The organism is Erwinia sp. 009765445, from assembly GCF_058137865.1.
The window spans coordinates 172,155-229,677 of the sequence record NZ_JBYUWC010000002.1; the positions used below are offsets into that span (position 1 = coordinate 172,155).

General features: G+C 53.1%; 50 protein-coding genes and 5 pseudogenes (2 of these 55 only partly in view). 25 read left to right on the forward strand and 30 right to left on the reverse strand.

The annotated features are described in order from the left end of the window. Together AC3Y5R_RS02825 and sitC are read right to left on the reverse strand one after the other, a co-directional pair. Positions 1–358, reverse strand: the beginning of a protein-coding gene (locus tag AC3Y5R_RS02825) for a metal ABC transporter permease (RefSeq protein ID WP_489920049.1). 485 nt of this gene lie to the left of the window's left edge; only the first 358 of its 843 coding nucleotides appear in the window; its start codon is at positions 356–358; its stop codon lies beyond the left edge, outside the window. Then, positions 352–978 (reverse strand): annotated as a pseudogene (gene sitC / locus AC3Y5R_RS02830) (iron/manganese ABC transporter permease subunit SitC); the annotation flags it as partial. The pseudogene sitC and the gene AC3Y5R_RS02825, both read right to left, overlap by 7 nt. 81 nt (positions 979–1,059) lie before the next feature. On the opposite strand from sitC, the gene AC3Y5R_RS02835 reads away from it, so the two are divergent. From AC3Y5R_RS02835 to AC3Y5R_RS02855, 5 genes are all read left to right on the forward strand, one after another. Next, positions 1,060–1,641 (forward strand): TetR/AcrR family transcriptional regulator, encoded by a 582-nt coding sequence (locus AC3Y5R_RS02835; RefSeq protein ID WP_489920164.1) that lies wholly within the window; start codon positions 1,060–1,062, stop codon positions 1,639–1,641. Positions 1,642–1,689: 48 nt separating this feature from the next. Continuing rightward, positions 1,690–2,169 carry a nuclear transport factor 2 family protein gene (locus AC3Y5R_RS02840; RefSeq protein ID WP_489920050.1) on the forward strand — a complete coding sequence of 160 codons (480 nt, stop codon included), beginning with the start codon at positions 1,690–1,692 and terminating at the stop codon, positions 2,167–2,169. A 77-nt stretch (positions 2,170–2,246) separates the two neighbouring features. Then, complete coding sequence (locus AC3Y5R_RS02845; RefSeq protein WP_489920051.1) at positions 2,247–3,596, forward strand: glycoside hydrolase family 10-like protein; 1,350 nt, start codon at positions 2,247–2,249, stop codon at positions 3,594–3,596. 565 nt (positions 3,597–4,161) lie between these two features. Then, the gene (locus AC3Y5R_RS02850) at positions 4,162–5,544 is read left to right on the forward strand and encodes a diaminobutyrate--2-oxoglutarate transaminase (RefSeq protein WP_489920165.1); all 1,383 of its coding nucleotides are present in this window, start codon (positions 4,162–4,164) and stop codon (positions 5,542–5,544) included. Between the two features lie 13 nt (positions 5,545–5,557). Then, positions 5,558–7,027, forward strand: coding sequence for a pyridoxal phosphate-dependent decarboxylase family protein (locus AC3Y5R_RS02855; RefSeq protein WP_489920052.1), 1,470 nt, complete (start codon positions 5,558–5,560; stop codon positions 7,025–7,027). A gap of 205 nt (positions 7,028–7,232) precedes the next feature. Here AC3Y5R_RS02855 and AC3Y5R_RS02860 read toward each other — a convergent pair. From AC3Y5R_RS02860 to AC3Y5R_RS02890, 7 genes and pseudogenes are all read right to left on the reverse strand, one after another. Next, a pseudogene (locus AC3Y5R_RS02860) lies at positions 7,233–7,733 on the reverse strand (MFS transporter); the annotation flags it as partial. 212 nt (positions 7,734–7,945) lie between these two features. Further along, on the reverse strand, positions 7,946–8,293 hold the full coding sequence (locus AC3Y5R_RS02865; RefSeq protein WP_489920053.1) for a contact-dependent growth inhibition system immunity protein: 348 nt from the start codon (positions 8,291–8,293) through the stop codon (positions 7,946–7,948). Between the two features lie 105 nt (positions 8,294–8,398). Next, a complete protein-coding gene (locus AC3Y5R_RS02870) occupies positions 8,399–9,406 on the reverse strand; it encodes a substrate-binding domain-containing protein (RefSeq protein ID WP_158781432.1) in 1,008 nt (335 codons plus the stop codon). A 36-nt stretch (positions 9,407–9,442) separates the two neighbouring features. Beyond that, positions 9,443–10,420: an ABC transporter permease gene (locus AC3Y5R_RS02875; protein ID WP_370521032.1), complete on the reverse strand. Its 978-nt coding sequence runs from the start codon at positions 10,418–10,420 to the stop codon at positions 9,443–9,445. A 75-nt stretch (positions 10,421–10,495) separates the two neighbouring features. Next, complete coding sequence (locus AC3Y5R_RS02880; RefSeq protein WP_489920054.1) at positions 10,496–11,998, reverse strand: sugar ABC transporter ATP-binding protein; 1,503 nt, start codon at positions 11,996–11,998, stop codon at positions 10,496–10,498. Then, the gene (xylB, locus tag AC3Y5R_RS02885; RefSeq protein ID WP_489920055.1) at positions 11,998–13,515 is read right to left on the reverse strand and encodes a xylulokinase; all 1,518 of its coding nucleotides are present in this window, start codon (positions 13,513–13,515) and stop codon (positions 11,998–12,000) included. Before xylB ends, AC3Y5R_RS02880 begins: the two co-directional genes overlap by 1 nt. Positions 13,516–13,518: 3 nt before the next feature. Next, positions 13,519–14,553 carry an NAD(P)-dependent alcohol dehydrogenase gene (locus AC3Y5R_RS02890; protein ID WP_489920056.1) on the reverse strand — a complete coding sequence of 345 codons (1,035 nt, stop codon included), beginning with the start codon at positions 14,551–14,553 and terminating at the stop codon, positions 13,519–13,521. A 220-nt stretch (positions 14,554–14,773) separates the two neighbouring features. On the opposite strand from AC3Y5R_RS02890, the gene AC3Y5R_RS02895 reads away from it, so the two are divergent. Next, a complete protein-coding gene (locus AC3Y5R_RS02895) occupies positions 14,774–15,316 on the forward strand; it encodes a D-lyxose/D-mannose family sugar isomerase (RefSeq protein ID WP_489920057.1) in 543 nt (180 codons plus the stop codon). An 83-nt stretch (positions 15,317–15,399) separates the two neighbouring features. Continuing rightward, a complete protein-coding gene (locus AC3Y5R_RS02900) occupies positions 15,400–16,401 on the forward strand; it encodes a LacI family DNA-binding transcriptional regulator (protein ID WP_158781426.1) in 1,002 nt (333 codons plus the stop codon). 160 nt (positions 16,402–16,561) lie between these two features. On the opposite strand, the gene AC3Y5R_RS02905 is transcribed toward AC3Y5R_RS02900, so the two are convergent. Together AC3Y5R_RS02905 and AC3Y5R_RS02910 are read right to left on the reverse strand one after the other, a co-directional pair. After that, complete coding sequence (locus AC3Y5R_RS02905) at positions 16,562–17,446, reverse strand: SDR family oxidoreductase (protein ID WP_489920058.1); 885 nt, start codon at positions 17,444–17,446, stop codon at positions 16,562–16,564. Between the two features lie 379 nt (positions 17,447–17,825). Next, complete coding sequence (locus tag AC3Y5R_RS02910; protein ID WP_489920166.1) at positions 17,826–18,197, reverse strand: VOC family protein; 372 nt, start codon at positions 18,195–18,197, stop codon at positions 17,826–17,828. 309 nt (positions 18,198–18,506) lie between these two features. Here AC3Y5R_RS02910 and AC3Y5R_RS02915 point away from each other — a divergent pair, with 309 nt between their 5' ends. Both AC3Y5R_RS02915 and AC3Y5R_RS02920 read left to right on the forward strand, forming a co-directional pair. Continuing rightward, on the forward strand, positions 18,507–19,415 hold the full coding sequence (locus tag AC3Y5R_RS02915) for an AraC family transcriptional regulator (RefSeq protein ID WP_489920059.1): 909 nt from the start codon (positions 18,507–18,509) through the stop codon (positions 19,413–19,415). A 249-nt stretch (positions 19,416–19,664) separates the two neighbouring features. Next, complete coding sequence (locus tag AC3Y5R_RS02920) at positions 19,665–20,720, forward strand: acyltransferase family protein (RefSeq protein WP_489920060.1); 1,056 nt, start codon at positions 19,665–19,667, stop codon at positions 20,718–20,720. Positions 20,721–20,765: 45 nt separating this feature from the next. Here the strand turns inward: AC3Y5R_RS02920 and AC3Y5R_RS02925 are convergent. The 3 genes and pseudogenes from AC3Y5R_RS02925 to AC3Y5R_RS02935 all read right to left on the reverse strand — a co-directional run. Beyond that, positions 20,766–21,098, reverse strand: a pseudogene (locus AC3Y5R_RS02925) (Exc2 family lipoprotein); the annotation flags it as partial. Positions 21,099–21,281: 183 nt separating this feature from the next. Further along, a complete protein-coding gene (locus AC3Y5R_RS02930; RefSeq protein ID WP_489920061.1) occupies positions 21,282–21,467 on the reverse strand; it encodes a hypothetical protein in 186 nt (61 codons plus the stop codon). Beyond that, on the reverse strand, positions 21,464–22,084 hold the full coding sequence (locus AC3Y5R_RS02935) for a TetR/AcrR family transcriptional regulator (protein WP_489920062.1): 621 nt from the start codon (positions 22,082–22,084) through the stop codon (positions 21,464–21,466). The genes AC3Y5R_RS02930 and AC3Y5R_RS02935 overlap by 4 nt, the downstream gene beginning before the upstream one ends. Positions 22,085–22,246: 162 nt before the next feature. Between AC3Y5R_RS02935 and AC3Y5R_RS02940 the strand changes: the two genes are divergently transcribed. After that, entirely contained in the window at positions 22,247–22,603 is a 357-nt protein-coding gene (locus AC3Y5R_RS02940) for an SDR family NAD(P)-dependent oxidoreductase (protein WP_489920063.1), read from the forward strand. 19 nt (positions 22,604–22,622) lie between these two features. Then, positions 22,623–22,913: an SDR family NAD(P)-dependent oxidoreductase gene (locus AC3Y5R_RS02945; RefSeq protein ID WP_489920064.1), complete on the forward strand. Its 291-nt coding sequence runs from the start codon at positions 22,623–22,625 to the stop codon at positions 22,911–22,913. 57 nt (positions 22,914–22,970) lie between these two features. On the opposite strand, the gene AC3Y5R_RS02950 is transcribed toward AC3Y5R_RS02945, so the two are convergent. Both AC3Y5R_RS02950 and AC3Y5R_RS02955 read right to left on the reverse strand, forming a co-directional pair. Further along, complete coding sequence (locus AC3Y5R_RS02950) at positions 22,971–24,224, reverse strand: enolase C-terminal domain-like protein (protein WP_489920065.1); 1,254 nt, start codon at positions 24,222–24,224, stop codon at positions 22,971–22,973. 171 nt (positions 24,225–24,395) lie between these two features. Next, positions 24,396–25,100 (reverse strand): FadR/GntR family transcriptional regulator, encoded by a 705-nt coding sequence (locus AC3Y5R_RS02955; RefSeq protein WP_489920066.1) that lies wholly within the window; start codon positions 25,098–25,100, stop codon positions 24,396–24,398. Between the two features lie 284 nt (positions 25,101–25,384). Here AC3Y5R_RS02955 and AC3Y5R_RS02960 point away from each other — a divergent pair, with 284 nt between their 5' ends. From AC3Y5R_RS02960 to idnD, 4 genes and pseudogenes are all read left to right on the forward strand, one after another. Continuing rightward, positions 25,385–26,152 carry an SDR family oxidoreductase gene (locus AC3Y5R_RS02960; RefSeq protein WP_489920067.1) on the forward strand — a complete coding sequence of 256 codons (768 nt, stop codon included), beginning with the start codon at positions 25,385–25,387 and terminating at the stop codon, positions 26,150–26,152. Positions 26,153–26,242: 90 nt separating this feature from the next. Further along, positions 26,243–27,531: pseudogene (locus tag AC3Y5R_RS02965) on the forward strand (MFS transporter). A gap of 15 nt (positions 27,532–27,546) precedes the next feature. Then, positions 27,547–28,912 (forward strand): annotated as a pseudogene (locus AC3Y5R_RS02970) (MFS transporter). Next, a complete protein-coding gene (gene idnD, locus AC3Y5R_RS02975; RefSeq protein WP_489920068.1) occupies positions 28,912–29,955 on the forward strand; it encodes an L-idonate 5-dehydrogenase in 1,044 nt (347 codons plus the stop codon). The pseudogene AC3Y5R_RS02970 and the gene idnD overlap by 1 nt, the downstream one beginning before the upstream one ends. Before the next feature lie 68 nt (positions 29,956–30,023). Here the strand turns inward: idnD and AC3Y5R_RS02980 are convergent, their stop codons facing one another. Beyond that, complete coding sequence (locus tag AC3Y5R_RS02980) at positions 30,024–30,260, reverse strand: hypothetical protein (RefSeq protein WP_489920069.1); 237 nt, start codon at positions 30,258–30,260, stop codon at positions 30,024–30,026. Here AC3Y5R_RS02980 and AC3Y5R_RS02985 point away from each other — a divergent pair. Further along, entirely contained in the window at positions 30,260–30,634 is a 375-nt protein-coding gene (locus AC3Y5R_RS02985; RefSeq protein WP_489920070.1) for a MarR family winged helix-turn-helix transcriptional regulator, read from the forward strand. The two genes, AC3Y5R_RS02980 and AC3Y5R_RS02985, sit on opposite strands and share 1 nt — an antisense overlap. A 37-nt stretch (positions 30,635–30,671) precedes the next feature. On the opposite strand, the gene AC3Y5R_RS02990 is transcribed toward AC3Y5R_RS02985, so the two are convergent. Together AC3Y5R_RS02990 and AC3Y5R_RS02995 are read right to left on the reverse strand one after the other, a co-directional pair. Further along, positions 30,672–31,478 carry a hydroxypyruvate isomerase family protein gene (locus tag AC3Y5R_RS02990; RefSeq protein ID WP_489920071.1) on the reverse strand — a complete coding sequence of 269 codons (807 nt, stop codon included), beginning with the start codon at positions 31,476–31,478 and terminating at the stop codon, positions 30,672–30,674. Between the two features lie 5 nt (positions 31,479–31,483). Next, the gene (locus tag AC3Y5R_RS02995) at positions 31,484–32,152 is read right to left on the reverse strand and encodes an aspartate/glutamate racemase family protein (RefSeq protein ID WP_489920072.1); all 669 of its coding nucleotides are present in this window, start codon (positions 32,150–32,152) and stop codon (positions 31,484–31,486) included. 281 nt (positions 32,153–32,433) lie between these two features. Between AC3Y5R_RS02995 and AC3Y5R_RS03000 the strand changes: the two genes are divergently transcribed. Both AC3Y5R_RS03000 and AC3Y5R_RS03005 read left to right on the forward strand, forming a co-directional pair. Continuing rightward, complete coding sequence (locus AC3Y5R_RS03000) at positions 32,434–33,678, forward strand: alpha-hydroxy acid oxidase (RefSeq protein WP_489920073.1); 1,245 nt, start codon at positions 32,434–32,436, stop codon at positions 33,676–33,678. 9 nt (positions 33,679–33,687) lie between these two features. Then, positions 33,688–34,389: a molybdate ABC transporter substrate-binding protein gene (locus tag AC3Y5R_RS03005; protein WP_489920074.1), complete on the forward strand. Its 702-nt coding sequence runs from the start codon at positions 33,688–33,690 to the stop codon at positions 34,387–34,389. 95 nt (positions 34,390–34,484) lie between these two features. Here the strand turns inward: AC3Y5R_RS03005 and AC3Y5R_RS03010 are convergent, their stop codons facing one another. The 3 genes from AC3Y5R_RS03010 to AC3Y5R_RS03020 form a co-directional block, all read right to left on the reverse strand. Beyond that, positions 34,485–37,775 carry an autotransporter outer membrane beta-barrel domain-containing protein gene (locus AC3Y5R_RS03010; protein ID WP_489920075.1) on the reverse strand — a complete coding sequence of 1,097 codons (3,291 nt, stop codon included), beginning with the start codon at positions 37,773–37,775 and terminating at the stop codon, positions 34,485–34,487. Between the two features lie 113 nt (positions 37,776–37,888). Next, entirely contained in the window at positions 37,889–38,686 is a 798-nt protein-coding gene (locus AC3Y5R_RS03015; RefSeq protein ID WP_489920076.1) for a DUF1460 domain-containing protein, read from the reverse strand. Between the two features lie 154 nt (positions 38,687–38,840). After that, positions 38,841–39,872, reverse strand: a complete 1,032-nt coding sequence (locus AC3Y5R_RS03020) for a LacI family DNA-binding transcriptional regulator (RefSeq protein WP_489920167.1) — start codon at positions 39,870–39,872, stop codon at positions 38,841–38,843. Positions 39,873–40,095: 223 nt separating this feature from the next. Here AC3Y5R_RS03020 and AC3Y5R_RS03025 point away from each other — a divergent pair, with 223 nt between their 5' ends. Genes AC3Y5R_RS03025 through AC3Y5R_RS03050 form a run of 6 tightly spaced genes read left to right on the forward strand, consistent with a single transcriptional unit; the run spans position 40,096 to position 46,918 of the window. After that, positions 40,096–41,409, forward strand: a complete 1,314-nt coding sequence (locus AC3Y5R_RS03025) for an MFS transporter (RefSeq protein ID WP_489920077.1) — start codon at positions 40,096–40,098, stop codon at positions 41,407–41,409. A 29-nt stretch (positions 41,410–41,438) separates the two neighbouring features. Continuing rightward, positions 41,439–42,584, forward strand: coding sequence for a beta-propeller fold lactonase family protein (locus AC3Y5R_RS03030; protein WP_489920078.1), 1,146 nt, complete (start codon positions 41,439–41,441; stop codon positions 42,582–42,584). Between the two features lie 59 nt (positions 42,585–42,643). Continuing rightward, positions 42,644–43,357 carry a hypothetical protein gene (locus AC3Y5R_RS03035; protein ID WP_489920079.1) on the forward strand — a complete coding sequence of 238 codons (714 nt, stop codon included), beginning with the start codon at positions 42,644–42,646 and terminating at the stop codon, positions 43,355–43,357. A gap of 57 nt (positions 43,358–43,414) precedes the next feature. Continuing rightward, positions 43,415–44,776: a c-type cytochrome gene (locus AC3Y5R_RS03040; RefSeq protein ID WP_489920168.1), complete on the forward strand. Its 1,362-nt coding sequence runs from the start codon at positions 43,415–43,417 to the stop codon at positions 44,774–44,776. After that, the gene (locus AC3Y5R_RS03045) at positions 44,760–45,287 is read left to right on the forward strand and encodes a sugar dehydrogenase complex small subunit (RefSeq protein WP_489920080.1); all 528 of its coding nucleotides are present in this window, start codon (positions 44,760–44,762) and stop codon (positions 45,285–45,287) included. The genes AC3Y5R_RS03040 and AC3Y5R_RS03045 overlap by 17 nt, the downstream gene beginning before the upstream one ends. Then, the gene (locus AC3Y5R_RS03050) at positions 45,284–46,918 is read left to right on the forward strand and encodes a GMC family oxidoreductase (RefSeq protein WP_489920081.1); all 1,635 of its coding nucleotides are present in this window, start codon (positions 45,284–45,286) and stop codon (positions 46,916–46,918) included. Before AC3Y5R_RS03045 ends, AC3Y5R_RS03050 begins: the two co-directional genes overlap by 4 nt. Before the next feature lie 80 nt (positions 46,919–46,998). Here AC3Y5R_RS03050 and AC3Y5R_RS03055 read toward each other — a convergent pair whose 3' ends face one another. From AC3Y5R_RS03055 to AC3Y5R_RS03090, 8 genes are all read right to left on the reverse strand, one after another. Next, positions 46,999–49,389 carry a membrane-bound PQQ-dependent dehydrogenase, glucose/quinate/shikimate family gene (locus AC3Y5R_RS03055; RefSeq protein WP_489920082.1) on the reverse strand — a complete coding sequence of 797 codons (2,391 nt, stop codon included), beginning with the start codon at positions 49,387–49,389 and terminating at the stop codon, positions 46,999–47,001. 277 nt (positions 49,390–49,666) lie between these two features. Then, positions 49,667–50,818, reverse strand: coding sequence for a glycosyltransferase family 4 protein (locus tag AC3Y5R_RS03060; RefSeq protein ID WP_489920083.1), 1,152 nt, complete (start codon positions 50,816–50,818; stop codon positions 49,667–49,669). A gap of 776 nt (positions 50,819–51,594) precedes the next feature. Then, positions 51,595–52,077, reverse strand: coding sequence for a PadR family transcriptional regulator (locus tag AC3Y5R_RS03065; RefSeq protein WP_489920084.1), 483 nt, complete (start codon positions 52,075–52,077; stop codon positions 51,595–51,597). Beyond that, positions 52,077–52,853, reverse strand: coding sequence for a siderophore-interacting protein (locus AC3Y5R_RS03070; RefSeq protein ID WP_489920085.1), 777 nt, complete (start codon positions 52,851–52,853; stop codon positions 52,077–52,079). The genes AC3Y5R_RS03065 and AC3Y5R_RS03070 overlap by 1 nt, the downstream gene beginning before the upstream one ends. A 99-nt stretch (positions 52,854–52,952) precedes the next feature. Then, a complete protein-coding gene (locus AC3Y5R_RS03075; RefSeq protein WP_489920086.1) occupies positions 52,953–54,266 on the reverse strand; it encodes a PQQ-dependent sugar dehydrogenase in 1,314 nt (437 codons plus the stop codon). Positions 54,267–54,278: 12 nt separating this feature from the next. Then, positions 54,279–54,704: a DUF2231 domain-containing protein gene (locus AC3Y5R_RS03080; protein ID WP_489920087.1), complete on the reverse strand. Its 426-nt coding sequence runs from the start codon at positions 54,702–54,704 to the stop codon at positions 54,279–54,281. Positions 54,705–54,857: 153 nt separating this feature from the next. After that, positions 54,858–55,565: a GNAT family N-acetyltransferase gene (locus AC3Y5R_RS03085; RefSeq protein WP_489920088.1), complete on the reverse strand. Its 708-nt coding sequence runs from the start codon at positions 55,563–55,565 to the stop codon at positions 54,858–54,860. A gap of 176 nt (positions 55,566–55,741) precedes the next feature. Next, a complete protein-coding gene (locus AC3Y5R_RS03090; RefSeq protein WP_489920089.1) occupies positions 55,742–57,118 on the reverse strand; it encodes an NAD-dependent succinate-semialdehyde dehydrogenase in 1,377 nt (458 codons plus the stop codon). Positions 57,119–57,251: 133 nt separating this feature from the next. Here AC3Y5R_RS03090 and ptrR point away from each other — a divergent pair, with 133 nt between their 5' ends. After that, positions 57,252–57,523, forward strand: the 5' end (the start) of a protein-coding gene (ptrR, locus tag AC3Y5R_RS03095; protein ID WP_489920090.1) for a putrescine utilization regulator PtrR. Its footprint extends 631 nt past the window's final position; 272 of the gene's 903 nt are visible here — the first part of the coding sequence; the start codon lies at positions 57,252–57,254; its stop codon lies off the right edge, out of view.

Genomic DNA, 57,523 nt, shown 5'->3' on the forward strand with positions numbered 1-57,523 from the left:
CGAGATGGACTTCAGGTTTCACCGCGATATACAAAATCAGCCCTGCAGCGAACATGCCGGAAAAAACAATGCCCATCACGGTATCCTGCTTGATACGGCTGTTATCTTTCAGGAAACCGGTCGCCAGCGCGCAGAATAATCGGGCGACAAAAGCGCCGATCGCCAGCGGGACCCCTATCATCCAGGCCAACACCACGCCGGGAAATACAGCATGGCTCATTGCATCCCCCATCAATGCCCAGCCCTTCAGGACCAGAAATACCGACAGCAGCGCACAGGGAATAGCGACAACCAATGCAATCAACAACGCATTATTCATAAATCCGAACTGAAAAGGCTCGGCTAATAACGTCAGCATTCTTTCCTCCCGGCGATTAACCGCGCGCGCCGCCGGTTAGCCAGCAAACCATGAGTCGGTGCAAAAATAAAGGCCAACAGGAACAGCATCGTTTGTGCCACGACAATCACGCCTCCCGTTGCGCCGTCCAGATAATAACTCGCCCATGCGCCCAGAAAACTGGTAATACTGCCTATCGCCACCGCAATACACAGCAGCCGTGGGAATCGATCTGTCAGCATCCATGCTGTGGCACCGGGCGTCACCACCAGACAAATAACCAGAAAAGCCCCCACCGTTTGCAATGCGGCAACGGTCGACACTGATAACAGAATAAAGAACAAAACCTTCAGGCGCGCCGGGTGCAAACCGACCGCTCGTGCATGGTTTTCATCAAAAAAAGTCACCATCAAATATTTCCATTTGAAAAACAGCACGACCACAGAGACTGCGCCAATAATTGAAAGCTGTACGATATCCTCTGTGGTAATCGCAAGAATATTGCCCAGAACAATGGTCTGAATATTGACTGAGGCAGGACTCAGCGACACCATAAAAAGGCCAAGACCAAAAAAGGAAGAGAAGATCAGCCCGATAATCGCGTCCTCCTTCAGACGGGTTCTCTGATTAAGAAACAGCATGCAAGCCAGGCTTTAGGCAAAAAAATGCGGTGGCGCATACTCCGCTTGACATGGTGGAACGATCATTCTACTTTTGTAAGTATGAAAACGAAAAGCACCGTTACCCGGAATAAAATTCTTACCACCGCTGAAAAGTTGATTTATGAAGAAGGATTACAGGCAACGAGCATGGAGCTGCTGGTAAGAACATCTGGCGTAGCCAGAAAAAGTATTTATCTGCATTTTGCCAACAAAGACGACATTGCCGTCGCTGCGTTAACCGCACGTGACTTGCGATGGATGGAGTGGTTCAGTCGTGAGACAGAGAAAACCCGTGGTGCCCGAGAGCGCATCACCGGGATGTTCACTGTGCTCACTGGTTGGTTTACCTCGCCAGGGTTTCACGGCTGTGCGTTTATTAATACTGCAGGGGAAATCGGCAATCCTGCGGATCCGGTTCGCCAAATAAGTAAGTTACATAAACAAAAACTGCTGGAGTATGTCCTCTTGTTATGCGAACAGGCTCAGTGCGCGCAACCCCTGGTGCTGGCCAGACAACTGCTTATTCTGATTGATGGATCAATAACCGTGGCGAGAGTCACGGGAGATATTGAGGCAGCGGAGAATGCCAAAGCCATTGCAAATTCGTTGCTGGATCGGGCCTGTCCGCTGACAGTGCAATAAATCTGTCTCAGGTAAACGGTTAAACAGCTAATCAACTAAGGAACGATTATGTACGAACTTTCACCCACACGCCCACCGCTTCCCCCCTTCACTCTTGAGTCAGCAACCGAGAAAGTTCGTCTGGCAGAAGATGGCTGGAACAGCCGTGATCCAGAAAAAGTCTCACTGGCTTATTCTGTTGACACCCGGTGGCGGAATCGCGCCGATTTTGTGACTAACCGCGAGGAGTGCAAAGCCTTCCTCACCCGCAAATGGCATAAAGAGCTGGAGTATCGTCTTATTAAAGAACTGTGGGCCTTCACCGGTAACAGGATCGCCGTTCGCTACGCTTATGAATGGCATGACGATTCAGGAAACTGGCTCCGGTCCTATGGCAATGAAAATTGGGAATTTGGCGAAGACGGCCTGATGACCCGGCGATTCGCTTGCATCAATGATCTGCCAATCCAGCAGTCTGAGCGCAAATATCACTGGCCGCTGGGACGTCGCCCGGATGATCATCCCGGGTTGTCAGAGCTGGGATTGTGATCCAGGCCGCTGGGGATGGTTGACTTTGATCGGGATAAGAAGAAAATGCTTGTTCAGGAACAATTGCCAGTAAAAAAATGGAGTTTATCATCGCTCTCTTTCCCGAATATTTACGCATATCGCCAGTAAAAAAAGCAGTTGCTCTTATTGTCGCGGCTCTTTTACTGGCCAATTGTTCCTCCACACCTCCGGTATCGCTGGTTACTCCATTACCGCCTGACACCAGACCGACACTTCCGCCCAAACCTGCACAGAGTCATGAGCCAGTGCGGGGCGTCTGGCTGGCAACCGTTTCACGTCTTGACTGGCCACCTGTTGCCTCGGTGACTGCCGGGAGTCCGACACAGCGTATCAGCCAGCAAAAAGAGGCGTTGCTCGCGAAACTCAATAAACTGCAAAATATTGGCATCAATACGGTCTTCTTCCAGGTTAAACCTGACGGCACCGCTTTGTGGCCATCTAAAATTTTGCCCTGGTCAGATATGCTGACTGGCGAAATTGGCGACGATCCTGGCTATGATCCGCTGCAATTTATTCTCGATGAAGCGCACAAACGCGGCATGAAAGTTCACGCCTGGTTTAATCCCTATCGCGTCTCTGTTAATACCAAACCGTCCACCGTCACGCAACTGAACCGTACGATATCTTTGCATCCGGCCAGCGTGTTTGTCCTGCACCGTGACTGGGTACGTACCGCTGGCGATCGTTTTGTTCTCGATCCCGGTATCCCGGAAGTTCGGGACTGGATCACCAGCATCGTGGCCGAAGTTGTTGCCCGCTATCCGATTGATGGCGTGCAGTTTGATGACTATTTTTATGCCGAAACGGCGGCTTCACAGCTCAATGACGGCCAGACCCTCCGGCAATACGGTCAGGAGTTTGCCTCGAAAGCTGACTGGCGGCGGCACAATACTCAGTTGCTGATTGAACAGGTTTCCCGCACTATCAAGCAACTGAAACCCGGTGTTGAATTCGGCGTAAGCCCTGCTGGAGTCTGGCGTAATTTGTCACACGATCCCGCCGGTTCTGATACCCGGGGAGCAGCGGCCTATGATGAATCTTATGCTGATACCCGCCGCTGGGTGCAACACGGCCTGCTGGATTACATTGCCCCGCAGCTCTACTGGCCCTTCTCACGTAGCGCAGCCCGCTATGACGTGCTGGCAAAATGGTGGGCCGATGTGGTGAAGCCAACGAAGACGCAGCTTTATATCGGCATTGCGTTGTACAAAGTGGGTGAACCCTCAAAAATTGAACCAGACTGGACGATAAATAACGGCGTGCCGGAGCTGAAAAAGCAGATTGATATGAACGAATCCACGCCAGGGATAGCTGGCACTATTCTGTTCCGGGAAAACTACCTCAATCAGCCACAGACTCAGCAAGCCGTCGATTATCTCAGAAGCCACTGGGGTAAGCAGCCTTAACCCCAAGCGCTCCCTGATCGACCAGTCTGAGGAAAGCCGTTGTCGCAGCCTTTGAATCCTGAGTGCTCCCTTGTGGTGATCTTGACTGCCATTTGCCTGGACGCAGTTGGGATTGGGCTGATCTTCCCTATCTTGCCACGACTGCTGGAAGAAGTTACCGAGCATCTGACGCTCCGAATGTTAATAGGCTGTAAATAAACTCTATTTTTAGCACAATAAAGCCTACCAGGATATTTCGCGCTTCGTTTACGTGTAATATTTGTTAACTTTTTTTTGGTTTATTCCAGCCCCGCGCCAACCCGCCCCCGGTGCCGTTTTGGCACTTAAGCCATTCTTTTCGTGCCTTATTAATGACCACCTATCTTACTGAGGACAGCATCTTCGGTCACTTCCTTACCAACATACTGATTCATATAGTAAAACATTAAGCTAAACTGAACGAAATTAATGATTGAGATGCAGAGTGAAAAGCCATATATTGGGCGCGTTTTTCACCTGCAGTTTTTTTTAATTCATTTATTCAACTACGGCGTTACAGATAACCCGGAGTTGTAGGAGAGATATGATGACGGATAAAGTCCGTATTGATACTTTAGTTGCGAACACCTCAAATGGTAACAACGAAACCTATTTGGCGCGACAGGCTGAATTTGAATCGAATGTCAGAAGTTATCCGCGCAAATTACCGTTAGCGATTGCGAAAGCTCAGGGCGTCTGGATCACCGACGTTGAGAACAATCAGTACCTTGATTGCCTGGCCGGTGCGGGAACGCTGGCGCTTGGACATAACCATCCTGATGTACTGCAGAGCATCCAGAGTGTCATTACCAGCGGCTTGCCGTTACATACTTTAGATCTGACCACGCCTTTAAAGGATCAGTTCTCCGAATATCTGCTCTCCCTGTTACCGGGTCAGGGCAAAGAGTACTGCCTGCAGTTCACTGGCCCATCCGGTGCTGATGCGGTTGAAGCTGCGCTGAAACTGGCCAAGAAGTACACCGGCCGTTCAGGCGTGATCAGCTTCTCCGGCGGCTACCACGGCATGACCCACGGCGCGCTGGCAGTCACCGGCAACCTGGGCCCGAAAGAAGCAGTAAACGGCATGATGCCGGAAGTGCAGTTTATGCCATACCCTCACGAATACCGTTGCCCGCTGGGCATTGGTGGCGAAGCGGGCGTCAAGGCACTGACCTGGTACTTCGAAAACCTGATCAACGACGTTGAAAGCGGCGTGCGCAAACCGGCAGCGGTAATCCTGGAAGCACTCCAGGGTGAAGGCGGAGCCAACCCGGCACCGGCTGAATGGCTACAGCGTATCCGTAAAGTCACTAAAGAACACGGCATCGTGCTGATCCTTGATGAAGTTCAGGCTGGCTTCTGCCGTACCGGCAAACAGTTCGCCTTCGAACACGCTGGCATTGAGCCAGATATCATCGTGATGTCCAAAGCCGTAGGTGGCAGTCTGCCGCTGGCCGTACTGGGTATTAAGAAGGAAATGGATGTCTGGTCTCCGGGCCACCATACCGGCACCTTCCGTGGTAACCAGCTGGCGATGGCTACCGGCCTCACCACCATCAAGTACCTGAAAGACAATAAAATCGCGGACAAAGTTGCCGCTCAGGGCGAATGGCTGAAAGGCAAACTGGCTGAGATGCAGAAGCGCTTCCCGGTCATCGGTAACGTGCGCGGTCTGGGCCTGATGATTGGTATGGAAATCGTCAAGCCAAACGAAGCGCCTGATCATATGGGTAGCTACCCTGCCGATCCGGAGCTGTCAGCACTGCTGCAGAAAAAATGCTTCGAAGCGGGTGTAATTCTGGAGCGTGGTGGTCGTAACGGCACCGTTCTGCGTCTGCTCCCTTCCCTGCTGATCACCAACGACGAGCTGGGGATCTTCATGGATAAATTTGAACAAGCCCTGATTGCCGCTGGCGTCAAACCAGTCTGAGTGGAGTAAGTTGATGTCCCGGTCTAATCCGATTCTGGCCGCTTCAGCGCAAAGCACTGAAGCCTACCAGCAAGCCATTGCCCAGAGCAGCACGGCGGTGGTGCAGTGGCTGCAACAACCTGAGATGTACCAGGGGAAATCCGTTGCTGAACTGCGTGAGCGTATCAAGCTGGACTTTAATCCTCAGGGCCTGGGCAACCAGGCCGCTATTGAGCGCGCGATTGAGTTCTTCCTGAAAGACAGCCTGTCGGTACACCACCCGCAGTGCGTTGCGCATTTGCATTGCCCGAGCCTGGTGATCAGCCAGGCCGCCGAGGTGATGATTAACGCCACCAACCAGAGCATGGACTCCTGGGACCAGAGCCCGTCAGCGACTCTTATCGAGATCAAGCTGATTGAATGGCTGCGGACGCAGGTTGGCTATCAGTCTGGCGATGCTGGCGTGTTCACCAGCGGCGGCACTCAAAGCAACCTGATGGGTCTGATGCTGGCCCGCGATGCGTTCTTTGCCCGCCAGGGGCACTCTGTTCAGCAGGATGGTCTGCCAGGCGATCTGAAGAAGATTAAAGTGCTGTGTTCCGAGAACGCGCACTTCTCCGTGCAGAAGAACATGGCCCTGATGGGCCTGGGCTACCGGTCCGTCACTCTGGTGAAGACTGATGAGTTTGCGCGGATGGATCTGAACGATCTGGCTGAGAAAGTCGCGCAGGCCAAAGCCAATGGCGAGCAGATTCTGGCGATCGTGGCAACTGCCGGGACTACCGATGCAGGTGCTATCGATCCGCTGCGCGCTATTGCCGGTCTGGCTGCTGAGCACAACATCTGGGTGCACGTTGACGCAGCCTGGGGCGGCGCGCTGCTGATGTCAGAGAAGTATCGCGACTACCTGGACGGGATTGAACTGGTGGACTCCATTACCCTGGACTTCCACAAGCAGTTCTTCCAGACCATCAGCTGTGGTGCCTTCCTGCTCAAAGAAGCGCGTCACTACGAGCTGATGCGTTATCAGGCGGCCTACCTGAACTCCGAGTTCGACGAAGCGCAGGGCGTACCGAATCTGGTCTCCAAATCTCTGCAGACCACCCGCCGTTTTGATGCGCTGAAGCTGTGGATGGGGCTGGAAGCATTGGGCCAGAAGCAGTATGCCGAAATCATCGATCATGGCGTGACGCTGGCACAGCAGGTAGCACAGTATCTCACTGAGCAACCTGCCCTGGAGCTGGTGATGAAACCTCAGCTGGCCAGCGTGCTGTTCCGCTATCGTCCGGCTCAGCTGGCGGACAGCGGTGATGCCGCCATCGCCCTGCTGAACCAGAGGATTGGTGATGCCCTGCTGGACTCCGGCCGTGCCAACGTTGGCGTGACCGAGCATAACGGTGTGACCTGCCTGAAGATGACGCTGCTGAACCCAACCGTGACCCTGGAGGACATTAAAGTCCTGCTGGCGCTGGTTGAGACCACGGCACAACAGCTTCTGGCTTAATCTTTTCCCGTTTCGCTATATACAGAAGCCGGTAACTCAGTTACCGGCTTTTTTGTAGAGGCAACCCTACCCAACGTACAGAGAAATCTCCATCCCGTCCTCGCCAGGCACAGAGATAAATGCCTCTGAAGAGTGGATTTTCTCCAGATATTCCGGGTTGAAATCAGCATCATCCGCAACGACCAGCGCACCACGGCTCAGACGTGGAACAATTAAGTCCAGAATTTCCGGGATAAGCCACTACGATGCCGGTGGTCAGCATCAGCTGATACATTGAAATCATCGAACCGCGAATACGCTCCGGCGCGATCTCAGCCAGATACAGCGGCGCGGTATAAGAGGCCACGCCAACCGCCAGCCCAAGCAGCACGCGGGCAAAGATCAGTGATTCCACATTGGGGGAAAGCGCCGACCACAGCGAGCCAATCACAAACAGCGTCGCCCCGACCAGCATACTTTTCTTACGGCCCAGCTTTGACGACATCCAGCCTGCGGCCAGGGCACCAATTGCGGCACCAAACATCATCGAACTGACCACCCACTCCTGCTCATGGTTGCCGATCTGGAGATCTTTCGACAGAAAGGGTAGCGCGCCGGCAATTACCCCGATATCAAGCCCAAACAGCAGGCCCGAAAGAGCCGCCATAAAACAGACAAACCACGTAAACCGGTTCTGCTTATTCCCCGATGCTTTACTGGCACTCATGCCGTTTCTCCTCGCCATTACAGAATGAATGTTAGGCTTATGTAACGAATAAGATTGCCGATGCGTTACCGGTTACATTTTTGCCTGGTTAAATATTTTTTTAATGACAAGATATTATGTATGTGAAGTGAAGATCATCTCACCTACGCCACTCTAAATATTAAAAAATCCCCATATCTACATTAATATATTTTTTCAATAAAATAGTGTTGCTAATTCAAAGTAATCCATAACATCTTTTTTATTGAAATCATTTTTAAAAAACTAATAAATGCCACAATTGAGTGAAATAACTTTTCTTTCATATAATCAATGAGGCGTTGACTTACCACATCAAGCCATTCCTGAGCCGTCATATGCCAACGATCCGGCGCAAACTCACCTTTGTAGCGTGCCAGCAGCACTTCACATCTGTCAGCCTGGTCCTTTAATTCAATTAAATTCGCGAGTAACATTCTCAAAGAAAACTCTGATGATGTATTGAGATATTCATTGAGCAAATTATCAAAGTCACAATTCTCGTCAAAAATATCGCAGTCCTGACCAAAGTATATGATCACGAGATTAGTAAGGGAGGCAAAGAACTGCTGGGCTTTACGACGGATAAATGAGATGGCTGATACAGCGCAATTGCCACGCTGGCAACTGCGCTGAAAGATTAACGATTACTTCCTGGCATCCAGCAGCTGCTGCGCATTATCCGCCGTCACTGTGGTCCATGGGATATAGTAGTGTTTTTGGGTGCCGCCGTCCCAGGCCAGGTCTTTGGCGTACTGCTGCCAGATAGTGGATTCAGGCTTGTAGCTGTCGCCTTTAGCCGCGCGCATTGCCACATCGATTGCGCCCTGCATCTGCCCTTTTGCATCCTGCAGGATCGAAACCATTTCACCAGCCTGCACTGCATGGATAGCGTCGGAAACGCCGTCAACACCCGCAATGGCGAAGTCTTTTACGTTCAGGCCCGCACCTTTGATCGCTTCGATTGCGCCCAGAGCCATTTCGTCGTTCTGCCCAATCACGCCATTGATTTGTCCGCGATGTTTTTGCAGCCAGTTCTCCATCAGCGGCTGAGCTTCCGCGCGTGACCAGTTGGCCGTCTTGCGCTCCAGTACCGTCACCTGACCGGCACCACACTCCGCAATCGCTTTGTCGTTGCCTTTGCCGCGCTGGATCTCACCGCTGCCTCCTTTCGGGCCTTCGATAATCACCACATTCACTTTTTTCGTCTTGCAGTCGAGTTTATCCAGCACCGCTTTAGCTTCCAGATAGCCGCCCAGCTCGTCATTGGAAACCACTTCAGATGTCATCTCTTCCGTATTCAGACGGGCGTTGGTCACCACCACCGGAATTTTCGCTTCGTTGGCGTTGGTGACGATGTCGATGTTGGCTTCAAAATCCATCGGGTTAACGATAATCGCATCAGCCCGCGTCTGGATGGCGGTAGCCGCCTGATCGTTCTGCACCGAGGCATCGTAACGTCCGTCATAGAAGGTCAGTACGGCATCGCCGCTCTTCACTGCCGGATGCTCTTTGGCGTAGCGTTCCATCAGCTGCACAAACTCAGCCTTGTTACCGTACATCAGCACCGCAATCTTCACCGGCGCGGCCTGGGCAACTGCCATGCCCCCCATCATCATTGCTGAGGCAAGCAATGCCATTCTGGTCATTTTCATTCTTTTCTCCTGGTCGGATTTTTTATTTAAGTAGGGTTAATCGCGCTGTTGTTTGCGCGAGGGGTCCAGCAGTACAGCCACTACAATCAGGGCGCCTTTAATGATCTGCTGGTAATAGGACTGCACACCCAGCAGGTCGAGGCCGTTATTCATTACGCCGATAATCAGTACGCCAAAGAAGGTGCCCAGCAGCGTGCCCACGCCACCGGCCATACTGGTGCCGCCAATCACCACCGCAGCGATGGCGTCCAGCTCATAACCCGCGCCAGCGTTGGTCTGGGCAGAACCGGTGCGGGCAGTGAGGATCAGCCCCGCAATCCCGGCCAGCGCTGCGCAGAGGGTATAAACCAGCACTTTGATGCGCACCACGCTGATACCGGAGGTTCGGGCACTTTTCGGATTGCCGCCCACCGCGTAGACGTAGCGGCCGAAGATGGTTTTATTCAGCAACAGCCAGGCAAGAGCAAACAGGGCAACGAAGATAATGACCGGGACGGGAATGCCGGAGACATAACCGTTCCCCAGCCAGCGGAAGTCGCTGTTGAGCTGAGAAACCGGGTTGCCATCGGTAGTTAACATCGCCAGACCTCGTGCGGCCGAGAGCATGCCCATGGTGACAATGAACGGTTGCAGACGATAGCGGGCCAGCACGGTGCCGTTAATCAGCCCGCAAACAATCCCGATCCCCAGCGCGATAATCAGCGGCATCATCACCGCATGCGCGGTATCACCAATTGCCATTCCACTGTTGTTGGTGGCAAAACGCGCGGCAACAATGCCACTTAATGCCAGTACCGATCCCACTGACAGGTCTACTCCGGCGGTGATGATCACGAAGGTCATGCCGATGGCGAGAATGCCGTTGATCGACACCTGACGCAGTACGATCAGCATATTTTCATTACTGAGGAAGTAGTTGCTGCTCCAGGCCCCCTTCGCCACCTGGTACTCGCCGATGGTGGCGACAATCAGGCAGAGCACAAAGAAAGCGATAATGATGCCGTATTTGTGCATACGACGTTTATGGCGTGTAAAAAACGAAACCCCTGGTGTGATTGAATGTGCACTGTTCATCTTATTATCTCTCTGTTATACCGCCAGTTTCATCAGCCCGGCCTGGGTGGCCTGCGCCGCGGTGAGCTCTCCGGCCAGCTGGCCGTTGCGGAACACCAGAATACGGTCGCTCATGCCAATGATTTCCGAAAGCTCGGACGAGACCATGATGATCCCTTTGTTTTTCAAAGCGAATTCTGACATAAAGCGGTAAATTTCCTTCTTGGCCCCCACATCGATTCCCCGCGTGGGTTCATCCAGCAGCAGCACCTCCGGGTCGAGCAGCGCCCAGCGCCCCAGTACCACCTTTTGCTGATTACCGCCGCTGAGGTTACCGACAATCTGATCGCCGTCCGGCGTTTTCACGTTAAAGCGTTTGATCATTGCGCTGGCGCGATCCTGCTCCTGCTTTTCGTTAATGAACCCGGAGCGACTAATGGCACCGAAGGATGAGATGTTGATGTTCTCGCTGACCGAACGGCACAGTACCAGGCCGGTCTCTTTGCGATCTTCAGTGACATAGGCAATGCCACATTTAATCGCCTCTTTTGGCGAGTGGCGGCCCAGAGTTTTGTCACCCAACTGGATGGTGCCGCTGTCCGCGTGGTTGATGCCGAACACCAGGTCGAGGAACTCACTGCGGCCGGATCCGACCAGGCCGTAGATGCCGAGGATCTCGCCGCGTTTCAGATGGATGCTGATGTCTTTGATCTTGTTACGCCAGCGCAGGTTCTTCACTTCCATCATCACCTCTTCGCCCGGTTTATTGAACTTGGCGAACTCGCTGTCGTATTCACCACCGATGATGTGCTCAATCAGCTGTTCGCGGGTGATGTCAGCAATAAACCCTTCCTGGATATACGCGCCGTCGCGGAAAATGGTGTAGCTGTCGGCAATCTGGAAAATTTCTGACAGGCGGTGCGAAACATAGATAATGCCTTTGCCCTTCTGCGCCAGCCGGGTGATGGTCTGGAATATTTTCTGTGCATCCTCTTCCCCAATCGCCGAGGTGGGTTCATCCATGATGATGATGTCGGCATTCGCGTGAGACAGCGCCTTGGCGATCTCGACCAGTTGCTGCTCGGCCACGCTCAGGTTGCGCATTTTCTCAGTGGCGGAGATGCGAAAATCAAGCTCCTTCAGCAGCTCGCTGGTGCGCTGGTTCAGGGTGGCAAAATCCACAAAGCCAAAGCGGCGAGGCTCGCGACCCAGCCAGATATTTTCGGCAACGGTCAGGTCAGGAATGGCGCTCAGCTCCTGCTGAACGATTGCCACGCCAGCGGCCAGTGCTTCCTTAGGGTGATGGAATTCGCAGCGTTCACCATTAATGAAGATGTCGCCACCGTCAGGCTGAATAAACCCCATCAGAATGCTGAGAAAAGTCGATTTTCCCGCCCCGTTACCGCCGCAGAGCGCGTGAATTGATCCGCGCCGCAGAGCAAATTCGGCGTTTTTCAGCGCCACTACCGGGCCGAAGGCTTTTCTCACGCCGGTCACTTCCAGCAGATAAGCGGGTTGTTGCGTTTCAGGATCGCGCATCACAGTTGCACCTCCGGATAAGTCTGTTGCAGGCGTTGCAGATAACGCTGATAGCGCTGGTCATACTGCGCCTGGCGTGCGGCATCAGGCAGGGTTCGGGTCGATTCATCCAGTGAGACAAAGCGCTGGCAGAGGTCCGCCAACACTGAGTCAGCATCCTGCTGAGGATCGACAGCCAGCTCGCTGGCCCACATCGCCTGAATAGCCCCGCCAAGGGCTGCGGTCTCCTGCACCTTCAGGCAAACCACCGGACAGCCCATCACATCAGCCACAATCTGCCGCCAGCACGCGCTACGGGCACCGCCGCCGGTCAGACGGATTTCAACGGCATCAATTCCCTGCTGACGGAACAGGTCAATGCCGTAACGCAGGCCGTAAGTGGCGCTTTCTACTACCGCCATACAGAGATTGGCGCGGGTGAAATTGTCGCTGTCGAGGTTGTGCAGGCTGGCGCGGGCATGCGGTAACTGCGGCACGCGCTCGCCGTTAAAAAAGGGCAGCATCTCCACTCCTCCAGCACCCGGTTTCGCCTCAGCAAGCAGCTGATTGAAGCCGGAGATATCCTCTTCCAGCAAAGTCTGAACCGAAGTGGTGGCCGAAGTGACGTTCATGGTGCAAATCAGCGGCAGCCAGCCATTGTTGCTGGAGCAGAAGCCCGCAATGGCCTCAGAATCTGCCACCACCGGCGCACCAGACCAGGCAAACAGCGTGCCGGAGGTGCCGAGACTCATGGTTACGGTGCCGGTGGCGATATTGCCGGAGCCGATGGCGGCCATCATGTTGTCACCGCCGCCGGTTGCCACAAGCGTTGCGGCAGACAGGCCGAGCTTCTCCGTCGCTTCAGGAAGCAGCGTGCCGATGCAGCTCTCCGCGCGTTTCAGAGGCGGCAATGCGTTCCACAGTCGGCCACTGTCGTCGATCAGTTCAACGGTGTGGCGATCCCAATCACGGGTGCGGATATTCAGCAACCCGGTACCTGAGGCGTCGCCATATTCAGCCACACGTTCTCCGGTCAGCCAGAAATTGAGATAGTCGTGCGGCAGCAATACCGTATGCAGACGTGCCCACAGTTCAGGATGGTGCTTTTTGAACCAGATGATTTTCGACGCGGTATAGCCGGTGGCCACCATCAGCCCGAGCTGCTCCAGCGAACCGCTGATGCCGCCTAATTGGTGCAACAGCTGCTCGTTTTCCGCATCGGTTTCAGTGTCACACCACAGCTTGACGCTGCCGAGCACGTTGCCCTGCTCATCCAGCGGCACAAAACCATGCTGCTGACCGGAAACCCCCAGTGCTTTGATCTGTTGCGCATCCACTCCCGCCTGGCTCACGGCCTGACGAAAAGCCGCGATCAGCGCTTCAATCCACCAGTCAGCCTGCTGTTCACGGCGACCGTTTGAGCCACTGATCAGGCGGTGAGCGGCGCTGCCCTCGCCAAGGATCACGCCCTTCCCGCTGTCGACAATCACAACTTTGGTGCCTTGTGTCCCGCAGTCAATGCCAGCATAGAGCGCCATGGCTTACTCCATTTCCAGCATGATTTTGATGTCAGAGGCATTACCGGCGGCAGCTCGCTCAAACGCAGCCACGCTGTCGGCAAACTTATAGGTCTGGCTGATCAGCGGTTGAACACGCAATTTTCCACTGCTTAATAAACGCAGGGTGCGCGGATACATGTTGGCGTAGCGAAAAATGGTTTTGAAAGTGATCTCTTTCGCCTGCGCGGCGACAATATCCATTGGGGCGGCATCGACTGGCATGCCAACCAGCACGGCGGTCGCACCCGGCGCAGCATGCTCTGCCAGGGTGGCAATAGCGGGTTTCGCACCGCTGCATTCGAATACCACGTCAGCACCATTGCCGCTGGTCAGGGTGGCCACTTTGCTCGTCAGGTCGCCGGTTTTGATATTCACCGCATGCAACCCCGGATACTCGGCGGCCACTGCCAGCTTCTCGTCAAACAGGTCACAGATGATGACATCCGAGCAGCCACCTGCCAGCGCGGCCAGTGCAGTCACCACGCCAATCGGACCGGCACCAATCACCAGCGCGATATCACCCGGCTTAATGCCTGCTTTGGTGGCGGCATGCATGCCGATTGCCAGCGGTTCGACCATTGCGCCTTCGGCAAAACTGACGTTGTCCGGCAATTTAAACGTAAATGCACCGGGATGGATCACCGACTCCCGCAGGCAACCGTGTACCGGCGGTGTCGCCCAGAAGCGCACAGCAGGATCAAGGTTGTATATGCCCGCGCGTGATTGCGCAGAGTTTAAATCGGGGATGCCCGGTTCCATGCAGACGCGGTCGCCGGATTTAACATGGCTGACATTTTTTCCGGTAGCCAGCACCACGCCGGAAGCTTCATGCCCGAGTACCATCGGTGCTTTGACCACAAATGGCCCGATACGGCCATGCTGATAGTAGTGAACATCGCTGCCGCAGATCCCGACTGAATGGATTTTTATCTTCACATCATTGTCACCCAGCATCTCGTCAAACTCGCGATTTTCAATAGCAATTTTGCCCGCTTCCGCCAGAACTAACGCTTTCATTTTAACCCCCAGTGAAATCATTTTGATGTTATCGATATCATTTAACTGCGGCGATACTGGCGTAAAGAGAGCGGGAAATCTGTGATGCATGTTAAGTAATCATCAAATTTGTAAATGGTAATGAGTGGATTAGATACTGAATATCGATAACGATCACAGATCACCTCCCCCTGAGCCGTATCTAATGATACCGATACCATTAACGTGCGCGGGGAACCTGATGAATCACATCCATTACTACGTACAACAGACACTGCATTATCTGCAAAAAGCCCATCTCATCCTGACCGAAGATGAGCAACAACGCATTGAAATTGCTTCATTTGGCCTGCCTGATTACCCGATTTCCGGCCTGCAGCTCCTGACCTACATTAACTCTCCGCGTTACTGCTCCAAGGAGCTGGTGCTGTTTCCGCTGCAGACCTGCCCGGAACATCTGCATCCGCCTTTCAACAACTCTCCCGGCAAGCAGGAGACTTTCCGCTGCCGTTGGGGCGAGGTTTACCTGTTTGTTGATGATGACAGCCTGACGCCGAATCACGCGGGCGGCGATCTGACCTGCCGGGTGCCGGCAGACAGTGAAGCATGGTATACCTGCACGCGATACATCCTGCTACGTCCCGGCGAGCAGTACACGATTGCTCCCAACACCCGTCACTGGTTCCAGGCCGGAGAGCATGGTGCAGTGGTGTCTGAGTTTTCCTCAGAAAGCCGCGACGATCTGGATATCTTCACTGATCCGCGCGTAAATCGCATGGCTTAGCAAGCTGCATTCGCATCGCTGTTCGAAATCTGTCATGATTCAGTAATGATACAAAATGATATGTTCTAACTAAGGAGCCGAACTTGGCAGCAGGTCGGGGACAAAAGGCGACGCTTGCAAGCGTCGCTGCGCAGGCTAACGTCAGTAAAATCACCGCCTCCAGGGCATTTTCCCAGCCGGAGAAAGTGCATCCGGAGACGCTACAGCGTATCCGTCAGACAGCAGAGCAGCTTGGCTATGTGGTCAATGCAGCGGCGAGGAATCTTCGCGCAAAAACCAGTAAAACTATCGGCATCGTCAATCCCGATATGGCGAACCCGTTCTTTGGTGGACTGACGCGCCTGATGACGCTGGAAGCACAAAAGCTGGGTTATGACACGCTGGTGTTCGACTCCTATGAATCTCAGGAGACGGAAGATCGCATTATCGACAAGCTGATTAGCTATAACGTCGATGCGATCATTCTGTCGGTGATCTCCAACGATCATCACTACCATCCCTCCTATATGAAGCGGCTGGAAACCCTGAATATTCCGGTGGTGCTGGTTGACCGCGAGCTGGAAGTGTCCCATTGCAGCGGGGTGTATATCGATAACCTCGATTGCGGATTACAGGCCGGACGCTGGCTGCTGGAACAGAAAGCCCGGCGTGTGGTGGTGGTGTCCGGGCCGGAAAATTCCAGCGTGGCCCGTGACAGAGTCACGGGATTACAGGCCGCGCTGCAGGGAAAAGTGGCCTCTCTGGAGGTTCTGCACGCTGATTTCTTTATGGACGTGGCCTGGCAGGAGACCAGCCGCTGGCTGGCCGATAATGAAGCACCGGACTATTTTGTTGGTTGTAACAACCAGATCTCTTTAGGCATCGTCAAAGCCTGTATTGAACACAAACTGCCGCTGATGAAGCAGGTGAATTTATTCAGTATCGATGAGGTTTCGCATGCCGGTATTTATGGCTTTCACTTTCCCTGTGTGTCACATGATTTGCAGGAAATAGCCTGGCAGGCATTCAATCTGGCGATCCGCCGAGTCACCGACGGTGACAGCAAGCCCGGAAAAGTGGTGGTCCGCGGGAAAGTTGTGCAGTAACAGCGGCATCAACCAATAATTGTTAAACTTCCGGCCTTTTTAAAGGCGACTTAAAATACTCTACTCCTGGATTTAGCTGTCAGAAAGTTATGGCATTCGGTCGGTTGTAAATTATTATTTCGTCAGCGGTTGCCAGTCTGGCAACCGCTCTGTTACTGACCTAATATTTCATCCGCGACAGATCGTCAATCAGTCCCGGACCGGTTGGCTGCCAGCCCATCTGCTGCTGAGTCCAGCGCCCGGAAGCACGAAGATCCATCCCGGCAAACATCGCGAACCAGCCAAAGTGCTGCTGAGCTTCTTCTGGCGTAATGGAAACAGCCGGAATGCCCAGCCCTTTGGCAACGACTTCTGCAATCTGGCGAGATGAGATCGCTTCCTCGGCCACCGCATGATAGCGCGCCCCTTTCTGCCCCTTATCCAGCGCCATCACGTACAGCTTCGCCACATCCAGCACGTGGGCTGCGGGCCAGCAGTTATTGCCTTCCGCCACGTAAGCGGCCACGCCCTTTTCTCTGGCGATATCGATATAGGGCGATATCAGCCCCTGACGGAAAGTGTCATGCACCTGCGGCAGACGCATTACGCGCACATCCTGACCGGCATCCAGAAACTTATTGCCGGTCACTTCCGATGCCTTGCGCGGGTTAGGATCGTCAGCATTAAAGACATCTTCCGTGGCGGGGCCTCCTTTACCGGCATTCCCCATCCCGGTGCCGGAAGTGATGATCAGCGGCCGGTTGCTCCCTTTCAGCGCTTCAGCCAGCGCGGTGATCACGCGGACATCTTTTTCGCAGTTGGCGACAAAACGTGAAAAGTCATGGTCGAAAGCGGTATGGATCACGGCATCAGCTCGTGCAGCACCTGCGGCAATGCTGGCAGGATCTTCGAGCGTGCCGCGACAAACTTCAACGCCCGCTGCCTTCAGGGCTTCAGCTCCGGCATCCGATCGGGTCAACCCGAGCACCTGATGGCCAGCGGCCTGCAGTTCAGGAACGATTCGTGAGCCGATAAAACCGGTTGCACCAGTGAGAAATACAAGCATGAGCGACCTCCTCTGTGAGTGTACTGGCCATGTTACCCGCTGCGGTCGGACAGAAAAGTAGTGGCTTTATCGTAGTATAAATCCTAACAGGTTCGCGCTTAGCCTGGCGGCGGGTTGTGGCAGGCAAAGTAATAACCTTTGCAAATAACACAGATTTTACAAATCGCCGATTATTTCTTTTTAAAGAGAGCAAAAGAGAGAACAGCAATTCTCGCTTCAATTAATACAGGATAGTGACACTCAATAACGCTAATTTTACGTTATTTCACCCGTCGCCATTTAAGATGAGATTTTTCATAAAGGTATTGCATCTTTGAAAGGTAATGAGAGTTGGCATTACCGGGTTAAACCCCAGATATTACCTCGCGGAATCATGCTTTCAGCGTCCGTGCTGCCAGCTTTTATAGACAAACTCCAGACTGTATCCATCCGGGTCTCTCACCTGGGCGGCGTAATAACGCGGGTCATAATGCAGCTGAGCACCAGGCGGATGGAGCTCTGCTGCGCCTGCCGCAATTGCCTCTGCATAGGCCTGATTGACCATAGTTTCGGAGTTTGCCACAAAGCCAACATGAACCGCCTTCGGATAAGGTGTTGCCGGTCTGAGCCAGAAAAACACCCGGCTATTGGCACCAAACCCCTTGAGGTCAGGATGGCCTGACGGGCCATTGATGCCGTCATAATCGTGACGGTTGGTGATGCCGGCGACCGAAAGCCGTTGATCCAGTGTGCTACCATAATTGCCATCCATGATCCACTGCGGCGTGGTGACCAGAGCCTGCACCTTCTCATACCAACGGCTCTTTTCTGTTTCCACCCAACCCGGAGACCAGAAATGTTGGTCCAGATGGATAACCGGAAGCCTGGTTATTGCAGCAAGCCTGAGTGCAGCGGTTGATTTACCCGCGCCCGGGCTATCAATGATCACCACTCTTTTCATCACACATCATCCTGATGATTTTTTCATTGCATGAAAATAGCATAAAACCCCCGGCATGGTATAAGTGAGACCGGACGGGTAAAATTTTATGCCCCCCTTTTCTTTCGCTGGAGTCCTGAGATGATCGATCCACTGACTGAAGTTGTGACGTTGCTGCAGCCCGCCGCCCGTTTTTCAAAAGTGGTGAACGGTGCAGGTCAATGGCGCGTGCGGCGTTCTGAGTTTGGCGATCCTTTTTACTGCGTGGTGCTGGAAGGATCTTCCTGTCTGACTGTTGATGGTCACCCTCCTCTTGCTCTGCATCAGGGGGATTTTGTTCTGATCCCCTCCGTTCAGGGCTTTACCATGAGCAGCGCCATCGCTCCACCTCCGGGGCACTTTGAAACGGCACCTGTTATGCTGCCGAATGGCGAATTTCGTCTTGGCGAGCAAAATGGCCCCAGAGATGTACAGTCTCTGGTGGGGCATTGTCAGTTTGCCTCACCGGATGCAGCTTTGCTGGTGTCACTGTTACCAAAACTGGTGCATGTTCGTGGCGTCGGCAGGCTGACCACTCTGGTTCAACTTGTCATTGATGAGTCCCGCGCCCAGCGCCCGGCCCGTGAAGTGGTGTTGTCACGACTGCTGGAAGTGATGCTGATTGAGGCATTACGTTCCATGGCAATATCAGGTTCAGCTCCCGGGCTGGTACGCGGTCTGGCTGATGAGCGGCTGGCCGTGGCAATCCACAGTATGCATGAACTCCCCACTCACCCCTGGACGGTAGCCCAGCTGGCAAAAGCGGCTTCGCTGTCCCGATCGGCTTTCTTTGAACGTTTTCGCCGCGCGATGGGCATTGCCCCGATGGAATATCTGCTGGCCTGGCGAATGGCTTTGGCAAAAAATCTGTTGCGGGAACAGGATGTGGGGATGACTGAAATCGCCCAGCGCGTGGGTTACAGCTCGGCCAGCGCCTTCAGTGTGGCATTTACCCGCTATGTTGGTCTGCCTCCAGCCCGTTACGCTCGCGAAGAGGTAACCAGCCAATAAGCATTAATAAACAGCCTTAAACGCGGCTGCCTCCGCCCAAAATACTTGCTGAGAAAATTTATTGGCGTTTTTAACGTATTAATTGTTGGATCTTTTGTCAGATCCAATAAATAAAAAATGACAGCATCTTAGGACCAGCCTGTACTCAAATACCTGCTCACTCTTTAGGAGTAATTCGGATAGAAAGTTACGATTTCTTAATGATAATGTAACTCATCTTTACATACACTGACACTCTCAGGAAGCATCATGCGTGCACGAATACAACATCTGGATGGGATGCGTGGTTTAGCCATTCTGCTGGTTATTGGTTTTCATGCCTATTCGAGATGGCCAGAAATGCTGCATTATGTCTCCCGTACTAAAGATTTTCCGTTATTTGCATTTGGCTATCTTGGAGTGCCGTTGTTTTTTATGATTTCAGGTTTCGTCATTTTTATGACGCTTGATAAATCGGAAAGTTATATTTCATTCCTCAAGAAAAGATGGCTGCGATTGTTTCCTGCCATGTTTATTGCCAGTCTGATGATCTACCTCACGGCAAACCTGTTTCCTGAAAGACCAGCAGGCAGCCCGCCCCTGTTAAACCTGGTCCCCGGACTGATTTTCACCAACCCTGAGACCCTTTCGATGCTCAGTGGTGTGGAATTTAAATCACTCGAAGGCTCGTTCTGGTCGTTATATGTGGAAGCCGTCTTTTACATCCTGATCGGCGCTGTTTATTATCTGGCAGGCAGAAAATATTGCCTGCCTGCGCTGATTCTGCCAATGCTGGTGCTGTCAGCAGCCTCAGCGATCAAAATGATGGGTTACGCTCCGCTGGCCGATGTCATCTCGAAATTTGGGTTTATCCATTACTCCTGGTTTATGATTGGTTGCCTGGTGTATGAAAGATTGCATAACAGAGACAAGCTATACCATTATGGATTGACGTTTATCGCCATACTGATAAACCTGAGTTTTTATGTAAAAACCAGTGGGCTTAGCGTACTGCTTCCTCTGGCGATGGCATTTATCTTATTTATTGCCAGCTTCTATTCTCCAAAACTGGAGAAAATCCTTTCCACTCCTTTTTTAACGGCGATAGGTTTTGTCAGTTATGCACTCTATTTGATCCATGAAAACCTGATGATTGCGTTGCTGGTGAAACTCGATCACGCAATCAAAAATGATTACGTGATGATGTTCATGTCCATCCCGGTGGTGACCATGATCTATTTGATCGCGTTGTTTATCACCAAATATGCCGAACCTGCTTTCAGAGACATGCTGAAGAGAAAAAGAAAGCAGCCGCAGATCGGCTAATTACCATGACCTACCCATCTTCCGGGAGGTCATAACAACCGGAACTTATGGCCGCCCTTCGTAGCCATCCCGGTAAGTCGCCGTGATTGCCTTAATAAGAATTTCGCGTTCTTTCTGTGGACGATCTGCTCCGTACGATTGCCCCACAAACTGATGGGACATCTGGCTGGCGGGTAAAAAATCAGGGGCGCTGAACTGTGCGATGCGTTGTTCTGCCTGCGCTGCTGTCATTCCTGCCACACGATCGGCTTTGCCCTGCTGATAAAATCTTTCCAGACCGGGCTTCAGCATCCGAATCGAATCTGCGGTAGCAATGCGATAGTGAGGATCGAACTGTACCTGTGCCAGCTGATGAGTGGCATGGACAGCATGACGTTCCGGGCTGGTTTGTTATCCGGCACAGGCGGCAAGAGATAAGGTACAGACGAGTAACATCAGACGGGCTGAGAGGATCATTATTCTTCTTCCCTGAATAAAGTTTTTAAAAAACAGTGATATTCGCGAAATGTTTTACGCGGCGGTCATACTAACACTCTCTCAAATGCTTTCTTGCGATCCGGTTCACGTCAGCGGCCAGATGTCAGAGTGATAGGCAACAACAAGAAGCTCATCACAGATAAAGACTTGTTTTATCAGGACTCCTTTGCTGAACCAGCCACAGGTGACGGCAGCACCGGCCACCTCAAGCACTACCATGATACGGAATGATTTTCTTCGCCGTACCTGCGTGCCGATGGGCAAGCTCATTTGCCACTGCCTTCATTATCGTTCCGGCTCAATATTGTGCTGATAACAAAAGAATTTACCTGGGCCAGCATACCACTGTCCGGTTGGATTTTGCCGTAAACCCTCATTCCTTCCAGCAGCATAAACAGTGTTTCCGCCAGGATAGCAGCATCCTGGTCGCGGCGGAATACCCCCGCCTGCTGTCCTTTCACCAAAATAGCGGTCAGGTGTCTGACGATACCGCTGAACTTATACCCGACCAGCCTGCGGATTTCGTCATCTCCGGGCAGCAATTCATTGGCTGTGGCAATGGTGAGGCACCCTCTTTCACCTGCCTTGCCGGTTGAAAGCTCCACGCCAAAACTCAGCGTTTCCTTTAACGCTTCTTCCGGGGAAAGCTGCTGATAACGCTGCTCAAGACGAGCCAGACCGTTGTCCATATATTGTCTGAGCGCCGCCAGAAAGATAGTGCGCTTATCAGGATAAAGTTTGTAGATACTGGCACTGGCAAGCCCCGAGGCTTTCATCAAATCAGCCATTGAGGTGCCCCGGTAACCATGCTGCCAGAAGCACTCAAGTGCAGTGTTGAGCAAATCCTGCGGATCAAATTCTCTGGGTCGACCGACCGTGGGTTTCATTATGCACTCTGCAAAGGTGACGGGATTATAATTTATTGTAGATCAGTCATTCTACAATGCAAGCCATTATCGAAAAGGTAACAGCTCATCCGGCCACTGTTCCGGACGCTGGCGCTGTCAGCAGGAAACTGCCATTGTGAAATAAACACAGGAGAAAAGATCATGGCTACAGGTAAAAAAGCGCTTGTTGTAGGTGCCTCTCGCGGAATCGGTTTAGGCTTAGCAAATCAACTGGCCGCGCAGGGTTGGGAAGTCACCGCCACCACGCGCAGCACTGCGCCAGTGGCAACGTCAGGCATTCGTTGGTTAACAGTAGACATCAATCACGCCACGCAGCGGGAGGCCCTGAAGCACTCATTAGCGGAAGAGCAACTCGATCTGATCTTTATTAATGCGAGGGTTTTCGGACCGGATCATCAGGATATTCAGCAGTCCGACGATGCAGAACTGACAGCGTTGTTTATGACTAACGCCATCTCACCCCTATGCTACAGAACTGCCTCCTCTGCTTGCTGCTGACCGGGGTGTACTGGCGCTGATGACTTCGCAACTGGCCAGCCTGAATGAAAACCCTTCAGCGACCTATCCACTCTATTCTGCCAGTAAAGCAGCGCTGAATATGCTGTCCCGTGGGTTATCCACTCGGCTCAGCCCGTTCCAGACGCTGCTGTGCGTTCATCCCGGCTGGGTGCAAACCGATATGGGTGGCAGTAACGCTTCCCTGACAGTGGAGCAAAGCGTCGGCGGGATTATCGGGCAGATTGACGTATGGCAGAGCAAAGGCGGCCACCACTATGTAGAGTATTCCGGCCAGCAATTACGCTGGTAAGAAACAGCCGCCATCAGGAGAGAAAATCCCCCCTGACTTCCCTGAACTACCCGAAAATTAAGGGCGCGCTGCTGAACCATCTGGCAAACGGGCATTGGTCCAGTCTGGCAGGCCTTCCGTGACAGGGTAACGTCTGGCTTTCTCTTCATCAATATCCACCCCCAAGCCAGGACGGTCGCTAAGGTAAGCATAGCCCCGGTCAATTTCCGGGCAGCCAGGGAACACTTCCATCAGTGCATCATTTACCGGCGTGTATTCCTGAATGCCAAAGTTGGTAACGCTCATGTCCAGGTGAAGATTGGCCGCCACACCCACCGGAGAAATATCCCCAGGTCCGTGCCAGGCGGTGCGTACACCGTGGATTTCGGCATAGGTCGCCAGTTTTTTTGCCGGAGTGATGCCGCCAATGGTGCTGACGTGGCAGCGGATATAGTCAATCAGCTGCTGCTGGATTAAAGGTTTCCACTCATTGACGTGGGTGAACAACTCGCCCATTGAGATCGGCGTGCAGCTCTGGGCGCGGATCATCTTCAGCCAGTCCAGGTTTTCCGGTGCCACCGGATCTTCCAGGAAAAACAGTTGATAAGGCTCAAGACTTTTCGCCAGCTGAACTGAAGCCACCGGGGTAATGCGTTCGTGCACATCATGGATAAATTCCACGCCGAACCCCAGCTTGTTACGCAGATGGTCAAACAGACGCGGTACCGCCCGGGCATAAGCATCCGGGTCAAAGTAGATCCCCGGCGTCTGACTACGTGGAGAAACTTTCGGTTTGATATTTCGCGCCTTGGCCAGTTTTCCGGCTATCAACTTCAGATCCTCGGTGCCCGCCCCGCCATACATCCCCATCTGGCAGCGAACATACTGGTATCCCTCTTCCATCCTCGCCCGAATGTTGTCTTCCACCTCGACTTCATCCGCGCCATCGCAATGACGGTATAACGGGATACCATCCCGACACTGACCGCCTAACAGCTGATAAACCTGTAAGCCGGCCACCTTTCCTTTGATATCCCACAGCGCCATATCAATCCCGGACAGCGCATTGTTCATCACCGGACCGCTTCGCCAGTAACCGCTGACCGCCGCTGACTGCCAGATATCCTCAATGCGCAGCGGATCTTTACCAGTCAGAAATGGTTTCATGTAGTTTTCAATCGCGGCTTCCACTGCGAAGATGCGCTGGGTGAAGGTGGCGCAGCCAAGACCGTACAGGCCCGGCTGGTTGGTTTCCACTTTCACGACCACCAGGTCGATGCCGCCTGGTGCCGTCAGCAGGGTTTTAATATTGGTAATTTTTAACCTGTCCATAACTCTCTCCGCCTTGATGCTAAGATGTATGATGTCCTACATGTAAAAGTTCAGAAAAAGCCCATCTTTGGGTCTTTCACTGAGATAGATTCGTCACTGTGTTCTGCTCAACCAAGAAGCGTTGTTGATTGTGATGGCTCTTTATTCCGCCAGGGTGCTGATGGCAGGCAGCTATTTTTCGCTGAGTTTCACCTCAATCGCATCAACGTTATGTGCCATTGCCCTGTTGAGCGTTTCGCTCGCCGTGGCAGCATCGCGGTTTTTCAGTGCCATAAACACTTTTATATGTGCTTCCACGCTTTCCAGGGTGATCCCCAGTACCCGATTGAGCTCTTCCAGATAGTGGATATAGATGTTCTTCAAGGATTCCATCACGTGGATAAAGACCTTGTTATGCGACGCCTTCACGATAGCCAGATGAAAATCATAGTCAGCCTGGGTATATTTTTTATAGTCATCTTTGCTGACCAGCATGCGGTTAAGTGCCTGCTCCAGCAGCCGGATATCCTCATCCGTGGCATTCTGTACCGCCAGATCCATACAGCGAAACTCCACCGTCTGGCGAAACACCCGCATATCGTCGAACTCCTCCTGTGACAGATGCAAAATGGGCTGGTTGTCGCTGAATGCACCGTAGCGTGCGACATCCCGTGTGACGTAGGTCCCCTTTCCCTGATGGGTTACGACCACGCCCAAATCCCTCAGTTTCTGTACGGCACTGCGGACGCTGACCCGGCTGACGTTAAATTGGGAAGTCAGTTCCGCTTCTGAAGGCAGCTTACAGCCTGGCGGCCAGACGCCCTCCTGAATGGACTGCTTCATCTGTTCATAGATAACGTTCACCACGTTATGCTTTTGTACGCTTTCCAGTATCACGCCATTTCGATCCTGTCCTACAAGTCAGGCCTCTTTTTAGCACCGGCCTGCCAGCGTTGGCAAGCATTACTTTGGCACCGCAACAGATTGTGATCCGAATCACGAAATACACTTTATATTATTGTTAAATAACAACTAATATAAAAACAAAATATTAAAAATCATGATTAATGTGACCGGAACTACATTTCTTCCCCCTGCCGATTGCCGAAAATATTCCCATCACGTAGATCTTATGCATTCAACTTGTTAGTCATGTTACATGAACATCTTCAGGAGTTTTTATGTCTTCACTATTCTCTCTTCACGGCAAAACTGCGCTGATTACCGGTTCAACCCGTGGGCTGGGTTTTGCCTATGCTCAGGGTCTGGCGGCGGCGGGTGCCTCGGTGATCCTTAACGGCACTCAGGAAATACATCTTAAAAAAGCCCTGTCTGTACTGCAGGAACAGGGAGCCAACGCGCGGGGATTCCTGTTTAACGTCGCCGATGAAACCGCAGTAGAAGAAGTATTCCGGCAGCTTGATGATGAGGATGTGCATGTCGACATCGTGATCAATAACGCCGGGATCCAGTTTCGCAAACCCATGCTGGAACTGGAGCTGAGCGACTGGCAGCGCGTGCTGGACATCAACCTGACCAGCGCTTTTCTGATAGCCCGTGCGGCAGCCAGACGCATGGTTGCCAGAGAGAGCGGTGGCAAAATTATCAATATTGGTTCGCTGACCAGCCAGGCCGCCCGTGCCACGGTTGCACCCTACACCGCAGCGAAAGGCGGCATCAAATTGCTGACCAAATCAATGGCGGCGGAATGGGCGCAATACAATATTCAGAGCAATGCAATTGGTCCGGGATACATCCTTACCGATATGAATCAGGCGCTGGTAGAGAATGCCGAATTCGATCAGTGGGTGCGTGCCAGTAATCCCTCCGGCCGCTGGGGCCAGCCTGAAGAGCTGATCGGCACCGCTGTGTACCTGGCCTCATCCGCCTCCAACTATGTTAACGGCCAGATTATTTACGTCGACGGCGGCTGGCTTGCAACGCTGTAGGAAAGCCCAACATCTCTGTTTAAACGGTTCAGAGCCGAGACAGCCACTCTGCCGTCGCACCTGAAAACGGGGCAATTAAAGGTAAATAAGATGAATCACATTATTGCAGGAAAATTACCCGCCAGTCGCTGGGGGAAATTGATCCCCATTGCCTTCATTACTACAGTCTGGCCTATCTTGATCGGGCCAACTATGGTTTTGGCGCGGCGGCTGGCCTTGCTGAAGATATGAATATTACTCCGGGCATTTCGTCATTACTTGGCGCCCTGTTTTTTCTCGGCTACTTCTTTTTTCAGGTTCCCGGCGGCATCTATGCCGAAAAACACTCTGCAAAAAAACTGATTTTCTGGAGTCTGATACTTTGGGGAATACTGGCAGCAGCGACCGGCATGGTTCATAGCATTGCCCTGCTGGCAGTTATCCGCTTTCTCCTCGGCGTGGCAGAAAGCGTGGTCATGCCAGCGATGCTGATATTTCTGAGCCACTGGTTTACGCGGGCAGAACGTTCCAGAGCCAATACCTTCTTATTTCTTGGCAATCCAGTCACCGTGTTATGGATGTCGATCCTGTCCGGATACCTGGTGAACGCCTTTGGCTGGCGCGGGATGTTTATTATCGAAGGTCTGCCAGCCGTGATCTGGGCGGTAATCTGGTGGGTAATTTATGCCGATCGTCCCCGCGATGCAAAGTGGCTGAATGAGCAAGAAAAGCGGGCGATCGAAACGGCACTGGCCGCCGAGCAGGACAGCATTAAGCCGGTAAAAAACTACCGTGAAGCCTTCCGATCGCCCAAAGTGCTGGCGCTGGCATCGATTCACCTTTTCTGGAACATCGGCATGTACGGTTTTATCATGTGGCTTCCTTCCATGCTGAAAGCCGCCTCCGGCCTTGGTATCGTTGCAACCGGCTGGCTCTCCGCCGCCCCTTATCTGCTGGCCGTTCCGCTAATGCTTTGTGCATCCTGGTTCTCGGATAAATACCAACAGCGTAAATCTGTCGTCCTGTTATTCCTCGGCCTTGGTGCAATGTGTTTTATTGCCTCCTTCACGCTGGGTTCAACCCATTTCTGGCTCTCCTGGGGATTGCTGGTGATTGCCGGTGGCGCAATGTACACCCCCTATGGTCCCTTCTTTGCGGCCATTCCTGAGATGATCCCCCGCAACGTTGTGGCTGGTGCAATGTCATTTGTGGTTTGTTGCGGAGCACTGGGCTCGTTTGTTGGTGCATGGATTGTGGGTTATCTCAACGGACTGACCGGTAATCCTGATGCCTCATATGTCTTTATGGGCGGCGCATTGGTAGCGGCTGTATTACTGGCGGCGTTAACGCGGTTCAGCAGCCATCAGCCTTCACTGCCAACAACAAACTCGGCTTATTGACTTCAGGGACTTACCATGATGAATAAACCCACCCGATCCCGGCTGACCATTCTGATGATGCTGTTTGTGGTGACCGCCATCAACTATATGGATCGTGCCAACCTTTCCGTCGCCGGGTCGCATATTCAGGGCGAATTTAGTCTCTCCCCTACGCAACTTGGACTGTTGTTCTCGATGTTTACCTGGTTCTATGCCATGAGCCAGATCCCGGTGGGCTATATTCTGGACAGGATTGGCTCCCGCATGCTGTATGGAAGCGCGATAGTGTCATGGAGCGTGTTCACCTTTGCGATGGGCTTTTCTTCCCATCACCTGTTCGCAACAAGTGCGGCATCATTTGCCATGCTGCTGGTCTGCCGTGCACTGATTGGCATCGCCGAAGCGCCCTCATTTCCTTCGAACACCAAAATCATCGCCAACTGGTTTCCTGACCATGAACGCGCCCGCGCCACGGCCTTTTATGCCAGTGCACAATACATTGGCCTGGCGTTGCTGACGCCGGTGCTGTCATGGATTGTGGCAACATGGGGATGGGAAGCCTCTTTCTATCTGTCCGGCGGCATTGGGATTTTCTTTGGTATCTACTGGCTGATTGCCTATCCACAGCCAGAGCGCCAACCAGGCCGAGCTGGACTATATCCGTGAAGGCGGTGGCTATGGTTCAGACAGCCAGCAGAGTGGCAACGGCGAAGTGAACTGGAAAAATGTGAAATACGTTCTGCGTCAGCACATCATCTGGGGCCTGTTTATCGCCCAGTTCGCCGCCTCTTCCTCCCTCTATTTTTTCCTGACCTGGTTTATCGTCTATCTGGAAAAAGGACTGGGTCTGACCATTGCCAAAGCCGGTATCGGGGCCATGTTCCCGTATCTGATGGCGATGGCCGGGGTACTGTGCGGTGGGACGCTCAGCGATATGCTGCTGAAAAGGGGCGCTTCCCGCACCTTCGCCCGTAAGCTGCCGGTGATGTCTGGCCTGCTGGTTACGACTTCAATCGCACTGGTCAATTTTTTCCAACACAGTCCGACGATCGCTATCGCCATTCTTTCGATCGCCTTCTTTGCCAATGCCTTTTCCAACCTTGGCTGGGTGGTATGCAGTGATGTGGTGCCACGCCAGCTGATTGGCACTGTCGGCGGTTTTCTGAATATTTTTGGCAACCTTTCGGGCATCGTCAGCCCGATAGTGATCGGCGTGATCCTGCAGCGCACGCAGAATTTCCAGTATGCCATGTGGTATATCGCCGCCGTGGCGCTGGCAGGCTTCCTGGCCTATACCTTCCTTGTGGGTAAAATTGCCGTTATTCGTCTGCCTGACGAACCGGGGACGGGTATAAACAGCCAGCAACCTTTTGATAATCCATCCAAAGCCGGGGACTACTGATGAAACAGCAAGAAATTACAGCCAGCGTGGTGAGTGCCGCTTATGAAGTGCGCAACGAGGATCTGATGCTGGAATGTCGCGATGACCAGGTGTTGGTCAAAGTCGAGCGTGGCGGTATCTGCGGCTCTGATATTCATTATTACCAGCATGGGCGCGCGGGGATGTCGATCCTTAAGCAGCCAATGATCCTCGGGCACGAATTTGTCGGTAGCGTGGCGCAGGCACCAGCGGACAGCGGCCTGAAAGTGGGGCAGCGGGTGGCGGTCAATCCGTCTCAACCCTGTAATCACTGCTATTTTTGTCTCAACGGACAGCAGAACCTCTGCCGGACAATGAAATTTATGGGCAGCGCCCAGTTCTTCCCGCATGTCCATGGCGGCTTTGCCAGCTATGTCGCCGCCCAGCCGTCGCAGTGTGTCCCCTATTCCGATAAGGCTGATTCCAAAGTGATGGCCTTTGCTGAGCCGCTGGCCGTGGCGATTCATGCCATCCATCAGGCTGGTGATTTGGTGGGCAAAAAGGTGCTGGTTACCGGTTCCGGGCCAATTGGCTGTCTGGTGATGGCTGCGGCCTTCGCCGCAGGTGCGGGCGAAATTAACGCCACCGATATGAGTGAACGCTGCCGCGCGCTGGCGCTGGAAATGGGCGCTTCATTGTCCGTATCGCCGACTGATGAAACAACCACCCGTCAGTGGCTGGAAAATGGCGGCTACTTTGATGTGTGTTTCGAGGCCTCAGGCGCACCTGCCGCTATTGCCTCTACGGTCGGGTTTACCCGTCCAAAAGGCCGCATTGTGCAGTTGGGGATGGGAGCCGCTTCGGTGGATTTCCCGCTTATGCCGCTGCTGGTGAAAGAGATCCAGCTGACCGGCTCCTTCCGTTTTATCAATGAATTCGCCATCGCCGTAAGCTGGCTTGAAAGCGGCCGTATCAACCCGTTGCCGCTGCTTTCCGCCATCTTCCCGCAGGAAGAAGTGGTGAAAGCGCTGGAGATGGCCAGCGATAAAAGCCAGGCCGCCAAGGTTCAGGTGACTTTTAACTGAGGGCCTCAGTCCCATCCCGTCCGGCATCCTGTGCCCGGACGGGCTTATTGATGACGGCTGTTTCAGCGTCAAATCGTGCACACCGTTCTGCTACTGCTGTCATTTTCAGACCAGTTCTTCGTCACATCCGATAACGGCACTGCCCGGGTGGCAATTCTGAACCCTGCCTGAGGTGAGGCCTGCAACAACGCTGTGATACAGCGGATCAGACCTTCGCTGGAAATGCTGCCCAGGCCACTGCCCATCAGGACAATGGCCTTTGAACGCAGCAGGGAGCCCGGCAGAGTGATATCGCCGCCGCTCATTGAGCCAACCTGCACAAAGCGTACGGCCTTCGCTCCTGCTGCTGGTAGGCGTTGAACGTTTTGGGCCGGTTGGCGTGGTGGAACTGGCTGACCGTGCAGGCCGCGATTACACCACCGTCAGCCGTCAGATCGCCAAACTGGAAAGCGCCGGACTGGTGGAGCGCCGTGCTGGTCAGTTCGACCGCCGGGTTCGGGAAGCGGTAATCACTCCGTCAGGTAAAGCAATGACGGACAGCGTGGATGCAGCACGAGAACGGTTGTCCCGTGCTATTTTCGACAGCTGGGAGCCGCAGGATCTTAACGAACTGGTCAGGCTGATGAGCCGGTTTGCCGGGCAGCTAACGGACTCGCTGGCAACGGACCCAGCTGAATGAATCAGGGAGCCTCGCAGCCGATACAGATGCCGGTTAGTTACACCGGCTTTTCAGTCATCCAACTCAGACTCTCTGCTGTACTAATGAGCGGTCGGTATTCGCAGCCGATCCAGCCGTCATAGCCCAGCCACCGTAACTGACTGAAAACATAGTTCCAGTTTAGCTCGCCTCTGCCCGGTTCGCTGCGGGTGGGCGCATCGGCTATCTGCACATGGGCCGCCAGTGGAAGTAACGAAGCGATATTGCGGCTGATATCGCCGTGCATCACCTGGCAGTGATAGAGATCAAGCATCAGCCGCACCGACGGGCTGTTAATCTGCCTGACAATATCTGCCGCAAAATGGTAATCACTGAGAAAAAAGCCGGGAATATCATGACGGTTGATCGCTTCCAGCAACAGGATCACGCCCTGCTTCTCCGCCAATTCTTTCGCCCAGTGGATGTTCTCCAGAAATTGCATCAGCGCTGCGGCCGCCGTGGCGTTATCCGGCTGCAGACCAGCCTGCAGATGAATATACGGACAGCTCAGCGCCTCAGCATACTCCAGCGCCTGCAGCATACCGTGCTGAAACGCCGCCACCGAGTCAGGCTGGCAAGCCATCCCCGAGCGCTGTGGCAAGTCTGCAGCGCCAACCGGCGTGTTGATCAGAATTTGCTGCAGGCCGTTCGCACGCAGCTTTTCCTGCAGAAAACCAACCGGCCACTCGTAGGGCTGCGCATATTCCACCGCGCGGAATCCGGCCTGAGCCGCCGCCATAAACCGTTGCTCAAAAGGCAGTTCGGTGAACAACCATTTCAGATTCGCGCAAAAGCGCAGTCCGCCAGCCGCTCCTTCTCCGGCCATGAAGCTCACTCTTTCACGCCAGCAAGCACGCTGGCCCGCATGCGTTTCACCGCCGCATGTGGCGCGGTCAGCACCGGAATATCAACTTGCGCCCGGACGCTCGTCGCAGCGCGGGAAGTTGAAAAATGAGCCAGCATAATCACGTCACACTGCGCCAGCTCCTTCGCCCGTGCTGCCACCAGCCGGTTATGGCTTTCCGCATCCCCTTTTTTCAGCAGGCCAATCGCATCATCCACCAGGATGGTGTTCAATCTGGCAGAGGAACCGCTCTTCGCCACGTACTCGTTAAATTCGTCGGTCATGGTCTCCACCGCCGGTCCAAAAGTGGCCAGCATGCCGATGTTTTTACCCTGCGCCAGCGCATCAAAAAACATGGCCTCATTCGGCTTCAGTACCGGCACCGGCACCTCTTTTGCCAGCCGGTCAATAGCGGGGCCAAAAGCAGAGCAGGTAATCAGGATACCCTGCGCCTGCATGTCATAAGCGTAATGACCAAAACGCACGAAACGGTCAATCATTGCGGATGACAATTCCGGTTCTCTGTCGCGGTCGATCGACAATCCGTCGTCCAGCAGATTAATGGTTTCGGCCTCTGGCCAGACTTCATTAAACGCTGTGTGGATTGGGGTCATTGCTACCGGTGTGGCATGCAGTAATACGATTCTTGCAGTCATCCAGCTCTCCAGTGATAAACGCTCAGATCAGGAAGTTCAGCGTGGCTGAATTTCTCCGGCCACTATCTTTTTTGGGCACACTCTAAATGTAAGGGCTTACAAATGTTTCTGTAAAGTGAGACAGGTCACATAAAAACGCCAAGGTAGTGTTACGGTGTTATTGAAATGTTAGTCATGATTGCTCAGAATTGAAAGCGCTTACAAATAAAACGCATTATTCGTCATGACTGGTCATGCCGTTATGCCTCACCGCTAACCCCAATGGACTGTGAGAACGCATTATGACTTCACCTGCTAACTCTTCTTCACTGCAAAATGTGGTAACCGGAGCGGCCGCTGCCGCCAGTTCTCCTGCAGTAAAAAAACTGCCCCGCCGGTTTCGCGACCTGCTGGCGCTGGATGATTTTGAACGGCATGCGCGACGGCGTCTGCCCGATATGATTTATCAGTATGTGGCAGGAGGCGTGGAAACCGGGCGCGGTATCGCCGGAAACTTTGAAGCCTATCAGCAATATACTTTTATCCCCCGCATGTTCCGGGACGTCTCCGGTCGCGATCAGCGCACCACGTTGTTTGGTTATACTTATCAGCACCCCTTTGGCATTGCGCCGCTGGGTGGCGCTTCTTTTGTTGCCTATCAGGCGGATATTGCGCTGGCGAAAGCCGCCCGCGAGATGAATGTGCCGATGATCCTCAGCGCCTCCTCACTGGTAAAGCTGGAAGATGTGCATGCCGCCAATCCGGATGCGTGGTTCCAGGCCTATCTGGCGGGAGATCAACCCCGTATCGACCGGCTGGTGGATCGCGTGGCGGCGGCTGGCTATCAGACGCTGGTGGTCACCGGTGATACACCGATGCTGGGCAACCGGGAACACAATACGCGCAGCGGTTTCAGCATGCCGATCAAAATCACGCCAAAAGTCGCTTTCCAGAGCGCGGTGAATCCCCGCTGGCTGCTGGGTACAGTGGCACAGACTTTCCTGCGCCACGGTGCGCCCCACTTCGAGAACACTGACGCCGAGCGCGGGCCGCCAATGATGTCCAGCAAAGTGCGTAACACCCAGGCCCGTGACAAGCTGAACTGGAAAAACGTCGAGGCGATCCGCAAAAAATGGCCGGGCAACCTGGTGATCAAGGGGCTGATGTCGCCGGAAGATGCTTTTATCGCACGTGATTTGGGAGTCGATGCGGTGATCCTCTCCAATCATGGCGGCCGTCAGCTGGATCACACGGTTCCCCCTTTGCATACGCTTCCCGAAATTGCGGCGAACAAAGGCCAGATGAAGGTGATCATCGACAGCGGTATTCGTCGCGGCACGGACGTGATGAAAGCGATGGCGCTGGGTGCAGATTTTGTCTTTCTGGGCCGTCCGTTCCTGTATGGTGCCGTCGTGGGTGGCCAGGCGGGTGTTGAACATGCTATGCATATATTGCGCGATGAAATTGACCGGGATCTGGCGCTGATTGGCGTGAAAACGCCAGCCGGACTGGACAGCAGCTATCTGCGAAAACGTTCTGATTATTAGGAGAGAATGATGGCAAATGCAAAAGAAATCCGCCTGTTCAGCTCGCTGGCAATTCGCGCACCGTTTATCGGGCTGGAGAGCGACTGGCAGCATCAACATCCTGACCAGCCGTTATTGATTGACTGGAATCCAACCTCGATCATTGAAAAGAAAATGGCCGCCGGAGAGAGAGCCGATGCGGTGATCCTGACCGTCCCAGTTATGGATCGGGCGATAGCGGAAGGAGTGATTGTAGCGGAAAGCCGGGTTGAGCTGGTTGACTCTTCGATCGGCCTTGCCATGCTGCCCGATGCTCAGGCACCCGATATCAGTAGCGTGGAGGCGTTAAAATCCGCCCTGCTGAATGCAAAGTCAGTGGCTTATTCTCTGGGTGGCGCGAGTGGGATCTATTTCCAGACGCTGTTGAAGACGCTGGGGATTGAAGATGAGATTAATGCGCGGGCAACGACCATCCCGGAAGGTTTTACCGCTGAGCAGCTGGTAAAGGGGAATGCTGATATCGCAGTGCAGCAGATCAGCGAGTTGCTGACGGTAGAGGGAATCAAAGTTATCGGTCCGTTGCCTGAGGCAGTACAAAAAGTGACGTCATTCTCCGGCGGGATTTTCAGCAATGCAGCTAACCCGCAAGGGGCTGCTATGCTGCTCGATACCTTGCGTTCTGCAGAGGCGCGTAAGGCATATGAGGCTTTTGGGCTGGAGTGCCGGGATTAACCCCTCCGGCGCTCTTTAAGTAACAAGAACACGCTTTCAGCCTGCCCGGCTTGCATTCAATCGCACCGGGCAATAATTTATGCATATCAACATGTTCAGAAATGCCAGCTCACGGAAAGGTCACCTGACAGTGAATCATAACCGGAACCAAACAGTTCGCTACTCACTCCGGCACCCAGTTCGACATCTCTGTTAATCTGATAACGTATACCTGTTTTTATCCCGAGTGCATTGCGCCCCACAACCTGATTGCGGTGAGTGAAGCGGCTCCGGCCGTAACCAGCAAAATTAGCTGTTTGCGTCAGGCTTGTATCAAGTAGCTCGTGGTCCCAGGTAAGCTTTAAGTCTGTTGAAATTTTCGTCCCGGAGGAAAGAGAATAATTCGCACTGTATTTCATTCCAACACTGGAACGCAGGGAGTTAAACGTTGCCGATCCCAGTTTAAGACCGCTGCCATCACCGTTTTCCGTCACACCCGGCCGGTGCAACATTGTGTAATTCAGGCCGGCTACCGGCCCCACATTGTTGTTATCGCTTAATGAAAAATTATACCCGCCCCCAAGGGATGCTGACCCGGCCAGACCCGTCCAGCTTGCCCGGTGGTTAGCTGTATAATCCCCCACCCGCACGCGGCGCTCCAGCCAGCCATCTTCCACACCAACGCGCACGTTTCCAGACAGATACCCTCCTTCCTGCTGCGTGAAACCATAACGGGCCTGCAAGCCAAGGTTAAAAGCCGTGGTTTTGCCAGTTCCTGAATCCGGCGATTTCATCGTGACTGACTGCCCACTTACTGCGCCGTGAAAGCCAAATACCCGCTTATTACCATTTTGCCTTTCCGCGCCTACTATCATCCCATAACTGTTTGAGCGGTAGCCGGATCTGTATGCCTGATGCTGCCGCTCAAAGTTTCCACCGAATGGAATTGCAAAACTTATCCATTCATCTGCTTGTTTTATCTGGCCGTTTTTTGAGCTCAAGTCACTGATTATATCCGCGATCTGCTGCTCCCGATGCAGTGAGCTTGCAAACATTGAACCCCAGGCTGCGGGGGAAAGCTGCTGAAGCGCACTGACGATATCACTGCCGTCAGCTGCAGAAAAATCTAGCGCACGATAAAGCTTCTGTATCGCCGGTTGCGCCTGACCGACAATGCTATCCAGCGCAGTTCCTGTGCTCTTTTCGTTGCGATCCCGTCCATACTGACTGTAAGCATCCTGAGCACGTGACATTCGCAGCATCCAGTCATTATTTGTTGCCGGAACTGCCGTTAATTTCAACGTGGGCGAAAGGAACAGCCCGGTTATTTCACTGAACTGGCCACTGTACGAGGTGGTTTTTAAAAATTCATTTGAGTTCAGCCGCCAGCCTGGTGAATACCAGTCCCGTTGCGGGACGAAAGACAACCTGCCGTTGAATTCAGCATGACCTTTAACTTCCAGGGTGTCATGCCCTCCGCTACCATCAATGCCCAGTCGCAACTCTCCATCAGCACCCTGCTGATAATTGCCGACAATGCTGGCTTTCCCCATAGCCTCGCCGGGGATAAATGTTCCCCTGTTGATGAACATTCCTGCCTGATTCAGGGTGTAATGACTGTAACCTGTCAGGGTTGCGCCCGGAGCAACATACAGGCTGTAAATTTTATGGGTTCCGGTAAGTGAAGTGGTTCCGCCCAACATATTCAGGGCAAAGTTATCGATCCCCTCAATTTTCCCCTTATAACTGAACCGAAAGAGAGGATCCGGTTCCCCGGTAGCCCGCCCCTCAGTATCAGCTCGTTGACCAAAAGACAGATCGGTTAATCGCTGCAGGCCGTAAATGTCCTGTTGACTATAATCGGAGTAAATATCACCATGAATTTTTGCTCCATTCAGAATATTAATATGGTTAACGAGAGCATTCGGCGACTGATAGATAGCCGCACCTTTCCCTGCCACCCGACCACTGATATCTACGTTATCCACAAGCGCCCCTGTCAGCTCCGGTAATAATGGGACGGCGTAACCTTCAACATAATGAATCCATGAGCCGCGATACTCAGCATTATTCCCCAGTGAATTATCACCAAAGTCAAAACTGATGGCGATGCCGTTCATCCCCACAGACTGCACATCACCACGCTGAATTAAATTGTGGTCTTTACCATAAGCGAACAACACTCCCCGGCCATTGATTCCGTCAGCATGGACCTGCGTTTCCGGCTCAATTGTCAGAGTATTGTTTTGTCCATCAATACGAATACCTGCACCACCCACACCTGAAGTTAACAAATCAGCCTGTTGATATATTGTGTTATTGCTGCCGTAAACATGGAGCCCTAAGCCTAACGTTGCTGTGTTATACTCTCCCTGCTGATAGCCGCCATTAGTGCTATCACGTAAAAAATATCCGTGCTGATTAATCAACACCTTCCCATTACCATAAAGTGAGAAACCGAAAAAGTTACGCCTGTCAATCTGATACCCCATATCCTGCAGCAAGGCCAGTTCGGCTTCCATAAACGTCATATAATTACGGTAATTCTGATGACTCATCATGCTGTTTTTCAGTTCAATATGACTCATATAATCAGTATCAACATATCCATAATCATCCAGCATTTTCACCGGAATGCCAGACATCTCCCCGGCAAGAACTTCACTGACATGTTCCCCCGTAAAATACCCCTGGTCTTTTCGCACATCAAATCCCCATGGAACCAGTTGATTATTGCACCCCTGACAGACTATTACCTGCCCCGGATAAGCCGCATTCCCATTATCATCGCGCAATGAGGCCGTCCAGGTCCCTAACGGGAAAAAGTCAAAAGCAGGAGTAAAGGCTCCGTTGTAGTCGGAAGCCATACTTGTAATTCCAAGACCATGAGCGAGTTCATGAACGGCAACATTGACCAGATCGGTATGGCCGGTTCTGGGAAGCTGCGAGGGGACATATGGCACATCATCAAAATCCATTTTTCCCATAATGAACTGAGCGTGAGATCCAAACGATAAATCACCGGTATCAATGCCCGTCATGGCTCCCTGTAACTGAGTGATACTGGTCATCCCATCCGTGACTGAGTCGCTGCTACCAGCAGCATTCACATCATTAAACGTGCCCACATTTACAATGGCAGGCAGTTCACCCGGCAGTGGAGTAATAATTTCGGCCCAGTAACGCATAGCGTGCAGTATTTTTTCTTTTTGCTGTTGATTAAGATCCCATGTCGACGCTAAAGGTTTGGGCCAGTCAGACATAAAGGGACCATCCCCTGTATCAAAGAAACGAACCTCAAACACAGCAACTTCCTGTGGGCTGTAAACCAGATAACTTTGCACAGCAAAGAGTTTATTGCTGAACAGAGAAATCATTACGGAAGTTGCCAGTAATAGTTTTTTCATTTTTGCCATCCTGGCGCATGGAATAACAAAATCCTGGTTTTATACTGCTTTCACAATCCAGAGCCTGACGAGACAACCTGAATAACCAGGCAGGATTAGCATTCTGTCTTGTATTATTCGACTGAGCGCAACACAATAACACCCGGTTTAGTTTTCATATATTCCAGCAGCGGTGTATCAACAACCTTCATGTTTTTTCCAAGCGAGGAAGCGTTTCTGAACCACACTTCATTATCCACTTTAATGACGATGCCAACGTGTGTAACATCCAGCCCTTCCTGAGGGGTATAGACACCAATAAAATCGCCGTTCCTGAGGTTTTTCAAAATGGAATTATTGAGTGAGTCACCTGGTATGTATTTTATTTCACGCGGGATAATACCAAGTCCGGCAATGTACTCTCCTCCATCAGCCTTTCTGTTCAGGTTTTTTCTTACCATGACATAATTATTGCTGACAGTTGCCGTCACATCTTCAGCATTTTTTGGAAGCGTTGCATACCAGTCGGTGAAGAAATGTTTACGATGCAGATAATCGACCTTCCCGCCGACGTACCGTGTTTTTACCAATTCAGGCAGAAAATCTCCCGTATTTTTTGACAGGCTAAGCGCCTGCACGTAATCAATCAGCGTAAAACAATCGACCCCATTAAAGTCAGCAACCAGCACCTCTTTGGTAGTGGTAGAGCCTGTGAGCGTATCAGCTTTGTAGGGAGTGCCCAGGAAAGATTCAGAGATATGAGCGATCATATCGCCTGGCAGGATGCCTGTTTCCGGGATAACAACGGATTGTATTATAGTATTGGCTTTTGCTTCGGTGTCAGGATCTATCTGAGTTTGATAGTCTGTTTTACTTTTCATGGCACAGGATGCCAGACAGGCTATCAGTAATAATAAAGGGTACTTTCTCATTCGCTGTCTCCTTCAGCTTAATTCCTTTCAACTTAATAACTTCATTCCTTTACGGCAACACATCATGCATTGCCGTTAACAGTGTGTTTAATAATAGGGAGATTAATATTTTATACCGTGCATCATTTCACATATTTTTAATTGTCACGGTGGCTCAACGCCCCCGTGGTGCTGACCCGGTACTGCCACGCACAATCAGCTCCGGTTTCAACAGTGTCTGTCGCTGTGCTGGCTGGCCGTTTAATTCTGCCAGCAGATATTCCGCTGCGCAGACGCCAATCTGATCCAGCTCCACTCTCATGGTGGTCAGCGGATGTTCCAGATGCTCCGAATATTCATAGTCGTTGAATCCGGTAATAGAAATATCATTCGGAATGCGCAGGTAGCGCTCGCCTGCTGCCCGCATCGCTCCAAAGGCCAGCAGATCGTTGCCGCAGATTATTGCGGTCGGCGGATTTGGCCCGTCCAGCAGCCGGAACATCGACTGCCGCGCGTCATTCATCGTGAAGGCGCTGTTGATCAGATTGGCTTCATCAATGCCTAATCCCGCTGCCGCCAGCGCCTGTCTCGTTCCGGTGATACGGTCAGAAACGCGATCGTTTGAGGGCGGCGTCCCGACAATCACGCCAAAAATTTTATGACCCAGCCCCAGTAAATGCGCAGTTAACTCCCCCGCTGCCTGCTCGTTGTCGTAACCCACGCTCGGGTAACGCTGGTCGACAGAAAAAGTCTGAATACACGGGATGCCCTGCTGGGTGATCCGCTCCCACAAACGAGGATGATGTGAATTGCCGACCAGCATCAGCGCGTCAATGCCGTACTCCACCAGCTTGTTCACTTCCTTCAGCTCGGTCTCCGGATCGAAATCCGAGTTGGCCAGCAGCATCGTATAGCCTGACTGGTGGATCTTCTGCTGGAAGGTCGCCAGCGGTCGGGAAAATGTCTCCGTAGCCAGCGTGGGAACCACTGCCCCAATAGTCATGCTGCGCCGCGAGGCCAGCGTCCGCGCTGCGCGGTTAATCACGTAGCCCAGCTCCTCACACGCCTTTTCCACCGCTTCCCGCCGCGACTGCCGCACGGTCGTGCTGCCATTCAGTACCCGGGAAACCGTTGCCGTAGAGACGCCCGAACGCAGAGCCACGTCTTCCAGAGAAACTCTTACAGGGGGAGAAGGCTTATCGGTCATCTTCAGGCTCCAGGTGAAATTAGTGACGTCGTCCACAAATTCAGCAGACAACCAGGGGTTCATTTTGAAAGCGCTTACTTTTACCTTGACTGATTTTTGTAATCGCTTACTTTTAACATCATATTATCAATAGAGCTGTAATTTATCACCATTTGATAACAAACAAACGGGCATTCGCCGCATCAGCCCTTCTGAAAACACCGAGATAATAAAGGAATTCACCATGCGTAGATACCCACGGGTCCGCTGGCTGATGATCGCATTTTGCTTCTTCGCCATCGCCATCAATTACATAGATCGCATCAATCTGGCCATCGCTGCACCACATATTAAACAGGATCTCGGACTGGATGACACCAGTATGGGGCTGATCCTCGGTGCCTTTTTCTGGACTTATGCCCTGATGCAAATTCCGGCCGGTCGCCTGATTGACCGCCTGGGCGCACGTGCCGGACTGGCTATTGCCGTTGGCTGGTGGTCGTTGTTTACCGTGTTTACTGCTTTTGGCCGTGGCTTCACCTCGATCTTTGCCTCCCGTCTGATGCTCGGGCTGGGTGAGTCCGGTGGCTATCCCGGCTGCGCCAAGGTGGTTTACTCCTGGTTTGCCAAAAAAGAGCGCGCCACCGCCAGCGGCATCTTTGACGCCGGTCCGCGTGCTGGAAGCGCCATCGCCCTGCCGCTGGTGGCGTGGTTAATCAGTACCTGGGACTGGGAAACTTCTTTCGTGGTCACCGGCGGGCTGGGGCTGGCCTGGGTTGCCATCTGGCTGCTGTTCTATCGCGAACCGGAAGAGATGAAGGGCCTGAACGAACAGGAACGGCAGAACCTGCTGGCCGATCGCAGCGTCCACAGCGTGGATAAAAACGAGAAGGTCAATATCGGCGGTCTGTTCCGTTACCGTACGGTGTGGGGCATGATGATTGGCTTCTTCTGCATGAACTTCGCCACCTATTTCTTCGTCACCTGGTTTCCCACCTACCTGACCATGGCGCATGGTTTCTCGCTGAAAGAACTGGGGACGCTCGGGGCCATTCCGGCACTGATGGGCATTCCCGGCAGCCTGCTGGGCGGCATCACCTCAGACTGGATGTATCGCAAAGGTTTCTCGCTGACCACTGCCCGTAAAACCTGTCTGATCGGTGGTATGTTGCTCTCCTCGGTCATCGCCTTCGCCGCCTTCACCGACAGCGTGGCAGTGATCCTGACACTCTTCTCCCTGACCTATGCAGGTCTGGCGTTCACCGCCGCCAATATCTGGACCTTACCGGCAGACGTCGCACCAAACTCGGGTTATGTCGGCACGCTTGGCGGTATCCAGAACTTCGCCGGCAACCTGGCGGGCATCGTTACTGCTTCCTTTACCGGTCTGATGCTGACCCTGAGCCACGGTTCGTTTGTGGTCCCCCTGCTGGTGGCAGGCGGTATCTGCCTGTTCGGTGCGCTTAATTTCATGTTCATCATGGGAAAAATCGAGCCGCTGGAGATTAAAAAAACCGCAGAAGTCAGTGAAGTGATGACCGTGAATCACAAAGCTTAATCCTCCCCCCCTACAAACTGGATATAACAATGAAAAACAGTCTTTATGCAGGCGCCCTGGTCTCGATGATAGCGCTGGCAGGCAGCGTTCAGGCGCAAAGCCTGGTGTATGTTTCCAATGCCGACAGCGGAACGGTGACCGGTTACCAGCTGGATAAAACCAAAATGACGCTGGTCCCGGTGGGCGCATTCCCCGCAGGTGCCAAGGCCATGTCATCGGTGGTTTCACCGGACAAAAAGATGCTCTACGTTTCAGTGCGCAGTAAACCGTACAGCGTGGTGGCCTATCGTATCCAGCCGGATGGCAAGCTGGAAAAAATCGGCCAGTCGCCGCTGCCGGAGAGCATGGCTTATCTCTCCACGGACAAACAGGGGCATTTCCTGCTGAGCGCCTCCTACGGCGGCGATCTGTTCAGCATTAATCGCATCGACAGCAACGGCCTGGTGGAAGCAAAACCGGTGCAGGTGGTGCATACCGGCAAGCGGGCACACGCCATTCAGGTCGATCCCACCAATCATTATCTCTACGTCACGCTGCTGGGTGCTGATCAGCTGTTGCAGTTCCATTTTGATGCCGCTACCGGCAAGGTCACGCCGAACAATCCGGCGTTTATCAATATTCAGAGCGAAGCCGCCACCGGTCCACGCCACTTTGTCATTGCGCCGAACCTGGATAAACAGGGTAAGCGCAATATGTACATTCTGACCGAAATGGCCGGCAATATTACCCGACTGACGCTGAACAAAGACGGCACTGCCACGCCGGTTGAAGATGTGAATTCCGTGTCGCCGAAGGAAGATCTGCAGCGTGGCGAGGCCCGTCCGCTGACCGGTGATGATGACCTGCCACCGTCGCACAAACCGCGCATCTGGCAGGCCGATATCCAGCTGACGCCGGACGGGCGTTATCTGTACTCCACGGAGCGCACCAGCAGCACCCTGTCATCGTTTTCCGTTGATCCCACCGACGGACATCTGACTTACCTCAGCAGCATCAAAACTGAACAGCAGCCTCGCGGTTTCGCTATTGATAACAGCGGGCGCTTTCTGATCGAATCCGGACAGAAGTCCACCCAGCTTTCCCTTTACACCATTGGCATAACCGGTGCGCTGACGCTGGTTGGCCGCTATCCCACCGGGAAAGGGGCTAACTGGATTTCACTGGTCGAAGAGTAGTATCAGCAGAGGTCCGGGAGGGTTTCCCGTGCTAACAATGTGCCACAACAGGAGTTTTTATGAACCACAATACGCATCCCCTGTTTTCCGCCCTGTGCGCCACCGGCCTGCTTGTGCTGGCCACCTCCCCTGCAGTGCTGGCAGCCGAACCGGTCGTCGCCACCAATCTCGAACCGCTACATCACGTTATTCTGGAAAACCAGTACGTAACCGTGATGCGGGTGATGATCCGTCCCGGCCAGTCGACGCTGTTTCATGAGCAACACCTCGACTACGTCAACACCCATATTGACGGCAGCCTGACGCACACCTCATACCCGGATAAACCCGCCAGAGACGGCGAGATGAAAAGTGGCAACGTCAAGTTCGGCGCGCATCAGGGCAGATCTGAGACGGATAAGGTGACCAATACCGGCACCACACTGAACCAGCAGGTTGCTTTTGAAATTAAGCAACCCGGCCCGCAGCACTTTGGCGGGGCCACCCGGCCAGACAAACCTGTTTTTAATCAGGTACTGGATCAGAAAACCGTCAGGGGCTGGAAAGTCACCCTGCAACCCGGCGAGAGCACCACTCTGTATACGCAGCATGGGCCAGGCGTGCGGGTCTTCTTTACTGAAGGCCGCCTGCTGGAATCCATCCCCGGTCAGCCAAACCGCAATAAAGAAGTCAGGATCCACCGGGGCGACGCAATGCTGACCCAGCCGGAAAAGGTTGAGCTGACCAACGGCGGAGAAACCCCGCTGATCTTCAACGATTACGAGCTGCTTTAAGTTCCGCGTTTCGTTACAGGAGCATGTCAGGTGAGAAGACTGAGTCTGCCTCTGGCGATGGGGCTGATCTTTTTAACCGCAGGGCACATTACGCTGGCCTGCGCAAAGGAAGACACGATCGCTAAAGGAAAGTATCTCGCAACGGCTGCGGACTGCGGTGCCTGCCATACGTCACCTCATCATGGTGCGCCAATGGCGGGCGGATACGCAATCCGCTCCCCGATGGGAAGCGTTTACGCCAGTAATATCACCCCATCGCGCAGCGAAGGCATTGGAGATTACAGCGAAGAGGAGTTCGCCCGCGCGGTGCGTCAGGGAATCAATAAGCAGGGACAGCACCTCTATCCGGCGATGCCCTACACCTCCTATGCAAAAATAAGCGATCAAGATATCCACGCGCTCTATCAATATTTTATGCACGGTGTTCAACCGGTTGATACTCCTGTACCACCAACCCATCTTCCCTTCCCTTTTAATATTCGTGTCTCAATGAGCGTGTGGAATCTGCTGTTTGCTGAGCGCTTTACCCCGACGGCGAATAAATCGCCGGAGATCAACCGTGGCGACTATCTGGTTAACGCACTGGCGCATTGCGACACCTGCCACACTCCGCGAAATGCGCTGATGGGCCAGCAGAACACCAAAGCATTTTCCGGCGGCAGCCTGGGCAGCTGGTATGCGCCAAACATTACCCCCGATCCGCATTCCGGCATTGGTAACTGGAGCAGCGCTGAGCTTGCACAGTATCTGAAAACGGGTCATCTCAGCGGGAAAGCCCAGGCGGCGGGACCGATGGCCGAAGCGATCGAACACAGCCTGCAGCACCTTTCTGACCGCGATATACAGGCAATGGTGGCTTATCTGCGCCAGGTGCCAGCCATCAACAATGGCGCGGCGATGCCACGCGACAGTTATGGCAAAGCTGCGGATAGCGAGCAACGGTTGCGCGGCCAGACGCCGGTTGATCCTGGCTGGAAAGTCTTCAGCGGCAGCTGCGCTAACTGCCATCAGTCCAATGGCCAGGGCAATGCTGAGTATCCTTCGCTATATCACAACAGCGCCACAGGCGCAGAGCACCCGGACAATCTTGTGTCAGCCATTTTGTATGGCGTGCAGCGTGAGGTGAATGGCAAGGCGATTTCAATGCCAGCCTTTGGAGAGGATGCGGATTTCACCACCCGACTCAGCGACCGGCAGATTGCCGATGTCAGCAATTACGTGCTGAAAAACTTCGGCAATCCACAGATTTCCGTGACCGCTGCGCAGGTCAAAACGCTGCGCGAAGGAGGCGAAACACCGCTGCTGGTCAGGCTGACACGCCCTGCCGTACTGGCGGGAGTAGGAATCATCATCCTGCTGGCTGGCGTGGCCGGAACAGTGATAGTCAGAAGAAGGAGATCACATGCCTCAGCAAAATAATGTTCCAGTGGGGTTAAGCCGCCGTCGGTTACTGAAAGGCATGGCGGTACTCTCACTCAGCAGCGTTTGTGCCTCACTGTTCCCCGCACAGCTGGCAGTTGCTCAGCAAGTCCGTGACACTAATTTTGCAGATGTCTCCTCATTTCTGGTCAGCCGCCGGACCAGCCAGCTCCTCGGCCAGCGCTACCTTGCTGCGCTGAACAAACATTATGCCGATTTCGCGGTCCGATTAAACTCGCTGGCAGCGTTTCTGGACAGCCATCATTTCGCCCATGTCGATGATTTTCTTCAGGCGGTTAATGATGAAGATCCCCTGCGCCATACCGCCGCACTGATTATCGGCAGCTGGTACACGGGCGTGGTGGGAGAAGGCGCAGACAGTGAACTGATCGCCTATGCCGAAGCGATGATGTATCTGCCCACCAGAGGCATTCTGGTGGTGCCAACCTATGGCGGCGGCCCGGATTCATGGGGCAGCAAGCCGCAGACAGAGAAAGGAAAGGCAGCATGACCATACCAGACGCAGACGTCATTATTATCGGTTCAGGTGTGATGGGCGGTCTGATCGCCACACAACTGGCGAAAGCGCGGAAATCCGTGATCATCGTGGAAGCCGGACCTCGCATCAGGCGTCAGGATATCGTGGAGCGTTTCCGCGATTCACCTTTTAAAATGTCGCTGACTAACATGAAGCTGCAGGGTGTGGGATCGCCCTATCCGGATCTGCCCCATGTCCCTTCCACCTACGGTGACTATCTGCAGCAAACCGGTCCGGTGAAATATCCAACCAAATATCTGCGCGTGGTCGGCGGCACCACCTGGCACTTTGGCTCCGCGCTTTGGCGCATGATCCCCAATGATTTCAGGCTGCAAAGCCTGTATGGCCGTGGGCGCGACTGGCCGTTTGACTATCAGGAGCTGGAACCGTGGTACGGCAAGGCCGAACAGGAACTTGGCGTCTCCGGCATGGAGGGGCAGGACGAGAGCGGTCATGGCGGAGGTGCCTGGCCACCACGATCCACACCATTCCCGATGAAGGGACTGGCACCGAGCTACCTCTTTACTCGCCTGTCGGAGCTGCTGGGGAAAGGAGGCTACAACCCGGTTCTCGAACCCAACGGTCGCGCCACCCGCCCTTATGGCAAACGCCCGGTTTGCGCGGGCAATAATAATTGCAATCCCGTTTGCCCGATTGGTGCCAAATATGACGGTTCCATGCATATCGACGAGGCAGAACGCCACGGTGCCAGGCTGCTGGATAATTCCGTGGTGTATAAAATCGAAGCAGACGACGAGGGGAAAATTACCGCTATCTGGTACCGCAAACCGGATGGCTCCAACCACACTCTGACCGCAAATCACTTTGTGCTGGCTGCTTATGGCATTGAATCACCCAAGCTGTTGCTGATGTCCACTTCAGAGCGATATCCCACCGGTATCGCTAACCGTTCCGATCAGGTTGGACGCAACCTGATGGGCCATACCGGCATCAGCATGAATGTGATGATGAATGAAGATGTCTGGCCCGGCCAGGGACCAACAGAATTGCTGGTTTATCTCAACAACAGGGATGGCGCATTCCGCAAGGATTTCCCCAGCTACAAAATAAAAGTGCGTAACACCGTGCCCACCGCAGACTATGCGGCAGGGCTGATCGCGAAAGGCGTACTCGGTTCAAAGCTGGATGAAGAGCTGAAGCGAGTGTCCGCCCGTTCACTGAACTTTGCCATCGATTTTGAGACTCTGCCGCTGCCTGAAAACCGCATTGTGCCCAGCAAAAGCAAAAAGGACGCGATAGGCATCCCGGTGCCGGAAATCTACTACAGCGTCACTGATTACTGGCACGCGGGCAAAGAACAGGGGCTGAAAGATTTTGATCGCTTTACCCGGCTGCTCAATGCAGAAGTGTCGAAAATCGACACGGGCTATCAGGATCGCCAGCACATTATGGGCACGACAATTATGGGCGATGATCCAAAGACTTCAGTGGTTAACCGACACTGTCAGTGCCACGACCACCCTAACCTGTTTATTGCCGGAACCAGCGTGATGCCTTCAGCTTCCTGTATGAACCCGACGCTGACCGGCGCAGCGTTGAGCCTGAGGCTGGCGGAGCATTTGCTGAAAACGGTGAAAGTGTAGTGGAAATGCTGAGGAGGTATTTGTCGCGGGAGCAGATAAAGAGTGACGCCGGGCGGAAACTACCCACCCGGCGTTGTGACTTATTTCAGACGGTATGCCACCACGGCATCACCCTCTTTGGTGCCCAGTGAACCGTGTCCACCCGCAGCGATGATAACGTACTGTTTGTTATCCGCGCCCATATAGGTAGATGGCGTCGCCTGGCCACCGGCTGGCAGCTCGGTCTGCCACAGCAGTTTACCGGTGTTGATGTCATACGCGCGGAAGAAGTTATCCGCCGTGGCACCATGGAACACCAGATCGCCCGCCGTGGTCAGAGGACCACCGTGCGCCACCATTCCCATCGGGAAACCAATCGGGAAGCGGCCAGGCAGGAAGGTCGTTTTCAGGTTTTTGGTAGTACCAACGCGACGCAGCCACTCCGTTTTACCGGTGGTCAGGTCAACACCCACCATACGGCCCCACGGTGGCGCGATACATGGAATACCCAGGCTTGAGGCAAACTGCTGGATATGGATAGCATAATCACCGTTGAAGTTTTCGTTCCAGTACGGCGTGCCGTCTTTGGTAATCAGACGTTTATCTTCAGTCTGCGGCGTACGCTTCACCAGATTGTATTTGTATGCCAGACGAACCGGGGAAGCGATCAGGATCTGACGCTGCGGATCGACAGCCACAGAGCCCCAGTTGAAGACACCAATGTTACCCGGGAAGATAATGCTGCCCGCTTCGGTGGATGGCGTCCACGGGTTGCCATCGTAACGCATGGATTTAAAGTCGATACGGCAGGCCATCTGATCGAACGGCGTCAGGCCCCACATCGATTTCTCTTTCAGCGGATCCGGGATAAAGTTCAGTGCAGAAACCGGCTGCATCGGTGAATATTTCTCACCTTCAATGCCTTTGGTTGAAACATCAACCTGGTTAACCGGATACACCGGCTGGCCGGTCAGACGGTTCAGCACAAACAGGTTACCGGTCTTGGTTGGCAGGATCACCACCGGCTGGCGTTTGCCCTGATAGTCGATATCCAGCAGCGAAGGCTGAGACGGGTTATCCCGATCCCACAAGTCATGTTTTGAAGACTGGAAACGCCACTTGAACGCACCGGTTTTCAGATCCAGCGCCACCAGCGTGTCGCGGAACTTCTCGGTGTTGCTGTCCGGATCGCGTTTAAGGCCCAGCTCATCCGGTGAGGCGTTACCGAAAGGCACATAGACCAGGCCATTTTTCATGTCGGCACTCAGCGTGCCCCAGGCCACAGGCGTGTCCTGCGGATAGGTCTGACCGGCTGGCAGCGGCTGGGTGTTATCCGGATTAGCCGGGTCGAAGTTCCACACCAGGCGACCGGTAATCACGTCATAAGCGCGGATCACGCCAGACGGGTTGCCACTGTTGAAGCCGTTATCCATCACCGAACCGCCCACAATCACCAGATTACCGGCAACCAGCGGAGCAGCGGTCTGCATCAGCGCGTGTGGGCGAATTTTGCCCATATTTTCGGTTAAATCTACGATGCCGTTATTGCCGAAATCGCTGCACAGTTTGCCGGTGTCAGCATCCAGTGCCAGCAATTTGGCATCGTTAGCCGCGTTGAAAATACGCTTGCGGCAAACCGCAGGAGAATTAGCCACGGTGGCAGGCTGAACGCTGTTCTGTGCTGGCGCTTCCGGCGCTTCATAATAACTCACACCACGGCAGGTCTGGTGCTGCTGCAAATAAGAGCGATCTTTGGTTGGCTCATATTTCCATTTCAGCGCACCGGTTTCCGGATTCAGCGCGTGAACCTCGTTATGTGGCGTACAGAAATAGACAGTGTTATTTGCCTTCAGCGGGGTGGCTTCGAAAGTATATTCGCTGGCATCCTGAGCATCGCGCAGGTCGCCAGTATGATAAGTCCAGGCCACTTCCAGATTGCTGACGTTATCTTTAGTGATCTGTTTCAGATTGGAGAAACGCTGGCCATTGTCACTGCCGCCGTAAGCGGTCCAGTCATTACCCGCCGTCGCATCAGAGAGCGGGTTACGCTGAGTGGTGATATTGCCTTCCTGCGGGTACGGATCGTAGAACATCAGGCCAATGACGATGGCAATCATGACAATGACGGTAGTACCGAGGAAAGGATGGAAGTTTGCCGTGCGGGCCGGGTTCTGCGCTTTTGACAGCGGGCGAACCACCCAGGGCATAGCCAACCAGACGCCGATCAGGCCGATCAGATCGCCACGCGGGATCCACTGCCATTTATCGAACCCGACTTCATAAATCATCCATGCCAGGACAATCCACATTATTATGGCGTAAATGGACAACGCGAATTTTTTGTTTTTAAACAGCGCAACTGCGGTAATCAGCAGGCCAATCGCCATCAGGGCATAAAACGGTGAACCCCCGACCATTAGCAGCTTTCCACCCATGTAAAGCATAGCGAGACCCAATATCGCTATAACAATACTTGTTAATTTGTTAATCATTTTCTTCTCTCAATGTAAACAAATGGATAATTATTATCCTTACGAACCCTTACGATTCTACAACACAAATTTAACTAAAATCACTTCAGAAAAAAATAGTAATTAATTTATGTATTTTAGGTGATTATTTCGTATGGGTTGGACTATTTAATTGCTGAGAAAATAACCGGACTGGTAATGTGTGGATCGGGGGATTTTTTGTGGATCTTTTCAGGTCAGGCATGTTATCACCTGCCCGCTGACGGAACTTCTTCAGCAGCGGGCAGAGAAACGATCACTATTGATTATAAAGCGTACGGAGCTTCGCCTGATAGGCTTCCACATCATGCTCGATACGGATTCGTTCAATGGCAGCATTTGCTTTGAGGGTGATTTGTTCCGGCTGCGAGACAATGTCCAGAATCAACTCCTTCAACTGCTTCACGGTCTGCTGACGAAGCTTGTCACGATCCATGCCTGACAGGACTGAATACTCCCAGTCATCGTTCAGCTCGTGGCTGATTTGCCAGCCTGCTTCCAGCGGATTAATCTCCGGCAGTGCACGGACGTTGGTGGTGATCACCGGACAGCCGCAGGACTGCATCTCCAGCACCGAGAAACCATAAGTCTCGGCCCAGGTGGGCAGCAGACCAACATCGGCTTTCTGCAGTAGCGACAATACCTGCTCGTTAGGTATAAATTTGACATGGTCAAAGATGCTGTGTCCGGCTATAGCCGCTTCTGTGACCGTGGAGAATTGCGGGTCGTCCTGATGTTTCCCCAGCGCATAGTTATGGCGTTTTTCCAGGTCACCGATCAGCGTGACTTTCACCTGATCGGGCTGAATTTTTCCTTCCGTCAGCAGCTGTTCAAAAGCACGCACCACTTCTCCGCCCCCTTTGCGGTAAAACTCATTACCGACGAAAACGAAGTGGACTGGCTGCGCGTTCGCCCGTGGCTCACGCTTCTGAACATAAAGTTTTTGCGGCGGGTGAATGACCACCATTTTATTCAGAATGGCGTCTGATACTTCCGGACTACTGCGAAATAATTTTTTTTCCATTCTGTAAGCCGCGCCAGAAAGCGCAATCAGCGCCACGCAATTCCCCGCGGCAAGTGCCGGAAACAGCTTCTTCAGCTCGGAAATGTTTTCACTTTTATTGCCGCTCGGCGGAGGCAGGATGCGGGGAAGTTCTGTTTCGAAAGTCGCCACCCACTTGCGATCGGTCAGCGCTACTTCATTGAAAAGATGGAAAATATCGACATCAGGCTGTTGCAGCTGTATGACCGGTTTAAACAGAAAGTTTTTGCGTTTTTTTAACACTTTCTGATTAAAGAGGTTGAGATAGTAATACAGGTTTTTGTTTTTATAATTTACGTATTCAACGCCGGAATCGACAATTATCGTCCTTTTTTCAGGGTAGTTATCATTAGATACACCAACTCTCATTACAGCCACCTCATTAAGGAAAGAAATATAAACCGCATGAAGCAGGTCTTTATAGTAATAAATAGAAAGAAATCTTCCCTGGTTACCCAATCCGGGTATACCAATAGAACACCACAGTTTTTTTTTGCTGTAAACCCAGGGTAATTCTTAATATATTTCTGAGGGAATTTACTCCATAACCATTACACATTCCGGCTAAACTATTTTGTAAGACAAAGTTAAGATCTGCACAATAATTCATCTTTACTCTCTTGCCATTACTGGCTTATGACATTCATTTCTTCTTTTTCGGATAGTAAAGTTGCAACATGCACAACAGCTCAATTCCTTGATATTATTGCTATATTTAAACCCTTTCGTTAATTTTCAGATTGGTATCTGAGGTTTTTCTTAATTAACCCCCCGTTAATGAGATGTAATAGATGCCAGATTATCTTACGGAAATTGATAAACCATTTGCAATTATTCTTTCATTTTACATGGGTTTTGTTGACGAATGCTAATATTAGAAATTTGACATATATTTTTGTTGAATCGTGAATCAATTCATAATAAACATGAAATCAAAAAACGATTAAAGTTAAGTATAAGTGAACATACATTGAGCCACGGGGTGATGCAGGAGAGGAAAATTCAGTGATGGGGCTACAAATATCCAACAACTAAAGAGGATTACCTCCCCACCCCCATACATTAATAAAATTGACCAATAAGAGTTAATACCTTTTTACGAGCGTCATCTGATTCTGGGGATTATGCTTTCTTCCCCGGTTGGATTATTCCGGGCTTCTCTCAATTTTCTTCGCCGCTTCGTCCAGCGCATCAATAATCTGGTGGAGCGTTTGCTGAGATAAATTGGGCTGCGACAGGCGGGTATGCAGAGCCATCTTCATATTGTGAATAGCGCGTTCAACTTCAGGGATACTGCGGTTGTTGACCAGCACCGCCAGTGAAGAGAGCCTGCTGATAATAAGATGGACAGCTTCCTGGTTTTGCCGCAGTTGAAGCTCTCCCCCGGAGGTCAGGCTGAACGCTTTGCGCGCGGCCTGCGGGTCAGCCCCCCGGATAAGATCCCTCTCCTCCAGCAGGGAAAGATTAGGATAAATGATGCCCGGGCTGGGGGTGTACTCCCCTTTTGATAAATCTTCGACAGATTTGATCAGCTCATAGCCATGCGCAGTCCCCTGCGCAATAAAATGCAGCATCAGCAGGCGAATATCGCCTGCATCCAGCATCTTCTCACGGCGCTTTCTGTTCATTATTTATGGTACCAGTAAGACACGGCCCGCACGTAATCGGCGGCCAGCCCGCGCTGCGCGGTAAAATAGTCGCTGAGTTGCTTAACCGCCGTCCCTTCACCGGTCAGCCAGATAAAGTAATCCTTTTCCGGGATCTTCAGCTTGTCGAGTTCAGCCACCAGGCTGTTCACCGCTTCAGCGTTCATTTTGCCGCTGCCCAGCCAGCAGACTTCCACACCAGTCAGATCCTGAAGGTAGGCGCTTCCTGTTGCTTCATCAGCCCAGGCGTAAAGTTTAATTTTTCCGGTCATATTCTGACGACGGCGTTTAAAGGCAGGCAACCCGGTTTCGTCACAGACGTACAGCTGGAAAAGATAATCTTCCGGCACAATCAGTGAACCGCGTGGTCCGCCGATTGCCAGCTTATCGCCCGGTTTGGCCTGAGCTGCCCAGTCACTGGCCAGCCCGGATTCATGCACGTAGAAGTCCAGCGTCAGGCTGCTTTTGCCATCAAAGAACAGCGGTGTGTAATCACGCGCGGCCGGGCGTATACCGTCTTTCCACACCACGCCATCTTCAGTGATTTCCGGCAGGTGGAACTCCCCTGTCTGGATATCGGGGAAGAACACTTTGATATGGTCATCAAAACCAGGTGAAGTAAAGCCAGACAGCGCTTCACCACCCAGTTCAATGCGGTAAAAGCTGTCGGCAATCAGCTCTTTTGACAACACTTCTACCGGACGAAAACGCAGTTCGTTTCTGACGCGATAAGGTGCGCGGCTTGGGGTCTCTGACAAGATGGTTCTCCTCGGTGCGGGAAAGGCTAAAGAGTAATATGACTCATTCTCATTAGCCTTAAAATATATCTATGATATATCTTGAACGCAAGAAAAATCTCACTGCGCCGTGACCCGCCACACCACATTGCCCGCATCATCGGCAATCATCAGGGCGCCCTGCTTATCCATTGTCATGCCGACAGGCAGTCCTCGCACCTCTTTTTGATCTTCCGTCAGGAACCCCGTCACCACCGGTTTTGGCAGACCGACCGGCTTACCGTCCTTAAACGCCACCCAGACCACCTGATAACCATTCAGCGGTTTGCGGTTCCAACTGCCATGCTCGCTGATAAACGCTCCGCCACGATACTCCTCCGGCAGGTTGCTGCCGGTATAGAACCACAGCCCTAACGGAGCAACGTGCGAACTGAGGGCGTAGTCCGGCCTGATGGCTTTAGCAACCAGATCCGGACGCTGAGGCTGAGCACGCTCGTCCACATGCTGGCCGTAATAGCTGTAAGGCCAGCCGTAAAAGCCCCCCTCCTGAACCGAGGTCATATAGTCCGGCACCAGATCGGCGCCGATCTCATCGCGTTCATTGACTATTGCCCACAGCTTGTCGGTCTGCGGCTCCCACTGCAGCCCGGTAGGATTTCGCAATCCGCTGGCGTAGATCCGGCTGGCTCCGGAGGCGACATCTACCTCAAGAATATCCGCCCGGCGATATTCCGCACCGATGCCATTCTCAGTGATGTTACTGTTGGAGCCGACGCCAACATAAAGCTTGCGGCCATCCGGACTGGCCAGCAGAGATTTGGTCCAGTGGTGATTAATGGGGCCACCCGGCAGATCGGCCAGTACAGTGCCCGGCCCGGTGATGCTGGTCGCGCCACTCTCATAGTGATATTTCATCAGCGCATCGGCATTTGCCACATAAAGCGAGTCACCAATCAACTGGACGCCGAAAGGCGAGTACAGATTTTGCAGGAAAGGATGTTTTTCCCAGGTTTTGCCATCTCCGTTGCTGTTACGCAGCAGCGTGATGCGATTGCCGCCCGGGCCGCCTTTGCCGGAAGCATTTTTGATCAACCCGGTAATCAACTCCTTAGGCTGGCTGGTTGGCGCGGGCGGTCCGCTGGCCTCCACCACAAGAATGTCGCCGTTCGGCAGCGTATAAAGCTGACGTGGATGCTGAAAACCTTCCGCCACTTTTTCTATTTTCAGCCCTTTGGCAACGCTGGGTTTCTCCCCCTGCTTCCAGGGTGTACCGGTGGGAACCTGCATCGGCGGGATCAGAAAGTTTTGCGACGGCGGTAGCTCAGGATTTGCGCCAGTCTGTCTGGCCGGATCGATTTTTGCTGCCTGATCGCAGCCCGCCAGAGTTAAGGAAACGGAGACGGTCAGCAGGGAAAGTAAGGTTATTTTCTTCATTGTCACTCCTCCTTAAGCGCTGCGTTCGCGCAGGGCGAGTTGCAGGTTAGCGAACAGGATCAGTATCACCGCCACTGTAGACAGGATTACGCCAGCGGGAACCACAGCATAAGCATCGCGGCTATGGATAAAGGCGTTAAAAATCTCCAGCAGGATTGCCACAAGGTAAGCCCAGAAATGGATCTTTTGCGCCGAGTGCACAGGATATGAGACCCCCACCCACACCTGAGCCAGATTGATTAATCGCGGCAGAATGGAAATCACCAGGCCCAATGCAATAAGCCAGCTTGCCGCCCGGATCCAGAGCGGTTCCATGCTGTAAATATAAATGATATCGAACAGCCAGGCACCGACGAAAAAACCGGGCGTGACGGGATGTAACAGAGAATAAACGGCCACGGCAAGGGTGGACTGTGATGCTGTTGCCTGTGAGGTCATTAAACCGGCTCCTTTTATCAAACGAACGTGAGCGACACCCTGCCGGTCACGCTGACCTGTAAAAGGTTAGTAAATTTAATGATTTTATGTGCGGAAATGTGAGTACTAAATACAACCGGGTCTGCCACTTAAGCAGCAGACCCGGGGAGATTGTCAGCCTCGCAGTGCGGCGAGACTCCGGCGCTGCCTGCCATGCGCATCGAAATTGCCCGCATCCAGCCAGCGCTCAAAGCCGGTACGCACCGCTGGCCATTCGGCATCGATTATGGAAAACCAGCTGGTATCTCGCGTGCGCCCTTTATACACCAGTGCCTGGCGAAACAGCCCTTCATAACTGAAACCAAGACGTTCCGCAGCTTTACATGAAGGGGCGTTCAGGCTGTCGCATTTCCATTCATAACGACGATAACCCAGTTGCTCAAAGGCATAGGTCATCAGCAAAAAATGGGCTTCAGTGGACACTGGCGTCTGCTTAAGGTCAGGGGAAAAGGCCACATGCCCGACTTCCATCACCCCATGCGCCGGTTCGATCCTCATCAGCGCTAACGTGCCGACAGCCCTGCCGCTTGCCAGATCAATTACCGCATAATGCAGAGGATCCTCGCTCGCTGCTGCGCTCTCAATATGGCGGCGAAAAGCCGCTTCATCGCTGAACGGACCGCTGAACATATACGTCCAGTCTCTGCCGTCGCCTGCCTTTCCATAAGCCTGATACAAATCCGCCAGGTGACGGGCGCTGTGCAGCGGTTCCAGCATGCAGAAGCGCCCTTTCAGCGTCACGCGATCCGGCCGCTGACGCGGGGTCCAGGCTTCAAGCGACTCGCCCACTGGTTGCTGATATTCATTGACTCTGACTGACACGTTTCCTCTCCTTTTCGCAGATGAAAACAACAACATACGCCAGAGAATACGGGCTGTCTAAGGAAACGTCAGCCCTGCAGAACCCGCCTGGGCTGCGATGAGGTGCAGGGTTTCTTCTGCAGCCGGCCCCTCCCGTCGGAAGGGGTGGAAAAGTGGCTGAACCCACGGGGCCTGAATCAGGACTCGACCCAGACAGTCTGCGCGTTAGTGAACTCGCGGATGCCGAAGTGCGACAGTTCGCGGCCAAAGCCGCTGTGCTTCACGCCACCAATCGGCACCCGCGGATCGGAGAAGCTCGGGGAATTAATAAACATGCCACCGGTAACAATCTGCGCGGCCAGTTTACGGGCTTTATCCAGATCCTTACTCCACAGGCTACCGCCCAGACCAAACTCTGAGTCGTTAGCCATCCTGACCGCATGCGCGGCATCCTGCGCCACAATCAACGAGGCGACCGGCCCGAATAACTCCTGACGGAAACTGGTCATGCCCGGCTTAACGTTACTCAGCACGGTGGGCGCATAGAAGTTACCCTCTCCCGCCATCACATGACCGCCGAGCAGGCATTCAGCCCCTTCTGCCAGCGTTGCCTGGACCTGCGTATCCAGCTCGTCACGCAGGTCAGAACGTGCCATCGGGCCGATAAAAGTTGCTTCATCAGCGGGATCGCCCACCACCATCTCTCTGACCGCCGCCACAAACTTGTCGCGGAACTCAGCAAAAACCGACTCTTCAACAATGATGCGTTTGGCAGCAATACAAATCTGTCCGCTGTTCATAAAGCGGCCTGAAATTGCCCCTTTCACGGCAGCATCGATATCCGCATCCGCCAGCACGATAAAGGCATCTGCCCCTCCCAGCTCCAGCACACTCTTTTTGATCGCGGCTCCGGCAAGGCTGGCAATCGCTGCACCTGCCCGCACGCTACCGGTTAAGGTCACGGCGGCAATACGACGGTCGTTGATCATTGTGGCGACCGCATCGTTATCGGCATTGACCACGCCAAACAAGCCCTTCGGTACACCTGCTCCGGACAGGATCTCCTGCAACAACAGCGCACTGCCGATGACGTTAGGTGCTGGTTTCAGCAGATAGCTGTTGCCCGCCATAAAGATTGGCACTGCGCCACGCAATACCTGCCAGACCGGGAAATTCCACGGCATTACCGCAAGAATCGGCCCCAATGGCAGATAGTTAACTGTGGCTTTGTTATTTTCGACCAGCGTTGGCTCAGGGGCCAGCATGCCTGGCCCCTGCTGCGCGTACCATTCACACAAGCGGGCGCACTTCTCCACTTCTGCCACGCTCTGGGTAAGGGGCTTGCCCATTTCGGCGGTCATCATTTCGGCCAGTTCACGCTCCCGCTGACGCAGGCCAGCGGCAATGCTAAGCAGTAATTCGCTACGATCTTCCACCGCGCTGCTGCGCCAGGCCTGAAAAGCCCCGTCGGTCTGGTTGAGTACAGTTTCCACTTCTGCTGTTGAAGCAAAAGGGGTCTGGCGGATAATTTCACCATTAAACGGATTACGCGATACGGCAAATGAAGCAGTCATAAACTCTCCTGTTACGGTGGGCAGCTGCTGCCCGGCGCAAGTGATTAGTGTTGATGACCTTCATCATAGGCTTGCCTGCCTTTCCTGAAAAATGAATAATAATGAAAATATCTGTCTCTTAAAGAGAATCATTATGGATCTGACCCAACTCGAAATCTTTCGCGCTATAGCGGAGGAAGGCAGCGTGACGGCGGCGGCAGAACGGCTGCACCGGGTGCCGTCGAATATCTCCACCCGGTTACGCCAGCTGGAAAATGAGCTGGGCGTGGCGCTGTTCAGCCGTGAAAAACTGCGGCTGCATATCACCGATGCAGGCAGAACGCTGCTGGATTATGCCTCGCGCATTCTGGCGTTAACTGAGGAGGCCCGTGAACGTGTCTCCAGCCAGAAGCCTGCCGGGATATT

Excerpts from the sequence above, each read along its gene's own strand:
- AC3Y5R_RS02835 (WP_489920164.1), top strand. The coding sequence starts at position 1,060 with ATGAAAACGAAAAGCACCGTTACCCGGAATAAAATTCTTACCACCGCT.
- AC3Y5R_RS02840 (WP_489920050.1), top strand. The coding sequence starts at position 1,690 with ATGTACGAACTTTCACCCACACGCCCACCGCTTCCCCCCTTCACTCTT.
- AC3Y5R_RS02845 (WP_489920051.1), top strand. The coding sequence starts at position 2,247 with ATGGAGTTTATCATCGCTCTCTTTCCCGAATATTTACGCATATCGCCA.
- AC3Y5R_RS02850 (WP_489920165.1), top strand. The coding sequence starts at position 4,162 with ATGACGGATAAAGTCCGTATTGATACTTTAGTTGCGAACACCTCAAAT.
- AC3Y5R_RS02855 (WP_489920052.1), top strand. The coding sequence starts at position 5,558 with ATGTCCCGGTCTAATCCGATTCTGGCCGCTTCAGCGCAAAGCACTGAA.
- AC3Y5R_RS02870 (WP_158781432.1), bottom strand. The coding sequence starts at position 9,406 with ATGAAAATGACCAGAATGGCATTGCTTGCCTCAGCAATGATGATGGGG.
- AC3Y5R_RS02875 (WP_370521032.1), bottom strand. The coding sequence starts at position 10,420 with ATGCACAAATACGGCATCATTATCGCTTTCTTTGTGCTCTGCCTGATT.
- AC3Y5R_RS02880 (WP_489920054.1), bottom strand. The coding sequence starts at position 11,998 with ATGCGCGATCCTGAAACGCAACAACCCGCTTATCTGCTGGAAGTGACC.
- xylB (WP_489920055.1), bottom strand. The coding sequence starts at position 13,515 with ATGGCGCTCTATGCTGGCATTGACTGCGGGACACAAGGCACCAAAGTT.
- AC3Y5R_RS02890 (WP_489920056.1), bottom strand. The coding sequence starts at position 14,553 with ATGAAAGCGTTAGTTCTGGCGGAAGCGGGCAAAATTGCTATTGAAAAT.
- AC3Y5R_RS02895 (WP_489920057.1), top strand. The coding sequence starts at position 14,774 with ATGAATCACATCCATTACTACGTACAACAGACACTGCATTATCTGCAA.
- AC3Y5R_RS02905 (WP_489920058.1), bottom strand. The coding sequence starts at position 17,446 with ATGCTTGTATTTCTCACTGGTGCAACCGGTTTTATCGGCTCACGAATC.
- AC3Y5R_RS02910 (WP_489920166.1), bottom strand. The coding sequence starts at position 18,197 with ATGGATGGCAATTATGGTAGCACACTGGATCAACGGCTTTCGGTCGCC.
- AC3Y5R_RS02915 (WP_489920059.1), top strand. The coding sequence starts at position 18,507 with ATGATCGATCCACTGACTGAAGTTGTGACGTTGCTGCAGCCCGCCGCC.
- AC3Y5R_RS02920 (WP_489920060.1), top strand. The coding sequence starts at position 19,665 with ATGCGTGCACGAATACAACATCTGGATGGGATGCGTGGTTTAGCCATT.
- AC3Y5R_RS02930 (WP_489920061.1), bottom strand. The coding sequence starts at position 21,467 with ATGAGCTTGCCCATCGGCACGCAGGTACGGCGAAGAAAATCATTCCGT.
- AC3Y5R_RS02935 (WP_489920062.1), bottom strand. The coding sequence starts at position 22,084 with ATGAAACCCACGGTCGGTCGACCCAGAGAATTTGATCCGCAGGATTTG.
- AC3Y5R_RS02940 (WP_489920063.1), top strand. The coding sequence starts at position 22,247 with ATGGCTACAGGTAAAAAAGCGCTTGTTGTAGGTGCCTCTCGCGGAATC.
- AC3Y5R_RS02945 (WP_489920064.1), top strand. The coding sequence starts at position 22,623 with ATGACTTCGCAACTGGCCAGCCTGAATGAAAACCCTTCAGCGACCTAT.
- AC3Y5R_RS02950 (WP_489920065.1), bottom strand. The coding sequence starts at position 24,224 with ATGGACAGGTTAAAAATTACCAATATTAAAACCCTGCTGACGGCACCA.
- AC3Y5R_RS02960 (WP_489920067.1), top strand. The coding sequence starts at position 25,385 with ATGTCTTCACTATTCTCTCTTCACGGCAAAACTGCGCTGATTACCGGT.
- idnD (WP_489920068.1), top strand. The coding sequence starts at position 28,912 with ATGAAACAGCAAGAAATTACAGCCAGCGTGGTGAGTGCCGCTTATGAA.
- AC3Y5R_RS02980 (WP_489920069.1), bottom strand. The coding sequence starts at position 30,260 with ATGAGCGGCGGCGATATCACTCTGCCGGGCTCCCTGCTGCGTTCAAAG.
- AC3Y5R_RS02990 (WP_489920071.1), bottom strand. The coding sequence starts at position 31,478 with ATGGCCGGAGAAGGAGCGGCTGGCGGACTGCGCTTTTGCGCGAATCTG.
- AC3Y5R_RS02995 (WP_489920072.1), bottom strand. The coding sequence starts at position 32,152 with ATGACTGCAAGAATCGTATTACTGCATGCCACACCGGTAGCAATGACC.
- AC3Y5R_RS03000 (WP_489920073.1), top strand. The coding sequence starts at position 32,434 with ATGACTTCACCTGCTAACTCTTCTTCACTGCAAAATGTGGTAACCGGA.
- AC3Y5R_RS03005 (WP_489920074.1), top strand. The coding sequence starts at position 33,688 with ATGGCAAATGCAAAAGAAATCCGCCTGTTCAGCTCGCTGGCAATTCGC.
- AC3Y5R_RS03010 (WP_489920075.1), bottom strand. The coding sequence starts at position 37,775 with ATGAAAAAACTATTACTGGCAACTTCCGTAATGATTTCTCTGTTCAGC.
- AC3Y5R_RS03015 (WP_489920076.1), bottom strand. The coding sequence starts at position 38,686 with ATGAGAAAGTACCCTTTATTATTACTGATAGCCTGTCTGGCATCCTGT.
- AC3Y5R_RS03020 (WP_489920167.1), bottom strand. The coding sequence starts at position 39,872 with ATGACCGATAAGCCTTCTCCCCCTGTAAGAGTTTCTCTGGAAGACGTG.
- AC3Y5R_RS03025 (WP_489920077.1), top strand. The coding sequence starts at position 40,096 with ATGCGTAGATACCCACGGGTCCGCTGGCTGATGATCGCATTTTGCTTC.
- AC3Y5R_RS03030 (WP_489920078.1), top strand. The coding sequence starts at position 41,439 with ATGAAAAACAGTCTTTATGCAGGCGCCCTGGTCTCGATGATAGCGCTG.
- AC3Y5R_RS03035 (WP_489920079.1), top strand. The coding sequence starts at position 42,644 with ATGAACCACAATACGCATCCCCTGTTTTCCGCCCTGTGCGCCACCGGC.
- AC3Y5R_RS03040 (WP_489920168.1), top strand. The coding sequence starts at position 43,415 with ATGGGGCTGATCTTTTTAACCGCAGGGCACATTACGCTGGCCTGCGCA.
- AC3Y5R_RS03045 (WP_489920080.1), top strand. The coding sequence starts at position 44,760 with ATGCCTCAGCAAAATAATGTTCCAGTGGGGTTAAGCCGCCGTCGGTTA.
- AC3Y5R_RS03050 (WP_489920081.1), top strand. The coding sequence starts at position 45,284 with ATGACCATACCAGACGCAGACGTCATTATTATCGGTTCAGGTGTGATG.
- AC3Y5R_RS03055 (WP_489920082.1), bottom strand. The coding sequence starts at position 49,389 with ATGATTAACAAATTAACAAGTATTGTTATAGCGATATTGGGTCTCGCT.
- AC3Y5R_RS03060 (WP_489920083.1), bottom strand. The coding sequence starts at position 50,818 with ATGAGAGTTGGTGTATCTAATGATAACTACCCTGAAAAAAGGACGATA.
- AC3Y5R_RS03065 (WP_489920084.1), bottom strand. The coding sequence starts at position 52,077 with ATGAACAGAAAGCGCCGTGAGAAGATGCTGGATGCAGGCGATATTCGC.
- AC3Y5R_RS03075 (WP_489920086.1), bottom strand. The coding sequence starts at position 54,266 with ATGAAGAAAATAACCTTACTTTCCCTGCTGACCGTCTCCGTTTCCTTA.
- AC3Y5R_RS03080 (WP_489920087.1), bottom strand. The coding sequence starts at position 54,704 with ATGACCTCACAGGCAACAGCATCACAGTCCACCCTTGCCGTGGCCGTT.
- AC3Y5R_RS03090 (WP_489920089.1), bottom strand. The coding sequence starts at position 57,118 with ATGACTGCTTCATTTGCCGTATCGCGTAATCCGTTTAATGGTGAAATT.